This window comes from Paenibacillus bovis, assembly GCF_001421015.2.
GTDB lineage: Bacteria > Bacillota > Bacilli > Paenibacillales > Paenibacillaceae > Saccharibacillus > Saccharibacillus bovis.
The window spans coordinates 4,414,092-4,471,762 of sequence record NZ_CP013023.1 but is presented as its reverse complement, the minus strand read 5'-3'; the positions used below and the strand labels follow the sequence as shown (position 1 = coordinate 4,471,762).

The following is a 57,671-nucleotide window of genomic DNA, read 5'->3' as shown; positions in this document are numbered from 1 at the left end:
ATACTGACGGCGCCGCCGAATAATTGGGTAATAAGACGATATAAATTAGAGATAGGATCACGTTTCATTTTAGGAAGCCGAAATACTAATGATCTGTCAGCGTAGTCATCATGTTGTGTGCTCCACTTGCGCTGAATACTCGAAGGGAAGGCAGGGGTTGCAGTGAAGCAGATCGCCGTACAGCCTTATTACAAAATCGAGCGTGAGATTACAGGCCGCGAGCAGAAATACCTGACCGATGAACGGGAAATGGTGCTGTATGAAGATCGCCTGATTACCCATCGCAGGGAATTTCCATTATGTGATATATTCGATATGTCCTATCGCAAACTCGGGGCAGGCGAAGGATTGTTTTACCTGCATACGAGCAAAGGAGTATTTTCGTACACTATTCGCAAAGACCCGACACGCTTTATCCGTGCCTTTAAAGAAAACGGGCCCAAGCGTCAGCAAACCGGGACTTATCGGTACTAAGACCGGAAGCAATATCACAACCGTATATTAAGATGCTATGCTGATATCATACAGCGTTAATATGAAAAAGAAGCCCCGATCCTGGATCAGGGGCTTTTTTATATGCTATAGATCATTCATGCATAAAAATAAATACATACATCAACAGATTATCATAATCGGCGCATGATTATAATTATTGTATATCTCCAATGCTACTGGGATTAGCACAGTTTGCATTGCTAATGCATTTGTACTGTGGGTACATTTAGTGAATGCTGGCAGCCGGACGGATGATCATCTCGCTTACGTCCACTTCTGCAGGCTGCTCGATTGCATACAGAATAGCGTTGGCAATAGCCGATGCCGGAATCGAAACCCGGCGATACTCTTTCATTGCCTGACGGGCATGTTCATCGGAAATGGTATCTGCCAGCTCCGACTCGGTGACTCCCGGAGATATCAGCGTGACTCGTATGCTGGAATCTGTCTCCATGCGCAGTCCATCTGTAATCGCTTTGACAGCATATTTGGTCGCACAGTAGACTGCTGCTGTAGGCGTAACACTGTAGGCGCCGATAGATGCGATATTGATAAAATGGCCGTTGACCTGCTTTTTCATCAGTGGCAATCCTGCTGCTATACCATGCAGTACTCCACGTATATTCACATCAATCATACGATTCCATTCTTCGACCTTGATCTCTTCAAGAGTAGAGAGCGGCATGACTCCTGCATTATTCAGCAGTACATCCACCTGTCCGAAAGTATGGACAGCAAACTGGATAAACTGTTCCATTTCCTCCAGCCGGGTGACATCCAGTTGCATATAAGCTGCTGATCCACCGGTAGCCTCAATCTCGGAAGTGATCACTTCCAGACGTTCGGTACGACGAGCTCCCAGAACAACATGTGCTCCTTTGGCAGCGAGCAGACGAGCAGTTGCTTCTCCGATTCCACTGCTCGCCCCTGTAATAACTACCACTTTTCTATTCAAATTAGACATAATTATTCCTCCTGTAAAATATATTTTTAAAGTGTCATTTGAAGATAACAAGAGTCGTTAATATCCCTGATAGGATATTGAAAATTATCGAAAGGATATTGAGAAGGTGTCAAAGGGATTGATATTGATAAGGATCACTTGAAAAATTCCATATGTGGACCTGTGTACGGTACATATCCCAGACAGTGTAATTAATTGGACCGTATAGACGTGTATCTATCATCGAATCTATCTTTTATGATTCGATGAGTACTACTGTTGACGGTAAAGAATCATCCCGGCATGATAAAGTACATCTTCGCGAAAATCGCCGTCAGCGGTAAAACCGGTATCATCGATATAGTCAATATGATCACCGGTTATCGTATAACTGCCTGTATAAGCACTAGTAATCGATCCTCTGGCTTCATCATAGCGTCCATTTGGTAATAATTCGTGACGGATATTCCCATCTTCGGTTACCCATAGGCCGATATACGGATGAGTGGATACAGGTGGTTGGGACATGGTAATCTCTCCTTTGCTGGTTATACTAAAATTGCAGCGACGTGATAGACAGCAGTACAGGATGCTTGCAGGAGACAAACAGGATATGAAGCTCGTGAATACTGCCGCTTGCTGATGTCTTTATTATGAACCAGGTCCTGTAGGAGACGGTAGCAAGATCAGCCCGGATTCTTGCCTGAAACTCGCAAATTGGTTAAAGTAGGAATCAAATTGAACAGATGGATTCTAGTCAGAATGGCTTATTAAGAAATGTTTATTCCATATATTCTGTCCAGACAGGAGGAAGCAAGATGACTACGATAGATACCGATCAGAGAATCCGTGATCGCCTGCAGGAGTTGGCAGGTGAGATTGAACGATGGACGGATCAGGAAGGAATTCAGCCGACAAAGATTCCATCCCTGACTCTGATTCGCAATAGTGAAGTGACCAATGCGGTGCATATGATCTACGAACCGGCGATTTGTCTGGTAGCTCAGGGGCGTAAGCAGGTGCTGCTGGGACAGGAGAGTTACGAATATGGCCCGCTGGATTATTTTCTCGTCTCGGTCGATCTGCCTATTTCCGGTCAGGTTATCGATGCGGATCATGAACATCCTTATCTGGCAGTCCGGCTGGATCTTGATCCGGCGCAGATTCTGCAGATGGTGCAGGAGACTGAACTGCAGGCTGCAGCATCCCCGGCAAAACGTGCGCTGTGTGTGAGCCGGACAGATTTGGGATTGACCGATGCAATGCTACGGCTGGTCAGACTGCTGGAAACGCCGGATCATATCGATGTACTGGCACCGCTGCTGATTCGCGAGATTCTGTATCGTATCTGGCAGGATCAACAGGGAGATATATTACGTCAGTTGGCAGTGACCGGCAGCAATACGTCCCGGGTTGCCGGAGTCATCAAGCAGATCAAGCAGCACTACGATCAGCCGCTGCGTATCGAGGAGTTGGCAGCAGCAGCCAGCATGAGCAGTTCTTCACTACATCGTTATTTCAAGGAAGTCACAGGTATGAGTCCACTGCAATACCAAAAGCAGGTACGGCTTCAGGAAGCGCGTCGCCTGCTGCTGTCAGAAGCCGCAGATGCAGCGGAAGTAGGCTACCGGGTCGGGTATGAGAGCCCATCTCAGTTCAGCCGCGAATATGCCCGGTTATTCGGTCTTCCGCCAATAAGCGATATCAAGCGGTTGCGTGAATGTCCGGTAGTCATATAGAAATAAAAATGCACCGTCATTAGAGACGGTGCATTTCGCAAATGTACAGGCGGATACCGGATTTGCTGTCGGAGTCCTTTAATTATGTACGAGTGATATATTGATAATTATTGAGCGGTAAATCCGCCATCGATAGGGATGACGGCGCCATTAATATAACGGGCACGGTCACTGAGCAGGAAAGCGACCAGATCGGCGATCTCTTCGGGTTGCCCCAGGCGACGCTGCGGAATAGCATTTTCTACAGTCTGGAAGGTCTCGGGGTTATCCAGACGATATTGCCGGACCATCGGCGTCTCGGTAGTACCGGGAGCAATCGCATTAATATGGATACCCTTATCGGCATATTCAACAGCGATTGTACGCGTGATTCCGATAACACCGTGCTTGGTGGCCGAATAAGAACCGACAGTGGCCTGACCTACCAGTCCGGCGGTCGACGAAGTATTTACTATCGAACCGCCGCCCTGCTTCAACATTACTTCCAGTACATATTTGATGCCGTACAATCCGCCCAGCAGATTAATGCCGACTACCTGATTGATCTGCTCAATCGTATTTTCTGCAAACAGGGTACCGGGTCCGGAAATACCTGCGTTATTAAAAAACATATCGATGGTACCAAAATGTTCTACAGTACGATCTACATACGTTTTGACATCTTCAGCCCGGCTGACATCTGCCTGAATAAAAATAGCATTGATGCCGTATGGTTTCAGCAGCGTAATCGTCTCCTGACCTGCCTTTTCCGAAATATCAACAATACTGATATTGATGCCTGATTCCGCCAGTTTGATAGCTACAGACTGTCCCAGTCCGCTGCCACCACCGGTGATTACAGCTACTTTACTCTTCGTCTCACTCATGCCTTTACTCCTCCGTTACCGCATAATTATACAGAAATCTGCTGCTTTATTGTATGCTTGCGACAGCGTATTTTCAAGTAAACCGCTACGTACAGGTGGATATGATCACCGGATACACAGGAATAGAGTAGAAGGAAGGAAGTACAGAACAGTAAAATAGCTGAATGTATCAGGTGATAATAATTTTGTTTTTGCTGGCAAGAATGCGCAGTTCACGAAGCAGCTGATCGCGTCCGTTCGGCGGGAATTCGATCTCTACTCCATAATGGTAGCGTCCAGATTCTGTACGGTTCCATTTCAGACGGCCTTCCAGATATAGCGGTTCTTCATGCAGCAGCATATGGATGCTGACACGGATTTCCTGATGATCTGCCTGAATATCTACAGGGACGGACAGGCGGCAGCCTGCACTGCTCAGATCCAGCAGTAGGGCCTGGATCGGCTTGGAATGAACATTCTTGCCATTGACTTGCAGAATATGCAGGGCAAAAGGTACAGGTTCTTTTAATACATAACGGAACGGGGTTTTTCTGCGGTTATGTGTTATCATGATAATTCCTCCTTTGGCTGGGTAAAAACGTAATCAGCAGCATTGATAAGTAAAAGGATGTTTTCCAGTCTAAAAGTAATGGTTTTGATAAATAACAGGTATTTGGAACTATTATTTATATCGACATGATTCGTCAATTTATTAAGTCTTTTGTAACAATTTCGCCTAAAATAATACAAAAATGATGAAAATCATAAAATAAAGATGAACCAAAAAGGAAACGCTTACGAATATACGTGGCAAAATAAAGAGCGATACTTTAAATACGCGTTTTCATCTATTACGATCCTGGATGAAATTCTACGCCAAAAAACACCTGCCTGCATTCAATCCGGACAATAGCCATAGTATTGGCCCAGGCCGGTTAGAAACAACAGGGAGATGTATAGAGACTGCAGATATAATACGGATAATCGCTCAGAGTGCCAGTGCTTCCTCTGTAATCCGCTTAATATCGATCGTGGAAAATGTGCCCTCATGTACCATATCCGGCAAAATATTTTCCAGAAAATAATCGACACAATGAAGATCGACGTGCTTGATTTTGACCAGCGCATTACGATACATAGCGATAAATTCTTTTTCGGTGTTGCCGCGCTGCAGCTCCGAAAAAGCTTCGTAGACCTGATCCATTTTGTCGGCGACCTGCAGGATCATGCCTTCGACCGAATCATCCTTGCCTTCATGCAGCTGTTTGCGAAAAATCGGCTTGAAATCATCCGGAATATTTTCTTCGATAAAATGCTCAATCATGCCTTCTTCTACTTTTTGCAGCAGGGAGCGCAGCTCGAGAGAAGAGTGCTTGACCGGTGTTTTGATATCACCGATAAAAATCTCGCCATAATCATGGCTGCTTGTAATCTCATATAGTTTTTTCCAATCGATAGAGACACCGTGCATTTCCTCGATATCTGCCAGTGTTTTGGCATATTGCACCACTTTCCAGGAGTGGGCGGACACGCTGTGCTGTTCAAATTTGAATTTGCCCGGGCAGCGAATAATACGTTCCAGATCATCGAGTGAGCGGAAATAGGCGTGAATTCCCATATGACTAACCATCCTTTGAGTACTGTGAATTTGAAATAAGCGATAGAAGATAACGTGTACGATCGCAGGTATAATGGTCAGTATAGTCCTACAGTGTTAGCGTGGAGTTAAGCGCAGGTCAAATCTGCAGCAGAGATCAACAAAAGTGGATCAAACAAAAAAACAATCTGTAACTACATCGCTGCGACATAACCGGGTATAATGATTAGTTGTGACGAATTGCAGCGATAAAAGATCATGAATGATCACAGGAGGTTGAATGATGAAAAATGCAGCCATTTACAGTTCCATACCGGACTTGAAGCAGCTGGAAGAAATAATGCGTACTTTGTATAAGGATCAAAAAATGACAGTAAAACCCGATCGAACCCATATCGAAGTCATCCAGGGTGGACTGTTCCGCAAAAAGACCCGAAAAGGATTCAATATCATGACCAGTCAGACCGAGCCTGCGCAGTTCAGCGCCATGATCGATGGGATGGGCGGATTTTTCTATCAGGTACCGGCTGTGAACAAGCAGGTGCAGCAAAAAGTATTGCTCAAACTGAGTACCCTCAATATGGTGATCGGTATCGAGACAGAAGAAGACATTTCGGAAGAGTTTTACGGAGAACTACTGCATATTGTTCGTTCGCTGGATGGGCTGTTGTTCTGGGGAGGCGGTCAATTGCTAAATGGTCAGGGAGAGCTGGTGCTGGATGCAAACGGCAATTCCGGTGTGGAGGATTATATCGTTACTGCGCATACGAGTCATTTGCATAACGAGTTTCAAATTACGCCGACTGGAGAGAGTCGCAAACAGCGCTCCAATACATATCTGGAAAAGCAGGGTATACCGATCAATACAACACTTCCGGCACGGCTGGGAGATGAGCAGGCCAGCCGGATTCGTACACGGGACCAAGTAGCAGAACGTGCAGTCGCTGTCTGCATTACTGCTGTCAAAGGAGAATGTGTCGGTGCAGGCGAGACTGCAGCAGCAACCCGGGAATTAATCAGCCAGATTATCCAGCAGTACAAGGCAGATCGCTTTTTTACCGCGGAGGAAAAAGCATTTATCGAGCAGGAGCAGCCGGGAGAGGATGATGTTGTGCGTTTCTCCTGGCGTTATGAAGCGTTGTGGGTACTGCTATGGGCACTCGGCTATATCGATTCACTGGAAAAGCCTACACAAATCTGCGATGTACCGGAAGCAGTATCGATTGTACAGCAGTTTGACAGTTTTGCCGCTTTTCGCGATGGCGCGCAATTGCGAATAGCATCCGAAATTCTGGATGCAGCCGATCTGATTTATCGATATGACTGGGCATGTGTGGACAGTCGGGTACATCAGCGACCGATTCCGGGCGGTCTGGATGCCGGTGTAGTGCATGAGCGGCATTATGCCCTGAACTGGCTGACCGGCTATCTGGATCAAGAATGGGATGATGTTCGAACCGATACCTGATCGCATTCCTGTACTGATGCAGGATCGATAATGTTCATGGCAGTTGGATCTGTGACAAAAGAGACAGTATAAAAGCGTTTACAATCGAAAATTATCATGTTATGGTAATGGCCAAAGGATTGTTACTGCGAATGCGGGCAAAACCTGGGTACGACTATGTTCCATGCTATGGAGCACAGTGGTATCCGGGTTTTTTTGCGTTTATAGCCGAAGGGCAGACAATCCTCCAGTATATAAAGGGAAAAGGGGTCAGCATGATGAGAAAAAGCAAGTGGGTCAACATGGTATTATCAGTGAATCTATGTGTACTGCTCACAAGTGGTATAAGCGGACAGGCGATAGCTGCATCAGTACCTGCCGAGAACAAGAACGCTTCGTTAGCTGCCGGACAATCTGTTCAGCAGCAGAAAGCACGAACGGTTATTACCAATGATGGTGAAGTAGATGATATGAACTCGATGCTGCGCTTTTTCCTGTATGCCAATGAAGTGGATCTGGCCGGCATTGTATTGACTAGCTCGGTCTATCATTATGCAGGTGATCCTGCGAAAGGAATTGAGCCTTATCGCTGGACCGGCACCCAGTGGTTGACCGATATGACCAATGCCTATGCACAGGCTTATCCCAACTTGAGCAAGCATGCCGGTGGTTATCCAACGCCAGATTATATTCGCAGCGTAATCAAGATTGGCAATATTTCATACAAGGGAGAGATGGAGCAGGTTACCGAAGGTTCCGAATTTCTGAAAAAGCTGTTCCTGGACAATGACCCGCGTGATCTGTACGTGCAGACATGGGGCGGTACCAATACAACAGCTAGAGCACTGAAATCGATTGAAGAACAATATAAAGGAACGGATCAGTGGTCCACTATTCAGCAGAAAGTCAGCGACAAGCTGGTATTGTACATTATCCTGGACCAAGACGACAGTTATAACGATTATATCGCCAAGAATTGGCCGGATATCCGTATCATCAATGATCAATCGAACTTCTGGCACTTTGCTTATGCCTGGAAAATGCATACCGAAGCTGTGAACAGCAAGCTGCATGGTGCATGGAACTACGAGAATATCCAGCATAATCATGGTCCGCTGCTGAATCTGTATGCCCTGATGGGTGACGGCAAAATGATCGATGGAGAACTCGCTGAAGAACAGCGCGGCAGTGGATCCTATTTGCAGAACAATCCGCAGTATGATCGGTATGATTTTATTTCCGAAGGGGACTCGCCATCGTTCTTTTACTTGATCGATAACGGACTGCGCAGTATGGAAAATCCAAGCTATGGCGGTTGGGGAGGCCGTTTCGGTCAGGTCAATGACAAGCTGTATCGTAACAATGTGCTCGATTATGATGTACATACTGGCCGCTATGAATCGGAGTATTCATTAACGCGCTGGTTTGATGATATCCAGAATGATTTTGCAGCCCGTGCAGATTGGGCAATTGCTTCACAATACAAAGATGCCAATCACAACCCCACGCTCAAAGTCAAAGAAGGATTGAATCTGACTGCCAAGCAGGGTCAGTATATTACACTGCATGCGATAGGCAGCGATCCGGATGGCGACCAGCTGAGTTATCGCTGGTGGCGTTATTATGAAGCAGATACGTATAATGATTCTCGCGTGAAGCCTGCTGCTGAAGAGAAGGACGCAGTAGATGGACTGCTGCTGGGTATTCACCGTCCGCTTGCGGCAGGCGAGAAGCGTAATACCATAGGGCTGAAAAACAGTAATACCCCGACCGTCAAATTCCAGATTCCCAAAGATGCCAAATCCGGTGATACGATCCATATGATCGCTGAAGTTCAGGATAACGGTACGCATACCCTCAAACATTATCAGCGGGTGATTATTACGGTAAAATAGTCCGCGCCGCTGCATGATCCCTGATCTCCTTTTCCTTGGATGCTGCTATCTGTGCTATACAGCAGCAGTTTATAGAAAAAAGGGATCAGGGCTTTTTTTGTACAAGCGATCGAATGTAGTAAAATAAATACAATACATAAAACCGATCATGGACGGAGGAGCTTATGGATAAAAAAGCAAAACAAATACTCATCAAAACGTTCTGGCAAACTGGTGGCTGGAAACTAGGTTCGCCAGTGCTGCAGGGAGAAGATTTTGAGTATGCCCGCAGTCAGGGTGTTATGTTCGACCCGCTGACGATTACGCATGATGAACTGGTACAGCGTCTGAATGAGCTTCATCAGCGGATTACGCTGGAACAGGTGAGCGAAGCCTTTTTGCATAGTTTGTCTACCCGCCGGATACATCTGCGCAGTGCATTGTCCAGCTGGGCGCTTACGGCGGAGCTGCCGCTGCATACGTATGAACAGCGCAAATCCGTACATACCAATACAAGCAGCTGTGGCGACTGCAATTTTCAAGGGCTTATGTCGGATCGCAGCTATGTAGATGCAGATCTGAATGTACTTAATTTTGAACGGATCAAATGGGGCGGTGTACGATTGAACTGGCTGCTGTACTGCTGGCTGGATCTGGAATTGTTCAGCCGTGAGGAGCATGGTGCTGCGACAGCAGAGGATGTACAGCTATTCCGGCAGATGCTGGAACAGGTGAAGCAATGTGATCCAGCAGACAGCGCCCGCAAGCTGGAGAAACGCTGGAAAGATATTTTTCCGTCCAGCAAATATGAGCGGGATGCAGTTATGGAAATACTCGGGTATGCCGGGATTCTCAAGGCACAGGATACGCCGCGCATCGGCAGGGGCGGCGATAATGATTTCAGAGCGATGGCTGTCTGGCAGGGTCAGGATAGATATGACACCAGAGCAGTCGCACACTATTTTGGCAAATGGAGGCTGGGTTCATGAATGGAGAAATTCATCAGCTGCTGCTGATCACTTCTCTGGGCAATGGCTATCTGATTCATGGTGCCGATGCTTCGAGCAAGGAACTGCAGCATACCAACAGTATATATGTTACTTTTACGGATGGATCACAGAGCTGGCAATGGACAGACTGGCTGGAGCAGCTGCGCAGTAATGGATGCCAGCGCCTGATGATGGTCAGCGGCAGCCAACCGGAAGAAAAGTGGCAGACGAGTGGATTCGCAGGCGGTGGTGCAAGAGCCGGTATAATCACTCTTGGAGCACAGCAGAACCGGATCTGGATTCCGCACTGGGAGAGTGGACAGTTCCGTTCCTCGGTGCGCTGGAATATTACATATACCGAGCAAGAGCAGGAGTTGGGACAGCCGTCCGAAAGGGCTTTTTTGCCTTTGAGTGAGGTAGGCAAGCAGTTCAGGCAATCGCTGGAGCAGATTGCTGCGCTGGCGGAAGATATCGAACAGTCCTTCTGGAAGCAGAATTTTTTTGATCCCGGTATTGCGATTCTGGACGGCGCCTCAGCTCCAAAACTGGCTTTTGATCTGCCGGATGTGTACAGCGACGAAGCACGGCGCCTGCTCAATGCGGTCTACAAGACATGGGTGTTCGGAGCCATGGGCTCGTGGAATGATGAGCCTCCTTATTCGGCACATCTCCATGACAAGAGCGAAGAGTATGAACGTATTTCTGCGCAGCTGTACGCCGCTTTGCTGCAGACGGCGCAGGCAGCAGTGAATTCAGTCATCTTTTAGAAGAAATCAGGGCTACAAAAGGAGAGAACCATCATGAATGAACGCTATGCTTGGAATTCGATATTTGAATACCAATTTACAAAAGAGGAACCGGCTTCTGCTGCAACTATCCGGGAATTCCGGGATAGCTGGAATCGCAGTCTCACCGCAGAAGAAATTTACGAATACAGCAGCAGACAGACCAATCCTTTCCCGGTGAGCTCTCCTTTGCATAGTCAGTACAAGCCGCTGGACCCTTCAACATGGCGTTTGCCGCAGCAACCGCTGCCGGACAGCTATCTTCAGCTGCTGGCTTATGCCAATGGCGGCGAGTTTCAGACCGGTGAACGTAATTTCGCGTTTTTTGGTACAGAAGATTTGCGAGAAATGAATCTGGTCTATGAAATACCTTATTATATGGCTGGAGCTGTTTCTTTTGGCATGGATGGTGGCGGGAATCATTATTTGTTCGATATGCGTGCCGGCCGGGTAAATGGGGAATATCCGATCGTTCTGGCAAGCTCCGGCAATCTGGGATTCGAAGACTGTATGCATGCAGCCAACTCCCTGCTGGAGCTGTGTACCGGACGTGAAGCACTGGATGGGTAAATCGCCCATTTGATTCCAAGTTATGGAGGCCGTATATGTATCAGACGATCCACCCGGATACGATTCAGATTGAAAAATCATTAACCGGGGCAGAGGTACGCGAGTTAGCCGATCATCCTGATCTGCGTATCATTCAATTGGCAGAAGCGCTGGAACCGGACAGCTGGAAGCTGCTGAATACGCATCTATTTGCCGTACGTCAGGATGTGCGGCTGCGTGTATATGGATTTTATGATTCGGTAGGCGATCTGGGTTTTCTGGAATGGCTGCCGGAGCTGCGCAGATTGTCGCTGGAATGTGAAGGAGAAATTCGCAATCTGGATGCATTGGGTTCGCTGGGCAGACTGGATCAGCTGCAGCTGTCGCTTGCCACACTGACAGAATTGGATATTCTGGAACAGGTGCCATCTACACTTACCGATCTGCATATCGGCCGGACACTGTCCCGCAAGCCGGATCTACAGGTATTGTCACGATTTGGTCAGCTTCAGAATCTGCATATAGACGGCCATCACAAAAGTCTGGATATTATCCGACAATTATCTACGCTGCAGCAGCTCACTTTACAGTCAATCACGGTACCGGATCTTGCATTTGTCCAGCCGCTGCAGAATCTGCAAGACCTGACGATTCGCCTTGGCGGCATTCGGGATCTGAAGGCGCTGGCAGCCCAGGAATCGATCCGTTATTTGCAGCTGTCCCAAATCAAGGGGCTGGAGGATATCACGGTGATCGCTTCGCTGACTGGGTTACAGTATCTTTTTCTGCAGGCGCTACCGCATATCCGGGAGCTGCCTTCTTTTGCCGATTTGCCTCGACTGCGCAAGATTGCTCTTGATAATATGAAAGGTCTGCGGGATATCCATACGCTGGAATATGCTCCGGGTCTGATCGAGTTTACCCACCGCGAGGCATGGGAGATGAAGGTAGCTGCCTATGAACCGCTGCTGCGCAATCCGTCGCTGAAGCGAGCCTATGCCAAACTGAAAACTCCGCGTATGATGAAGCAGTTCCATCAGCTGTTAATACAGTACGACAAAAAAGATGTGCTGGAAGAACGCGAGCAGGGACGAACCAACTGGTGGGATGACTTTCCGTTTCAATAAAATAGACAGTATAAAGTAAAAAAGGACTCCGTCGTGTATGATCGGGAGTCCTTTTTATTGAAATTACCAAGTAATGTCTCATAGGAAAGCTCATATGACAGTAATCCATAAAAGCAGCATAAACGCACATTAGGCTGTATCATTGCTTGATAAAGAAAACCCAGTTTCATCGATCGCAGACTCAGGCAAGAATACTTTTGCGTCTGGCTTCCTCGATCCAGCTCGGGAATTCGCTGAGCAGTCGATCATATAGTTCCTCGTCGCTGACTTTGGAAATATCGTCCAGCTCAAAGAAATTCGCGTTATCGACAAAGCGGCCTTTCAGATCATCCAGTTCCCGGAGTACACCATAATTGGCATTACCCAGTCCGACAAACTGCCAGAACAGATTATAGCGCGAACTATCGATGATCAGCTTGGCGATTTTGCTCTTACTGCTGACACCACCGTCACTGAAAAAGATAATATACGTAGGGATGCGTACATTGGGTTCTTCTTTGGTATATTTACGTATAACATCCTCCATGACCGGCGGCTCGTTATTGGTTCCGCCTTTGCTGCCCAGCTTGTAGGCACGTTCTACATAATTCTCGTAATCCTCTGCCCGTACGCTCCGTGCACGCAAAAAGTCCTTGGCAAAAAACCACACATCCAGTTCACCATTATCGTCAAAAGCGGCTGCAATCGCCAGTACACGCTCAAAAGCTTCCTGTACAATCCCTTTTTTGTAAAGGGAGTACATGGAACCGGAAGCATCGAATACCACGGCTACCCGTGCCTGGATCGGCGATACATTTTTCTTTTGAAGAGACAGGGTGACTTTCTTTTTAAGCAAATCGATCTTGGTTAGCGATGTCGTTAATTTGGGTGCTGGGGGCTCTGCTGCCGACGAAGGAGCAGCGGCAGAGGAGGGGATTCCGGCAGAAGGATGGGAAGCTGCTGCCGGTGCAACGGAAGGTGCAGTCGTCGAAGCCTCGGCTTGCGGTTGCGAAGTATCGCTGCTCTCGATCTCTACACCAAAGGACTCCGCGAGCGGCTGCAATCCACCGAAAAATCCCCGGCCAATCGCCCGTACCTTGAAGCTGTCTTTATACTTGTAGACTTCAATCAATATCAGTGCCGTTTCTGCGGTCACCTCGGATAGGGTATATGTAATTTGCTGTCCGCCTATTTGTAATACTGCCTGGCAACCGCTCACCTGAGCGAATGTACCTGTACCCTCCAGGGTAGCTGTAAATACGCATTTGCTGACAGGAGTCTGCAGCAGTTTGTTCAGATCCAATTGAAAGCGGGAATGCTGTTCGTTCGCTTCTACCAGCTGCACACATTGGTGAGGATCTACATTCTGATTATAAAAAATAAAATACTCGTCGGAAGGGACCTTACCTTCGTCATTGACCATAAAGCAGCTGATATCCAGCGCAGAAGGTGCAGCACTGCATTGAATAATTACATCCAGCATACTGCCGGGTGGTAGGTTGGTATTTTGCCCCTGATTCAGTAATATCGGTTCTCCAGCCATGCGCTTAACCTCCTGAATTAACAATAGATATTGTAATATTCACCATATTTTTTTACTTCGCTTCATCCAATTGAAATAAATGTACGATCCTTCTATTGATCCGTACGATACAAATAGTTAGAACAAACATCCTCAAAAGAGGACCGACAAAGGAATCATCAGAGTAGCTATGGCAAGCATAAAGGATACTTAGGAAGATGCTCCAATCAAGTCCCTTCCTGCTCACCAGCTGCCAACATCAGCCGGTAAATCTGGCGTGTTGTATTCACATTGCGTATCGTCATGTACCGGTACAGTTTGGAAGCAGCCAGTTTGTTCATGCCACTTCGCGTGACATTTTCCCGGGGAACAGATACCAGTAAGGCGCCGGGAATATACAATAATGTGCCCATCTCCGGCTTTAGCGGTATCTGCTCCAGCACAGAGCTGTTATTGATATCGTCCCACAGAAACAGTACATCGCTTTTCATCTGTTCATCATTCGTCCAGTTCTCCGGCACAGCAGCTATAACAGCTTCCATTTCTGGCAGCGAACGTACCATTACCGGAATATCGCGCTGGAAATCGGCGGCTATCGCCTGCTCCAGCTGTACAGACAATTCAGGCGCAGACAGCTCACTGGCGAAAATAATATTTCCCGAGTTGATATAGGTCGTCACCCGAGTCATCCCGGCTTGTTCAAAAGTGGATTTGAGCAATTTCATATTGATTTTATTATTACCGCCAACATTAATGCCGCGAAGCAAAGCTGCATAAATCATCTATACCCCTCCTTGCTGTCCAGTCTATTACCAGTTTAAGCCCAGATACACAAACAGATCATTCATTTGCTGTTCGCCCAGAAGTTCGAGCAGTTGCGGTTCGATCATTTCCGTATATTCGGTCTTGATCTCGTCTGTCTCTTCATCTGTAATCTCTCCCTGCAGGACAGCAGCCGCTTCAATCATAATAACCAGAGCCGCAAAAAAATTAGCCAGGGATGAGGCTACAAGCTCAGGGTCATTGCCTTCAAAAGCAGCATATACCGGAGAGTCCGCTCTGCTGGTATCCACAATCAGCGGATCATCATTATAATTGGCAATTACCACATGGTGGGATGGCCAATTTGTTGATTCCTCTGGTGAATCTGAAGCTCCAATCCAGCGGTAGCCGAGCTGCTGGCGGTACAGATACTCTGGCGCTGCAAAGTTTAGCAAAATACCGTTTCCAATCAGCACTGCTGCACTTTTTATTGAGCCAGCCGCTTTTTCATCGACCATTTCAAAATGACTGTACAGGTAGTGAAGCTCGGGAGACAGCGGAATACGATCATCAATCTCTAGTTGAATCGGCTCGGAATAGGCACGAATAAAAGAATCGTCAAACAGTCCGTATGATTGATTGTACAGATCCTGCTGCTGAATAAAGGAAAGAATAGAGGTATGTAATTTACTAAAATCCGTCATTGGACCACTTCCTTTCAATAGGCTTCATGCGTATGAATAAGTATCTGTAACACCATTATAGTATACCATCCAGCGTACAGACCAACGTAGGTATTGAAGACGAATAGATTACTATTTGGCAGGTCTGTTATACTTTACTATTCTGTTATACTCTACTATAAAGTAATTCAACCCAAAGGAGAGATGGATATGTCCGTATTATCTGCACAAGAATTAATTGACCGGGACAATCATGCCTGGGAAGAAATTGTACAGCTGTTTGGCGAAGGCACGAATACATATACCATATGGCCTGCCGACCGCAGCGAAGGAGAAGAGACCTTGCGTTGTCTTCAGGTGAGTACACGTTCCTATCTGGGCGCAATCGCTTATGAAGCTGGCGGTATGTGCCTGGATCATGGCTGGATTACACTGTTGGGTGCAGGACATGCACAAGTATACGGCAATCTTCGTTCATGGAATGGACTGGAGGATCAGCTGCCTGTGAAGACACTGACAGGCAAACTGCTGGTAGCCTATGATGCAGCAGGCGGATTTTTTGCGCTGGATACGACAGATGGACAGATTTGTTATTTTGCACCGGATACGCTGGAATGGGAAGCGACTGAACTGACATACTCGGAATGGATCAACTGGCTGGCAGCCGGTGATTTGCAGCAATTTTACGAGACATTCCGCTGGCAGAACTGGAAGCAGCAGACCGAGCAGCTGGAAGTGGGACAGATATTTGCCTACTACCCGCCGCTCTGGACAACCGAAGGCGGAGGAGAAAGCAGCAGCAAACAGGCAGTATTGGTAACAGAAGCCTGGCAGCTGGCTTTGGAGAAAAGCTGACAATAGAGATTCTGCAGGTCCATATATATCGTTTGCACCTATTCACTGTAGATTACAGCAGTAGAAAGCGATTCGTCGGATGCTATACGTGTACTCAACTTATATAATTGTCGATCGCAAGCTTCATCCCTTCATGACTGGCGACAAATCCAAGCTTTTCATAAAAATGATGTGCGCTCTTCCTGCTCTTATCGGTTGTCAGCTGAATCAGCTGGCAATCCATTTCCCGAGCGGTTTCAATAGCATGGCGCAGTAATGCTTCTCCGATTCCCTGGCTGCGATAGCGGCTGTCCACACGAACGCCTTCGATTTGACCGCGTGTCATCCCGAGTCTGGAGAGACCGGGGATGATCGTCAGTTGAAGACATCCGATAACATCCTCATCATGAACAGCAACGACAATCGAGTTGCCTGACTGTTGCTGGATTTTGGCAAAAGCTGTCCGATATTCTTCCGGCAACGGATCTTCAAAACGCTCTCTCGAAGCTCCCAGTTCATCTTCTGCTAGTAAACGTACTATTGCTGGCAAATGTTCCAAAGTAGCTGTCTTATATTCCATAAGAATTCCCTCTCTCTCCATATCAAGAATGAATGGTTGTGAAATAGATTCATGACAAGCTATTTGTATCAGCGAACCGATCCATAGATTATCCATCATAAAAGACTAGCTTTGTTCTCTCAGCTGACTGGCATGCTGCAGGAATTTCTTTTGCTTGCTTGTGCTGCCAAAGATCAGATACAGCAGATGTTCCTGCTGATAGTCCTCCAGCATAGTGAGCTGTTGATCCAAAGCAAGGATCAGCTCCGGTGTATTCCAGCGATCAGCGAGGGCTTTGACCGGGCGTGCGGACTGACCGCTACCTAATAAGATCGCAGTCAGAACAGGTACCAGCTGTGGTTCCACTTCATGAGTCTCGATAAAAGTCTGGATATAGCTGTTATGAGCCATCTGATGCTCGGTATCTACCCTTTTCATGTAGTCGATCAGCAGTGGGAAATAAGCATCACTGTGCAGCCCCAGTCCCAATACCGCATACGTTCCCGGCATAACAGACTTCTCGCCGGGTTCTACATCGTTGTACCAGGCAAACTCCTGCATCGCAAGCTGTGCATAATCAGCGATAAGCGGATACAGCTCAGGATACTGCATAGCTGCAGCAAATAGGCGGTGCAGCGGCGATTTGGCCAGTCCTTTTACAGGCAAAAACAGTTTGGTTTTGCTGCCAAGCTTGAGTTTGTATTCGCGCGGGAATCCCTGGCGCAGCAGATCACAAATGTAGGTGATGGCTTCCTGGTAAGCTGCTGAACCTTCATTCAATAGCTTGATCTCGATCAGCTGTAAAATATCATTGGCTTTACCATGGATATGGTCATTTTTGCGGGAACTCTCGACCTGGCCGCTGCCTTCCTTGAGATAACGGGCTGCTTTATCGGAGCCCAATTGTGCAGCATATTCCAGATACTGCTGCCGTTCGTCAGCACTTTGTCTTCCTACGCACAGCGCAGCATAGAGGAGCAGTTCCAGTTCCTGTGGATTGACCGGACGGGAATCGGCATCCACTTTCAGACGGAATGGCTCGGCATAGCTGCCTGTTGCATCAAAGTAAAGAGGGAGGTACTGTTCATTGGCCCATGTACGGAGCGCAGAGATTAGATGGCGATCCCATTCGGCACGCAGTTTAAGGATAGGCTTTAGTTTGTGGTCCAGCTGCGTGGCCAGCTCGATGATCCGGTCGGTACGGCGCTCCCAGATATCATCATTCAACAGCAGTTCACTGAAAAAGAACAGGTCCAGCTCTTTGGGATACAGAGGCGGAGGACTCTCTACTTTATCCCGGATAAATGTCTCCATTGCCAGATGCAGCGCTTGCTGCTTGGACTCATTCGTCCAGTATTCGGTATGCTGCAGCGTATCCTCAACGAGCGCGCGTTCAATATATAAGGAAACTTCCAGCTTGTAATCATAATACTGTGATCCCAGATGATCTTCATAAAAGACCGGCTCCAGCCGCTTACGCAAAGCCGGCAGCCATTCCTGAAGCAGCATCTCGTCGGTGATCGCTTCGATATCCACTTCCGTGTCCCATGGATACGCCGAATCGCTCCAGGAAAAAGGTCTTTCAATCTCGATAAACATTTGGCCACTGGTCCAGTTGTTTTTACCTTTGCGGTAGCCGATACGGATATAATCGTGAATCCCTGCCTGAAGCGTACTGCGTCGGCCGAACTCGCTAATTCGCTTTTGCTCACGCTCGGAGAGGGATTCCAGCTGCTCCCAGGTTTCTTCCAGTAATAATTCAATATTGGCGTCCATATTCTATTCCTCCTGTAAGCCGCTTATATGTAAAATCATTTGTTATTCATTATATCATTTTGTATACGCCGATATTTTGGACGAGACACGCTCATCATAAAATAGTAGCTGGTGATTGGAAAAGGATGTATTTATTGATCAGCTATAACAATTTATGATGAATCATCCGTTTAAATATATAGAAGATTGTTTGTGCATCTATTCGTTTTACATAGCTATAGAACAGTCAAAGGATAAGGCTAGTCCCTGATTCTACAATGGGATGATATCAAGGAGGTGAGAAGATTAATACACGGCAAATCGGACTGCATATTATTTTGCCTATCCTGGTCGGTAGTATCATTTATATTCTTTACCGGCATACGACACTTCTTGTATTTCAATGGTTAAGCTTTGCAGGTCTATTGTCTTTTGTAATGCAGCTTAGAGAAATGGCTTCTTTATCTCTGCCATCTTTTGTTAAATATTCACTGCCGGATGGATTATGGGCATATGCATTTGCCTACACCATTTATCAGATCTGGCGAGAATCCAGTAAAGTAGTTACGTATAGTATTATTTTTGGAATACCATGTACCGGAATATTCAGCGAGCTTTTGCAGATTCCGCATATCATACAAGGTACATTCGATCTCAATGATGTTATCGCCTATAGTATCGCAGCTATCATTCTTTATATTATTTCGATTCAAAAGGGGAATAGACACAGATATGAAAAAAGCAATTTCAACACTAATCGCCTGCGCCATTTTTGGTACACTGGCAGCAGGAAGCATGAATAGCGATGAGCCTAGTTCGACCAGTAGTTCTACAAGCAGTTCCAATACAGCTTCTGCCAAAAAAGAAGGCAGCACAGCACCCAAGCAGGAAAAGAAAGAATTTTATATTGGAGATGGCGTTAGCGTAGGTGGATTTGCCGTAATGGTACATACACCAGAAGTCAAAAGCAGTGTAGGCAATCAATACCTGCGTCAGGAAGCCAATGGCGAATATTGGGCAGTCCCGATTTCTGTGATTAACAATGACAAAGAAGCGCGTATGGTTACTATGGCTATGTTCAAGCTGGTATCCAAGGATGGAAGATCCTATGATTCGGATGCTACAGCCGTAATGTACATGGATTCTCAAAACAAATTGCTGCTGGACAACATCAATCCAGGTGTTCAAGTAGATGGATATATTGTATTTGATATGCCAACAGGCCAGAAAATGTCCAATTATTCCATGGAAGTTAGTGATCCATTCAGCTTTACCCGTAATAACCAAGTATTGATCAAATTAGCCAAAAAATAATTTCTGCTTCAACAAAAAGACTGCCGATCAGATGTCGGCAGTCTTTTTTTATATTTTGTTATTGTTGCATAGAGCTTGTTTTATTCGGGGATTATTTGTTTGGAGAAACGAGGATTTTCACCTGGTTTTTCTCTTTCATCAGTGCTTCAAAGCCTTGCTCAACAATCTCGCTCAGGCCGATTCGTTTGGTTACCAGTTTCTCCGGAGAGAAGTAGCCTTGATTCATCAGGCTGATTACAGCAGGGAATACATCACGGTAGCCGATAATACCGGCGATATTGCGTTCCTGCATAACGATCAGGTTCGGATGGATTGGAGCTTCTTTTTCAAAAATGCTGACGATCATGATCTGTCCGCTCAGCCTGGTTGATTCAATTGCTTGAGTCAGTACGACCGGTACACCGGTAACTTCGTAGGCAACGTCCGCGCCGCCTTCAGTCAGACGGTGAATTTCTTTGACTACATCGACATCAGCCGGGTTCAGGCCGATAGCACCGAGTGATTCCGCTGTTTTGCGGCGTTCCTCGGACAATTCGACTGCATAGATCTCGGCTGCACCGGATGCACGCAGTGCTTCGATCACGAGCAGACCGATCGGACCTGCACCAAATACGACAGCGCGGTCACCGACTTTGAACTGGCTTTGACGAACAGCATACAGTGCGACTGCAGACGGTTCAACCAGGGCGCCCTGTTCAAAGGAAACACTGTCCGGAATTTTGTGTACCATGTGTTCATCTGCGGATACATATTCAGAGAATCCGCCGCCACCGCCGGCCAGACCGAGGAAGCCCATTTTCTCGCAGAGATTATATTTGCCCTGACGACATGCAGTACATTTACCGCATGCAAAAATAGGCTCCACAACAACGCGGTCGCCTTCTTTGAATTTGGTTACGCCTTCGCCTACTTCGACAACTTGTCCGGAAAACTCATGTCCCATCACAACAGGTGCTTTTTCATTAGTCAATGGGTGAGGGGAGTCTTTGGAAATGAAAATAGGACCTGCCGCGTATTCATGCAGATCACTACCGCAAATGCCGCACCATTGCACTTTGATTTTTACTTTGCCTTCCTGTACGGTTGGTTCTTCAATTGTATCTACTCTCAAGTCTTTTACACCATGCCAACGTAATGCTTGCATCGAAGTCATCTCCCTGTGAGGTTATAAGATTATAAGTTTGTTGCTATCGATAAGTATACACTATTTTAGGAAACGTTTCCGGTATTAATGATGTCACACTATGGACATATTGTCAAATGGATTTCGGCAGGAACTGACGCGAACCTACATAAGAAAACAAAAAAAATACAGTTCATTTCTATTTTTCAAAATAAGACTCAGAGCTATTAGAACAGGGAGTTAGTAGATAAAATTTGAAATAGTTTATTTCCATGATAGAAGTGTTGCCCTTCACCGATCCTTCCTTTTAATCAGGCAGACCGATTTGCAAACGGCTATGATATAATGTAAGAAAAGAAGCGAAAAATTACAAGGATGAATGGAAACGATTCCGATAAGAGGAGAATAAACCGGCATGGCCAACAGGAAAAAAGTAACGATAGAAGATGTAGCCAAAAAAGCGGGCGTTGGTATTGCTACGGTATCGCGCGCTCTGAATGATAGCGAAGGCATCAGTGCCAAGACCAAAGCCCGTATTCTGGAGATTGTCGAGGAGATGGGCTTTATTCCGAATACCTCTGCCCAGAGTCTGAAAATTCGCCAGACCCGGCAGATCGCACTCGCAGTACCGGATATTCGCAATGCGATCATTCCCGATATCGCGTGGTCGGTGGAGCAGGCTGCCAAGCAGCATGGTTATCGTGTAGTACAGATCAATACGCTAGGTAATGCACGGCTGGAGCTGGAGACGCTGCGCGAAGTGAAAAAGCTGCACGTGGATGGTCTGGTGATTATGCCGCTGGCCTATCCGAAAACGTTGGAAAGTCTGATCAATCAGTCGGCTATCCCGATATCCGTTATTAATTACAGCAAAAAGCTCAGTTCCGATCTCAAAGCGGATATTGTCGGCATGGCCCGCCAGGAAGGGCGTCTCGTTATGGAGCATCTGCTGCAGATCGGCCGTACCCGTATCGCTTATGCAGGTGCACCCAAGGACAAGATCGAAGAGCGTTATCTGGCCTATGAACAGTCGCTTCGTCATGTAGATGCTTCGCTTGTGTATTTTGGCGAGGACTTCACTTTTGATACAGGACGACAGGCAGCAGATTACTTTTATAATCTCAAAAATATGCCTGATGCCATCTATGCAGTCAACGATATGGTTGCGATCGGCATCGTGAACCGATTCAAAGAGCTGGGCGTCAAAGTGCCAGAGGATGTTGCCATCGTCGGCATCGATAACAATCTATGGACTACAGTGACCACACCACAGATCAGCTCGGTATCGATTATGGGCAATGAAGTGGGCAGGTTGGCAGCAGAGCTGCTGCTCAAACGTATCCAGTCACCGGAGCCTGCTGAATATGAACGTGTAGAATTCGAACCAAGATTGATTGTCCGCGAATCGAGTCTGGCAGCCAGACATTATTCGCGTCAGGATCGCGAGTAGAGCGAACCGCATGCCAGACAACTGGAGGAACAGTAGATGAGTGCTTATTCTCTGCAGCTGCTTTTACAAGGAAAAATATTGCTCAAGGAATTAGTCCCTGTCGATGCCCACTCGATCACCTGGATGGAGATTGGGCTGCCGCGGGACTGCCTGCCTGCATATCCGCTGCGTATCGAGCCTGGTGCAATGATCGGCTTTTCACCTTACCGATCCAGCGTTCCCATAGAAAAAGCTCGTTTTCAAGTGAGGATTTCTTCATTTAACAGAGCGGATATTGAACAGGAGCTGAAGCCTTCGTACGACAGAGTGGGCGAATATAGACAGTTTGCCAGCTGGCAGGAGATTCAGGAGTATTTGAGTCATTATGATCTGGATATTGATGATTTTACCGATTCGGCTCATGTAGACAAATATCCTTTATAAAGGGCTGTCAATAAACAGACAGGACCTTCTGCCTGCAACGGGTGAACAGAGCTGGAGCTTCCTTTAAATAGGGGTACATACAAGCCTGATAAAAAGTACAGCCGATATTCCGATTTATCGTTGACAATCCGGTTGTACTGCTTCATAATCCATAGATGATAATGATTATCATTATCCGCAAATACATACATATAGAGGAGAATTCGAACATGAAAAAGGGGTTCATCGGAATTACACTTATGCTCGTTCTGATGCTTGCACTCGCAGGCTGCGGAACAGCTGGAAATACAAAAACCGAGGGAGAAACTACACCAGCTGCTGGTGGAGCAGCAGCATCCGGTCCGATAACGATCAAGCATAACCATGGCGAGACGAAACTCGACAAGCCGGCGCAGCGTGTAGTCGTTCTGGAATGGACATTTACCGAAGATCTGGTGGCTCTGGGTGTACAGCCAGTAGGTAGTGCGGACAATAAGCAGTACAAGATCTATGTAAGCCCGGAAGCTGCTCTGGACAGCAGTGTAGCCGATGTAGGTCTGCGTAATGAACCGAATCTGGAAGCGATTGCGGCACTGAAGCCGGACCTGATCATCTCCAACTTTGACAGCAATAAAGATATTTATGACCAGCTTAATACGATTGCACCAACGATTGAGTACAATCTGAATGACGGCAATGGTTATGACTATGACAAGATGGTTGAAGTGTTCAACAGTATTGCGACGGCGGTAGGCAAACAGGATCAGGCGAAAAAAGTACTGGCTGATCTGGATCAGCACTATGCCGAAGCCAAAGAAAAACTGGCTGCTGCCGACAAAGCGGATCTGCACTATGTGATCACTCAGGCGTTCACTTCCCAGAATGCAGCAAGTCTGCGCATGTTCCTGGACAATTCGGTTGTAGCAGGTACCCTGGCGAAGATCGGAATGATCAATGACTGGAAATCGGATAAAGTCGAAAATTATGGTTTCTCGACCGTAGGTATCGAGGCACTGTCCAAAGTACAGGACAGCAACTTTATCTATATCACCCAGCCGGATGATGATGTATTCGGAGCGGCAATGAAAGGCAATTCGGTCTGGAACGGACTGAACTTTGTTAAAGAAAAACGTACGTATCCACTGTCTGGAACTACTTGGACATTCGGTGGGCCTGTATCCTCCAAAGCACTGGTCGATCAGGTGGTTGGCGTACTGACGAAGTAAGAAATACACGGATTATGATACAGCTTTGCCGGTGAATAATGCAGGCGAGGTGATAGCTATTGTTATTGAAGTGGTGATGATCCAATGAAGTACCGGCTCATCATATTGATAACGACATTTGCAATAACTCGCCATAATGATGTTCATAAGAGCGGCATTTATCATAATGATGCTCGGATTAATGATGATAGGAGAAAACCCTGCAGACTTCAATCTGCAGGGTTTTTCGTATTTCAGATAGATGCACGAATGCATCACAGATATTTTAATGAACACACGTATATTTTAATCAATAAACGTACCATCTGGATTATGGATGCATATTCCATTTCACGACCGATCCTCGAGCATCAGCTGTATAGATTGCACCGTTGCCATAAGCTCTAATATCCGCATTCAGCAAAATATTACCGCTGGAAGAGGCGAAAATAGTTTGCAAATTCTGCGGATTCAAAACGTAGGCGCTTTTTTGTAAAGTGAGCAGCAGATTACCATCGATCGTCTGGATCAAGGAGATCCCTTCCTCCGGCGGGCCAACCACATTTTGCTGTGCGATCTGACTGTTCATGGTATACAGGCTGATCGTATGGGGAGCAGGTTGATATACGGCATACCCTGTACCGGATGCTGCAATCTGCGCATCAATTGGAATAAGACGTTTCCATATAAGCTTACCCTTCGGCGAGAATCCATACAGTTTATCTTGCGTAAAGCCGGCTTCGCGAATAATTATGGAACCGTCAGACAGGAGGGTTTGCTGTTCGTCCATATCTTCATACAAAATAGTAGTTTTGGGCATTTGGTAGGTGTACTGCTGCTGACCGTTCTGGTTGTATACGGCCAGCTTGGAACCATAAGCGGTATCCCAGATGCCGCCGCGTCTAACCATGGGCGAGAGATCCATGAGGATATGATCATTTTGGATACCGATTAACCGACCGGCGATCTGACTGCGATGGATCAGTTTGCCGCTGGTCTGGAAATGTAGCAATTTTGTATGATATATCCCTTTATTGTCGTAGCTGTACTGTACAGCAGCCAGAATAGAGTTATCTTTCATCACAGACAGCTGCACAATATCCAGCCCATTCTGATGTGGAAGAGAGCGAATCCAGTTTAATTTACCGGAGCTGTTGATCGAATACAATTTATAGGTGCCATCCGTAAAATTCTGAAAAGCATAGGTAGTACCATTAGCTGCAAAAGCAGTCTCGCCATATATAGTAAAAGGGCCACCGGATTTGTGGAAATCATACGTCCATTTCACTTTGCCTGTATTCTCGTCCAATGCCTTCAGACTGTCCAATTTCCAATCGTACGATATACCGGCCTTGGGAATATTGTCGACCAACTGTGTAATATAGGCATAGACAAGCTTTTTGGCAGGAACCGCATGAATATTGCTCACAAACGAATTGGAAGGATGTCGTATCAGGACAGAGGGAGTTCTCAGATTGGGCGATGTCCAGGATTTGTGCAGTGCATTCATAGCTATAAGCGATTTTGGAGAGGAGGCTGCTGGTAATGGTGCTGCATTCGTTCCTGTAATAGAGGATTCAGCAATGCCATTTTTAGCAGTAGTAGATCCATAAGATGCGGGAAGAGCAGCAGCATGCACAGCAGTAGAGGGAGTCAGCCACATACTGCCGAGCAGGCCGGCTGTCAGCAGACATGAGGTCATACTCATACGTGTAAATAATGTTTGAAGCATATCAATTCCACCTTTATGTATTGAATTGCCGAACAGGTAAGTAGAGCTACTGTAAACATGATAAACTGCTTCAGCCTATCCATGAAGGAGCACTGCCTACCGGTTAGAAGACCCTGTTTATTTTAGAACAAAAAGGTATGGTATTTAATATGCAAAAAGTGACAATCCTATTACCAAAATGATACCGGCGCATAAGAAAGCAGGTATTGGCAGTAGAGAGCGCAGCATAAATGGGCTAACGATACATCGAATACAGTAGACGATATATGACCTGATTATTATAAATATAGAAAAAGCCTGCAGAATCAGGTCTGCAGGCTCTTATATTCATTTTATTCTACCTCGATTGCCAATTGGGCTGCCTGTTCAATAAGTGCTAGATAACTGGCATTTACTTGGTCACTCATTTTCTGATACTTTTCATAATAACCCTCATCGTCGGTTTGCATATACTTGCTCATTAACTGCATCATATCGCTCGCTGTATTTCCCATATCCAGCGTGTGATTCCGAATAGAAACTACTTTTTCACGTATACTCGGATTATCAATTTGAGGGATTGTCAGGGATTCAAGTCTTTGTAGGCGACTATCTATATTCTTGCGGTGAGACGCTATTTGTGCCACCACTTTCTCAATTGTTGGTTCCTGCATCGTGGAGAAGTCAGCTGCTTGTTTCATTTCCTGACCCATATAATGCAGCATTTGTGTACATTCTTCTAAATATTGCAAAAGGTTATCACTTGCTTGCGTAGATAATCCGGATGCAGAGGTAGTTGGCTGCGACGGGCTGGGAGAATGATTCATCTCAACAGATGTGCTGGTCTCTACCGAAGTACTACTGCCTGCAGAAACACTTGTCTCTACAGAGGTCGTTGTCTTCACGGTAGTAGAGATACTATTCGAATCCGGCGAGGTCTCCTGGACGGGAGAAGTGCTGCTATTATCATTAAAGTTATTGCTGCCAGCATTCTCGGTGCTGGGCAGATCGTCTTCATTCTCGGCATAATCATCTGTGGTGCCGTTTACGGTATTTCCGGTCGTGTCAGTATCCCATGTGGACGAGGAAGAGGAAGTCTCCGCATGCTCTGTGGGCGCATCTTGCATATTTCCACAGCCAGCAAGAACAACAATTAGAGCAGCCGGTAAAATCAGCTTTTTGAACAGTGTCATGATACACATCCTTATTGTTATAAAATAAATAGAGTAGCAGTACTACAGATACATAGACGTTATGTAATGGATCAAAGCTGGTTTAGGTTTAGAGCAGAGCTAATCATATCAAACGATAGGAAAGACTACAATTACTTTTACTACTCGTCTATATCGGATATCGGCGATCAATTCATAAATATGAACAAGCAGCAAGCAGATAAAGTGGTAGCGTATAATCGCTCATTTTCTATCTCATAGCCTGTATCCCAAACGTCAAAAAACCGCCAAACTTTGTGTAAACAAAGTTGTAGCGGTTGGAGTCAATTTATCCTTAGGACATGCTATATGGTTTGGCAGCTGTTAGAGTAGCAGGTTCAGAATGTGCTGGTTCCGAGATTTCACTGTGCCATTCTTCTTCGCGTATGGTATGAAGTTCGTGTTTGTTCTGGTGAAGTTCCTTGATCATATTCCGATAAATAAAAGCTTCCTGCTGGGATAAGCCGCTGCGGTTCTCTTTCAAAATCCAGTTCTCCACATTCTTCTTCAACATTTCACTTTTGCGTTCCAGTGCTTCGGTATAATTCAAGTGTATTCATCCTCTCCGGTTTATGCTGTCGGATGATGATCATGGTATGTAGTATGATCCCGATATGGAAGTTACATCCGACGTAACATTTACCATTATACGGCAAAGCTGCCGGGTTCCCAATTAGCATGTGTTCGGCTCTGTCCGGGTGAGAGAGCTTCAGCAGGGAAGAAGCAAAGTCAGTAGATGTATTCGGAAAAGTGCTGCTATATACTCGCTTTTGCTACCAGAGACTTACAAAATGTTATTTTTTTTACTTACCCTTTCCAGTTATGTATGCGATCTTGTTAAAACAGCGTAATTCTATTTTCTAGCTATTCGGAAGACTACTCTATTATATGTACTATATTGTCTGGAAATTCGCTCTGTATATGATGAAATTAATTTTTATACAGATTGTGTACATGCATGTGATCTGTTGTATAGATCGATTAAATGTAAGTTTTGGTTATGAATGCTATTCCTGTTATCATCTGATACATGAGGATGATAACCTTTTTTTGTAAATAACATTGGTAAACCAGAAGGGATGGAGAATCATAAAGATGGATGAAAACCAAATTTTTAAGTGGATTGCAAATGGAGAAGTACAAAAGATCGCAGATGAACTAACTGCAGGCATTGATCCCAACAAAGTATACGAGAATGGGTGGACGCTTTTAAAATTAGCGGTAGAACATGAGCAGTTGATGATTGTAGAGCTGCTGTTGAATCGCGGAAGTGACATTAACCAGCAGCCTAATGGCGGTTGGACAGCACTGCATCAAGCTGTGGATATTGCGATCGATGGCACGATTCAGGGAGGCGGAGAACCAGGAGATGAACCTGTAGATATTATTTTGTATTTGCTGGACCACGGTGCAGACATTGGAGCTGTAGATTCACAAGGAGAGAGCGCACTCGATATCGCGCAGGCCTATAAATCAGAGAAGGTGATCGCTGTGCTCAGAAAGTACTTATAACTATAAGCCCAATCATCAGCCTACAATGCAAATCAGAGGTTACAAACAGGCAGTATTGTCTACTATATTAAAAATGGAGGGATAAAGATGATTTCTTATGAATCTTTTCTACGATCTATCAAGATTGCTAGAACAGATTTCCCGAATCCGGATAGTTACCCATTCAATATCCAGGCGATCCGTCATCTGGATCAGCTTGATTTCCATCCTCAGGTTACTTTTATTGTCGGTGAGAATGGTGCAGGCAAATCCACACTGATGGAAGCGATGGCTATAGCATGCGGATTCAATGCGGAAGGTGGCACGCGTCATTTTAACTTTGCTACACAATCTACGCATTCAGAGCTTCATCAGTATATCTGCCTCATACGCAGTGTCAGGAAGCCGCGGGATGGTTTCTTTTTCCGGGCAGAGAGCTACTACAATCTGGCGACCAATATCGACGAACTGGATCAGCAGAATATTGCTAGCCCACAGATCAGAGATTCATATGGTGGCAAATCCCTGCATGAACAGTCTCACGGAGAAGCTTTTTTCGCGACTTTTCTGCACCGATTTTCCGGGAATGGGCTGTATATTCTGGATGAGCCTGAAGCAGCTCTTTCTCCTTTGCGACAGCTGTCGATGCTGGCTCGTCTGCATGAACTGGTAGAGCAGAATTCCCAGTTTATTATTTCTACCCATTCGCCTATTCTGATGGCGTACCCTAATTCGATCATTTACTATTTGGGCGAGAATGGAGTAGAGGTGAGAACTTTGGAAGAAACGGATCATTATCTGATTATGAAGCAGTTTCTTAATAATAAAGACAAGATGATGAATGAGTTGTTTGGCAATAACGAGTAAGGAATAGGTAAATATTTTTGCGGAGAAAAGCGATATAGTTCAGGGTGAGAATGCTTGTATATTTATAGAGGATAAATTTTAAGAAACCTGTGTAATGATTGGGTTTAGACATGATTTGTATTTTTATTTTTGCATTTGAATTTGAATATATGTATTCCTGTATAACGATTATAATATCCTATATAATGTATCGCAAATGAATAGGAGGGAGAGCGATACGAATCACTTTGATGCAGCAGCATACATAAAATCCAATTGAAGGAGCAATATTGTGAGCAAAAGGCCTTTATTTGTCGCTATCATTTCCATACTTATTATGGCTATCGGTTTCCTCAATTTAATCCTGACCTCTATAATGATCAGCCGCAATGTACCTGTCAAAGGAATTATTTTCGCAGATACTCCTGAGCTGATCGCTGTGATATTGGCCTATGCGGGCGGTGCGCTGTTATTCATAGGTGGAATTCTGGCTTTTAGAGGAATGCATGTGGGCAGGCTGATGATTGTAATCTGGTGCATTCTTTCTCTGCTGCTGTATGCGGATTCCATCATCCCGAGGGTGGTGTATCTGGTTGTTATTTTCCTGGCGTTATTCAACAAATCGGCCAACCAGTTTTTCAAATCCTAAAGATAAGAGGTGCTGGAAATGAGCGAGTTTACTGCCGGGAATATCATACTGGCTGCACACAAAGAAATGGTCAAAGATCAGCTGCCATCAGGATCGGCTATTTATCGGTTGAATGATAAGTGGATCACCTGGCTAACCAAGGATGACGGTCATATAGCCGACCATAATCACAAGGCCCCAGCATATATATATCGTGTCTCGAATAGAATACCTGTACTTTATTTTTATAACGCTGAAGATCACTGTTGGGGGTACCAGGTGTTTGATCGGGGTCAAGAAATAGCGAAGCTGCACTTTTCTTTTGAATACGAGGATGAACTGGTATATAAGATAGCCAAAAAGCGCTATCCGCAATCAAGTTTTGAGGATTTATTATTCAGCGGAAAGCTGGAAGATTTGTATACAGAATTAAAAGAAAATAATACTTTCGAAGAGGAATTTAAACGGGTATTTGATGAATGTAATACAGAGGCGTTTCGATTGTTTGGATGCAACGATAAGCAAATAAACCAGCTGAACCGTATTCTCAATGTTGATTATATTAACAATGGTATAGAAAAGAACATGAGCTTGGCAGAAGAGTTCAAATCGATTATAGGCATTCCGGAAATGTTGTTTGTTAGATATGATCGGGTTCTCGAATCCAAAGAATATGAAGAACTTCTCTAAAATCATTCAAGAAGACAAAGTGCAAGCTCATTTAATTATAAAAGGAGCTAAATAATGTCCTATAATGTCCATGTTACAAAATCCTTGAATTGGTGGCATAGTGAGCAACATCCCATTACGGAAGCTGACCTTGAACAGGTGAAGTCCTGGATCGATCTATTGCCTATCACCTATACAAAAGGACGTCTTACTCTGGAAGGAGCTAATAATGAAGTGATGGGAATATTAATTGCTATTGCTGAGCAGATCGGAGCTCGTGTTCAGGGAGATGAAGGTGAAGTATATGAAGGAGATTATCCTATTGACCCCCAAATGCTAGCCGAGCTTGAACGGAGCAAATCCATCTATGTCAGTCCAGAGCTGCCAGCAACCAATGAATACATCGAATCAATCATTATAGGCTCGGAGCTGCTACATCCCAAGTATGGACCAGGAACAGTGATGGAGATTATTAATGAACAAACGGATAAAGAACTGATTGTGTTCTTCCCATCCATAGGCGCAACCAAACAGATCTTGGCATACTATGCTAAGCTTAATATGCCAAACAAATAAAATGATTGATAAGGAGAAATAAAACAATGGGATACAATGTATATATTACAAGAGCAGCCAAGTGGTATGAGAATGAGGATACTCCTATCAGCCTACAGGAATGGAAAGACTATGTTGAGAGCGATCCGGAATTTGAGATGATGGAAGAGATTGCTGTTAGCTTGCCGAATGGCAGCATGATGAGCTACGCCAGTGAAGGAATGGCAATGTGGGTAAGCGAAGAAGAAGAAGTGCTGTTCGATTATCAGGAAGGCAATATCGTCGTGAAAGGTCCCGAAGATGATGTGATTGAGAAAATGAAGCATATTGCATCCAGACTGCAAGCAAAAGTTCAGGGGGAAGAGAACGAAGAATACTGAAATAATTACTCACTTACCCGGAAAGAAGGAGCATTCTCATGAAACTCGTCATCCTGTTCGGCCCGCAGGCAGTAGGCAAAATGACCGTAGGTCAGCATCTGGCTGCTAAGACGAAAATGAAGCTGTTCCACAACCACATGTCTATCGATCTGGTGTCCTCCTTTTTCGATTACAGCACCCCTGCTGGCAAACGGCTCGTGAACCTGATCCGGCGCGAGATTTTCGAAGAAGTCTCTCAGAGCGATCTGGAAGGTCTGATTTTCACCTATGTATGGGCGTTCGATCTGCAGAGTGACTGGGATTACATAGAACAGGTAGCTGCATTATTTGAAAGTAGAGGCGGGACAGTCTATTACGTTGAGCTCGAAGCAGACATGGAGCAGAGAATCCAGCGTAATAAGACGGAAAACCGGCTTCAGCATAAACCTACTAAGCGCGATATCCAGTGGTCGGAAAAGGATCTGATCGAGACCCATGAGCAATATCGATTAAATTCATTACCTGGTGAGCTACAGAAGACAAATTACCTGAGAATCAACAACACCGATCTTGACGCAGAAGCCGCAGCAGAGATGATTGTAACCAGATTTGCATTGTAAACGTTCAATATCAAATAGAGCCCAATTAGCCCGAAAGGATGACTTCTATTGATTATTGTAAAAGCAAAGCAATCCCATCTCCATCAAGTAACCAGCTTGGCTATGCAGCTGTGGCCGGACAATATAGAGTCAGAACTTCGTGCAGACTTTGCAGAAATACTGGATTCTTCGACGGATATTTTATATCTGGCAAATGCAGAGGACATGGGTGTGGGGTTTATTCATATGTCCCTCCGACACGACTATGTGGAAGGCTCCGATTCCAGTCCAGTCGGCTATGTCGAAGGCATCTACGTAGATCCAGCTTTCCGTCATAGAGGAATATCCACCAGGCTACTGGAAGCAGGTGAAGAATGGTCGAGATCAATGGGCTGTAGTCAGATTGCTTCGGATACTGAGCTGGATAATCATGGCAGTCAGGAGTTCCACAAGAAGCTGGGATTTGAGGAAGCCAATAGAATAGTAGCTTTTATCAAAAACTTGAGCTGATTACTGGGAACTGGAACGAGTAGCATAAGCTGATGAATGACGATGAGGATAAGGAGCGGATCAGGATGGGAGTCAGTAAAAAAGGCAAAAGAAGAATTGTTTGTCTGAATAGAGACTTTTATTGGTATGTTACGCCGGATTGGGAAGATGCAGGTCAGGTTAAGCTGCATATTATCTCCGAAGACAAGCAATTCATAGCTGCATATAATATGGGTCAATCCTGCCAACTGGATAGTTCCCCCTTTATTGTCATTCAAGGTAAACAGTTTGAAGGAATTGTGATGGAGAATGGATGTTATAAAAGAATACTGACTCCTGTATGGGAGGATGATACCGTTATTACACCAGACATAGTAGCAAGAATTATTGTCTGGTGTTTTTCTGTAAAAGAAGTAGTGACCTTCGCGGTTTAAGATCATTAGTGAATAGATTGGAATATGTAATCCATAAATCATAAGCAAAGCCAGCGAAAGGGAGGATGCAAATGCCCGAATACTCTCATATTCAAACCTACATACCGTGTGATGAAAAAAGTTATAAAGATATATTACGCTCCTTTATATCTGTGCTCCTCAAGCTCAATATTGATCCTGCATACTTCCTCGACCTTTTGGAAGGAGGGGTTACGAATAAGGACTTTATGTACAAAGGTAGCAGCACGGCTACCCAGGAGTACGAATATCAAGAGCATACTATACATGTACGCCCATATATTATGGGTTGGACTCCGGAAGTTATACCGGAGCTTACTACGAATTGGATGGAGATTTCTATTCTATTATGGACAGAAGAGATTGATGAAATGGATAATGTAACAGGCGAAATAAAAGAAACTTACAGATCGCTGCTATGGCAGATGATGTGCGCTTTGGCAGAAGAGTTCACTCAAACCGACGTTTATTTTACAAATGAAGTGACGGATGGCTTACCGTGGGAAGCTATCGTAACGAATCAGTATGAGAACTTGTATGTATTTGATGCAGCTATCATTCCCAAATGGTTGCAGACAGTATACAAAGATCTGGAAGAAGAAGAATTTATGCATACGCAAACTAGTGATCATTTGTATATCGCTGACAAAGCCGTTTGGAAAGAAGCGCCTTGGGATCTGAAAAAATAAATTTTCTCAAAACATAGTTGTTTGATACGCAGATTATGAGGTAAAGTATGTCGGTCTCCTCAAACAGAAATGATGATTTTGAATACGATAAGCTATCTATTGAAATGAAAGTCGATGTCAAAAAAGTATACAAAAATATAAGCAAAGTCAAAGTCCGTATGATATCTGTTATCGATTGGGAGCTCTTCCTTTAAATTAACGGTAATAAACTGGCACAGGAAGAAATTTTGGTAATAGAAGAATTTTTCAATTCCTTGCTTCGTCCTGGAAAATATCCTTTATTCACATTTACTTGTGGCATATTTGGCTGCGGAAGTTATTATGTCGAAGTTATTCATAAAGAGGAGAATATCACTTGGTTAACGGAACAAATTCCCTTCAAAGATCAGAATGTTTCGACTGACAAAGAATTTGTTTTTTCTCGGAATCACATGTTAGAAGTTGCGGAAGAACTCAGACAAAAGCTTGATGAGCTTCAAAATATTATAAATCATACGAAATGAAATCTACCGGTTCGCTTCTCTTAGAGGAACGATTATACATTGGAACATAAATAAAAACGGAATATTTACCGGTCTTTAGAACCAAGCAGATAGGTAATATAGTGTGTTTTACAAATATGATATTAAGTGCTTAAAGAATCAGGATTTTTAGATGTATATCATCTATAAGTCCTTTTTTTTATTGAAAAATTAATTCCAAAATATTGGAATAGATGATAATATGAGGAGGCTATAATAAATATTTATCTGACTTATTTAAATAATCAACGAATCGGAGTACCACTAGAACAATATGATGCTCAAAAGTGAGCGGATGTTCATCCCAAAAGGAAAGTAAGCTGCCAGGTGTGCTATTGCTGGAAGAAGTAGTGCGTTTGTTAAAAAGTGTCGTTAATATCAAACATCAGGCTATTCTGTATCTAACGTATACGGCAGGTCTCCGAGTAAGCGAGGTTGTGCATATTCGTATAGAAGATTGAGATCATGAACGAAATGTGATTCGTTTCCGTCAGGGGAAGAGTAGAAAAGATCGTCAGACACTATTATCTGAAGTAGCGGCTTCTGTCTTAAAGCAATACATAGAACTGGAAAAGCCAATCGTCTGGCTATTTCCGGGGCAGCGAACAGGACGTCATCTCACCGAATGATCTGCACAGAAAGTATTTGAGAAGGCGCTTATTCAAGGCGGAATTCGCAATCAGGTGAGTATCCACTCGTTAAGACATTCTTTTGCTACCCATTTGCTAGAAAATGGAACAGATCTTCGCTATATTCAGGAGCTGCTGGAACATCAGAGTATACGAACAACGAACGTTACACGCATGTGAGCAAGCGTAATATTGGGAATATTCAAAGTCCGCTTGATCGGATGTAAGGCTTCTAAAGACTGTGTAAGAGATTCGAGAATACTGCGATAGGTTGGGGATTTATGGAGTTCGTGAATATAACGATATGAGAGTTATTACAGAAGTTCGTAAATATTACGTTACACAAAATTACTATAAAGGAGAATAAAGTGAGTTCAAATAATCAAGAGGAAAATAGTAATGCTTCAATTGGAGCCACTATTACGGTCAACAATCCGGTGGCAGCTAACTTTTTGGAGGCTAGGTTAATAAAATTAACTATTGAAAAATCCAACGATAGAAATTTAACAGTAGGATTGAGAGTATTTTTTGCGGTGTTAACAGTAGTAAGTTGTTTAGGAATTTTCAAGTTAATACCTATGAATGTATATCTAAGCAGTTCACTAGCTGTATTTTCAGGACTCATGTTTGCTGCTAGCTTTTCTAGTACAAAGCAAAGTAATTATGAGGCTGAAATTAGGATGCTAGAGAAACAGTTAGAAGAAAAAGATAAAATGGCAGGAGCCCAAAAAGCAACAAGATATTTTGATGATTTGGTAGCAATCAATCTTCGGAATTTAGAAGATTATTATGATCTAGTAAAAAATAGTAATAGGAAATCTTTTAATTCTTCTCTGATTATGAGCATTTTTGGGGTCCTTTTAATTTCAGGAGGTTTGATTTTTTCCTATTTATTTGATGACTTGGGTAATATATCTTACTTAGTTACTGGTTCAGGAGTATTGGTAGAAGTTATCTCTGCTTTGATGTTTTATCTTTACAATAGAACCGTTCTTCAATTGAAAGATTATCATGACAGCCTTTTAGATGTTCAAAATATATTATTGTGTTTTAAACTCGTTGAAGACACGAGTGATGAATCAATAAGAGTTGAAGTGATGAAGCAAATGATAGAGTTTCTTGTAAGAAGGAAAGATACTCAATAAGTCATTGCTCAAAGAGAATATTACGTAAATTTAATTGTGTATTAAAAATTTAAAAGTAAATGGTAGTTCAAATAAGATATTAACTCTGTATAACATAATATTTACGCTGCGGGCATACGCCTTTGATTCGGCATTCGCCGGATACCCGACAGTCGTCGGATCGTGAATACAGGAATGTTATGTGACAGTTAATTTCAATGACTAAAGAGTTGGAGGAATATTCAATGAGAGAGAATGAAATTAAGTATTTAAAAAGTCAGCTAGTCGAAATTAATCCTGATAAATATGAGCTTGGTATAACGTTCGGAGAAAATAAAGTTATTTTTGGCATGACAGGAGACAACCATTATAGCATTATTTTTGAGTATAAAGCGCTAATAGCAACTTTTTTGAATTTGTGTGACAAGATAAATTACTCATTGGATAAGGCAATTGATTTGACTTATAACACAGATATCTACGATAAATTTGATTTGTTTAAACCTAGTTCGAAAGATGAAGTTAAAGCATATTATTATATAGAAAATGGAATATTTAGAATAGCGACTTTATGGGATCTATTGGCACAGATATATAATTTATTATATAAGTGTGAAATAAAAAACAATAAAATTAATTACTATAAGTTTTTTGAAAATCTTTCAAAATCAGATGATATGAATATTAAAGAAAGTGCCCAGAGGTTAGTGGACTATTTTAATGAAATTTCTGATGGTAAATATGAAAATGATAAAAGATGGATTGGGAATCATAAGGAAGTAAATATTTATAGAAATAAGATGACCCATCGTAATTCACCTGATGAAACCACACTGTCTAATTTTGATATAAATTTAAAATCACATCCATCAGTTCTATTGAGGAGAGTAGCGGAGGATTATAAACAAGCTACGACTTGGTTAGACAAGGTAATTATTGAAGTGATTGAAAGTGTTTTTAATGACTGAAATTAACCATCACATAACATAATATTCACGCTACGGACATACGTCCTTAATCCGGCATTCGCTGGATACCCGACATACGTCCGGTCGTGAATATAGGAACGTTATACGACAGAATCAAACTTAAATAGAGGAGGATTTTAAAATGAAAAACCTAGCTATAGTAATAGCCGTGTCAGAGTACAACAATATTACGTCGTTACCAGGTTGTGAGAATGATTATAAACTTATAGCAGAGATCCTAAGGTCTACAAATAAATATACAGAGATCCTACAGATTCATGAGAATACTGATTCTTTAAGTGTAAAAGAAAATTTAACAACCTTTTTTTCTAGAATAAAAGGAGAAGAAATTGGAGAACTTTTCTTTTATTATACTGGACATGGGGCTTATGATATGGATGAAGAAGACCTTAAATTTGCTTTAACAGATTATTCGAGTCAGCATTATAATACCACAACACTCTCGAATAATTTTATTGATCAACAAATAAGAAATATTAATCCAAAATTAACTGTAAAAGTAGTAGACGCATGTAACTCTGGAATACCTTATATCAAAGGAGATTTAGAAGTATCTCAAATTTTCGAGCAAAAAAAAGCAATTAATAATTTGTATTTTATGTTTTCGTCTCATAGCGATCAGTTCTCTTATGTGAACACAATTAGTGATTTTACAAAGAGTTTTGCCGAAGCTATTCTAACCTACAGAGGAAATGAAATTAGCTATTCAAGCATTATAGAGTATGTAAAAGATAAGTTCGCGCAGTCAAGTAAGCAAACTCCTTACTTTGTTACTCAGGGGGCCATGAGTGATGTGTTTTGTAGTATTACAGAAACCATTAAGAATATAGACATAACAAAATATGAAAAACAAATTGTGGATGTGGAGAAAGAAGAAGTTTCACTGGTTGAATCGATTAAAAGATTATCCCAATCATATGTATCTAAGGAAGAGATAGATCAAATTTTAAGTGAAATAAAAGAAGAATTTAATGAATTAATAAATATTGAATTTTTCAAAGAAATATTTTCTTTAGAAGTAATAGAGGTATCTAATTATGTAGATATTTTAGATATAGATGCTATTGCTAAATGGGTCGATAAAAATTCTAACGATTATTTTCTGGAAATAGAGACAGAAAAGATTAATAATAATAATGTCTATGGTATTACGCTGCCGTTTATAAATCCCAAAATCGAATTTGTAGGAATTTCTACAAGACTAAACACTACTTTCGATTCTTTAAAGGTCAAATTGAATCCAATTCATCAGGCATTAGCTCCTTACCAATGCAACGTAGTATTTCTTATTTCACGGTATAAAGTTACTGTATTTTATAAATTCATTACATTTCATGAAACGGGATGGGAAGTATACGATTACGGTGATAGAAGTGTTTGGAAACACTTTTACAGAAAATACAATGATAGAGAAAGCTTGATGAAGAGAATAAGGGAAATCAATAAGGAATTTTTTAAATATGTCGAAAGTAGTATTCAAGAGCGATTGAAATTGCACAATTCTGTAGACAAAGATATTAAATAACATGAAAATAAATTTCAAGAAGAAAATATGACAGTCATTCAAAGAAGAGATTCCATCGTATAACATAATATTCATGCTGCAGACATACGCTCTTGATCCGGCATACGCCGGATACTCGACATACGTCGAGTAGTGAATACAGCAACGTTATGAGAAATCATACAGGACTAATTGAACTTTAAGAAATTATCAACAGCAGTATAAAACTCTAAAAGTAAATGAGGAGGAAAGAATGGATAGAAGAGAAGAACTAATGATCAGAGCTAAAAAGCTTGATGAAAGATATGGAGATCAGCTAGAAGTAATAGCTAATAAGTTTGAAGAACAATATGAGAAGTTCATGTTGGAAACGGAAGGAGAAAATTATTTTCAAATTATTTTAAGATCGCATTTATATATTGAATTTGAAATGGCAGAAATATTAAATTCTAAGCTAACACATCCTCAAGAGCTAGGGGATAAATTAGCTTTTAATGTCGCACTAAAAATTTTATTAGCAATTGGTGCGATTCCTCTCGACTTAAAAGCGCCTATTAATTTTTTGAATAGGATAAGGAATAAATATGCTCACGAGCTAGATTTTCAATTTGATGAGGAGACATTTGAAAAATTTGTAGACACTTTTGCAATAGGATTTGATAGAAGCGTAGACATTTATAGAAATGGTTTGAATGATTATTCTTTATTGAAGAGTTTAAAGCAAGTTTTATTTTCTTTATGGGTAGCTCTTATTGGCTATAGATTAATAAGTGAGGACATAGCTACTGAATTAAATAATCTATAGAGCATATTACTTCTGATAACATAATATTCACGATGCGGGCATACGTCCTGGGTCCGGCATTCGCCAGACACCCGACATGCGTCGGGTCGTGAATACAGGAACATTATCGGAAATCAATGCTATTAAATAATAATGATAGGGATGAAATTATGCCAATTTTAGATTTCAAAGAGATTGCACAGGCCAATCTTACTAATGGATTACAAGATACTTTTGAAATGTTTGCTCGAGACTTTTTTATGATGTTGGGCTTCGAAATTAAAGATGGCCCTGATAGAGGTCAAGATGGTGGGAGAGATTTAATAATAAGCGAGAAGAGGGAAGGGATTATTGGTGATACTGAAATTGATTGGCTCGTGAGTTGCAAACACAAAGCTCATTCTGGAAGTGCGGTTCAAAGTAATGATGAAATAGATATTAAAGGAAGGGTTGAAACCTTCGGTGCGCAGGGTTTCATAGGTTTTTATTCAACGATAATTAGTTCTCCACTGGGTAGAAATTTGGAAGGTCTGAAACGACATTTCGATGTAAAAGTGTTTGATCGTGAAATTATTGAAAAAATGATTCTCGAAAATCCGAAGGGAAAAACTATTGCTAAAAGGTATTTTCCAGTTTCATTTTCAAAATGAGAAGAAGATCATCCAAAGCCGGCTAATATTTTCTCCGAGTATGAGCCCTTATACTGTCAAAATTGTGGTAAGGATTTGTTACCTCAAGGAGATGGGATAATCGTTTTTAAAGAAGACCCTAAAACTAATATTTATGTTGCTTTTCTCTGGTGCTGTAAGAGGAAATGCGACTAAGACTTAAAAAGGAAGTACCGTGCTATAGGGTATGCTGATGCAGGATGGGAGGACATTTCTGATATTTTAATTCCCGGAAAATATCTAGCTTGGAATATGGCTGTGTTAAACAGAATACAACAGGGCGATGATAAGTATAGTGATGAAGCATTTAAGAGCCTAAAGCAATTTATTTTAAAAGTTTCACAAATGGTTCTTAGAAGGCAAAATGATGAGCAAATCCGGAGATTAATGGATTTAGCATCGCTTCCTGGATATTTTTGAATGATACTCTGAATCATACATCAGAAGAATATCGTCAAGGTTTATTCGAAGATGGCATTGACATCCGATAACAAAATATTCACGCTGCGGACATTCGTCCTGGGTCCAGTATACGCCGGATCGTGAATATTATGTTATGTGAAATTCCCCAATACAAATGAGGAGAGGTTCAGAATGTCTTATAACATCGATGTTTTTTCAAGACAAATGCCAGTTATAAGGGACTTTCTTTATTACTACGTCAGCTATAAAGAACTTCATTCATTAAGTAGCAAGGCAGGTACATATCAATCGTTTGTTGACTACACAATCAATGCCCATTATCTTCAATCCTTAAATTATTGGTGTATGGTTTTTGGCAGTGATACGAGTAATCCAACACATTGGAAACACATTGGATTAAATAATGATGATAGAAATGAAATTATTAACAAAGCAAAAATGAATTCAACTGCATGGAAAGAATATTGGCAGAAGGTAACTAAATTTCGTAATAGTTATTCTGCACATAGGGATCTGAACTATTTGGAACCTGTTCCTCATCTGGATAAAGCATATGATCTTGCGCTTGTTTATGATGAATGGATAAGAGATTTTATAAGTCCAGATGTTTTAGAAGATCCACTACTTATAGATTTGGTTGCTGAATACAGAGTAATGACTAAAGAATTCATAAAGAAGATAGAGAATGCATTGTAGAGAATTCAAGAAGTGTGACGTATCACATAATATAATATTCACGCTGCGGACATTTGTCTTTGGCCCGGCATAAGCCTTGGTTCGACAAGCATCGAACACCCAGCATTCGCTGGGTCGTGAATATAAGAAGGTTATATGACATACTGGAAACCATTTATTTAAGAAGGTGAACCTATGCAGCAAGTCGACTTGGCCAAAACCCTTGAAGAGCTTGAAGGCGAATATTGGGATGAACTTAATTTTGCTTCCTCATTAGTAATCCAAGTACATCAATTAAGGAAGAAACCTCTTTGCGAATTGAATAATGAAGATTTAAGACTTTTAATCGGACAACAAATAAATCTAAATTTGATTTTGCCTTTAGCCTTAGAAAAATTAATACAGAACCCCTTAGGATCAGGAAATATGTACGTTGGAGATTTATTTTGTTCGGTACTACAAGTAGAGAAAGAATATTGGAACGAACATAAAGAATTAAAGAACGAATTGGATGAAGTGATTAGAACCTATGAAGAAGCGAGAAACATATTAGAAGAGCAAATAAGTAAATACAGAAGCAATTTGCAAGTCAATTTAAGAAGCCCAATACATCAAATAACATAATATTCAAGTTGCGGACATTCGTCCTGCATCCAGCATTTGCCGGACACTCAGAAGGTGCGGAGTCGTGAATTGAGGAACGTCAAGTAAAATTCCGAGGGGAAATCGAAAGGAAGCTGCAGGATGATTAATGGAGATGAAGTAAATAAATTCGAGACTGCAAAAAAATATCAAGAAGCCTTTTTGTCAATGAAAAGGGAGTGGGGTAAAGGGAATCGTGATTTGAGTGTATGCTTGAATTTAGGTTTTATATCCTGGTATTTGAGCGTCGAATCTGGAAATACGTTTATTACTCAAGGGCTTAATGATACCGATTATGAAATGATTGAATTGACATTAACCGAAGTTACAGAAGAAGGGATACGTAATTTTTCGGCAGAGATGCAGTTTTTATTGATTTTTGGTTATATGATCACTTTGTTTCCTAATCATTTCGGAGACTATGAGCATTGGAAAAGTATCGGGAAAAACATGCTATCAAAAGCATATGAGGTGGAACCCAGTGATCCAATAATTGAAATGGTTTATCTTGCGGACAATATGAGAAGTGAAGGTTATAGAAATGTTTGTTTAAGAGCTAAAGGATATATTAAAACTAGATTTAAAAACAAAGGATTAATGGATCAATATTTTCAAGACGTATTTGATAGGTAATTCGGATGAACATCACTTAACTTAATATTCACGCTGCGAGCATTCATCCTAGCCTGATATACATTGACTCGTAAATACAGGAATATTATTTGAAAGATGCTTAAAGCTTTCCATTAACCTGATCAAACTGAGACATGAATGTGGAGGGGAATCCTATAGAACAGTGGGAAAAGCTTGTTGAAATATTACTAGATGAAAGGGCTTCAGATGCTGAACAAGATGATGCAGCCATGGATCTTAGTGAGTACAGTCATAAAAATGTAGTAAAGGCTTTACTGACAATTTCCAATCATGATTCGACAGATGATATGATTAAAGCAAGTTGCGGGGAATCCTTAGCCATGATCTTAGTAAACAATGATCGATTTGATAACGAGATTTATAACCAATTAAGAGGCATTGCGAAGATAGAATTTGAAAGCTATATCCGTTTAAAGAAAAACGATTGGAAAACCTATTTAAATACATAAGCATAAGGAGCAAGAATAATCGGAGAGGACGCATTCATTAGATAACATAGTATTCACACTACAGACATTCATTCTTTATTTGGTATTTGCCAGACACTAGACGTGTCTAGATTCGTGAATAGAGGAACGTTAGTTCAAAGACTTTAAAACAGGAGGTTTTCGATGAACGTAGAATTAAATAAAGAATTTGCTTGTAAATTAAGTATTATGCTTGAGAGCCGATTGATCTGGTATAAGCACTTCAAGTTGTTTTGTGATGAGATCATTGATGAATATACAAAACCGCCCTATTGGATTATTGAATTAGCAGATATATGTTTTCAAGGAAGCGCTATTGAAATAGTTAATAAATATATTAATTCAGACCCATTTGTAGATCGTTATAGCAGTAAACTTTTTAACCAATACATTGCGTGCTTATATTTGAAATATGATAGAAGAGAGATATCGTGGGCTAGTTTTCTATCAGTTTCTGGAGAATATGCCGACAATTATGAAGCAGTGAAAGAACCATGTGAATACTTCTATGATCTATTGAATAAGTACGAAGATTCTGAATTCAATATAGAGCTTGAACATAAACAAAAAAGGGAGATACAAAGTAAATTCCTTGACGAAATTAAAGAAATGCAGGTAGTATACGAGATATTTAAAGACTCCTTTAGACAGTTTGTTATTAAGGAGAAAAATACATCTTTATGAGTGAGATGTAGAAGAAATACTCATCATCTAACTTAATATTCACGCTGCGGGCATACGCCTTTGGACCTGAATTCGCCGGACCCTCGAAATACGTCGGGTTGTGAATACAGAAACGTTAGGTGAGACTGGTGCAAGTACAGTTAGTTAAGACCCTAAGTATATCCAACGACTAATATCCTGTAATAAGGAAGTGTATCTAATGCAATGGATTATCCTAATTGGTGATGACTCTTTCAACATCAATTTGATACATGGAATTCAACACTTTGGTAATAATACAGTTTCAAGCATTGAAGATAATAGATTCGTCGTTGATTTTGGACAAGAACATATTATTTATGATTTTGATCAGAGCATTATAAATGATTATGAACACGAAGAATTACAAAAGATTCCTTTCCAGAATCCCCATTTTATAATGATGATTTATAAGTCTAAGGATCTAATGAAGAAAGTATTAAGTCAAGATAACTTTGTTAGAGGCATTTATATTGATGATGACCATGGTCTAATAATGCCTATAGAAGAATATATTCAAACCTTTTCAATTGAAAGATCGTAATTTGTTTATTCAAGGAGATATTGGCATTAGCTGAAAATGCACTCGCGAGACGATCCTGGCATCTCATAGTTTGCAATAGGCTTTCGAGGGAGTGAAGTCAGCAGACAATCCTGCGTTGCTAAAAAGCGGAGCTACCGACCCTGACGGGCGTTAAGCCTCTTGGGTTCGTGAATACAGAAATGTGAGGCGAAACTTACCAGAGATAATTAGATGAGGAGCTGGATATAGATGATTATTAGAGAAATGAAGCTCGAAGAGGCAGAGAAAATCAAAGAAATTGATCGATCAGAAAAAATTAATCTAATCTATGAGAACGGTGATGCAGGACTTAAGGAAGTTAGCACCGATCATGAATTCCCAACATGGGATACTAGGGAGTTAGATCAATTGTTAGAAAGGTTCAGGATTGAAATAACAGCGGGTGGGATAGCTTATGGAGCATTTGAGAACGACTGCCTTATCGGTTTTGATGTTTTGGGTCACAAATTAAGAGGAAAGAATAAAGATCGGCTGCAAATAGATCTCATGTACGTAACAAGAAGTTTTAGAAGGAAAGGAATAGGAAAACAATTAATGAATGAGTTAAGCAAATAAGCCAAAAACAGAGGTGCTACATTCTTGTATATTTCCTCAACAGAGACAGAGTCAGCTGTGAATTTCCACCAAAACTGTGGAAGTGAATTGACGGATGAAATAGATCAAGAATTATTTGATTTAGAACCTAATGATATACATATGTTAAAAAAACTTTGAAAGTAACGTAGTTATGTGTTGCCTCACACAATATTCACGCTACGGGCATACGCCGGATACCCGATATGCGTTGGATCGTGAATATAGGAACTTTAGATGAAGTATAATAAGAGCGGGGGTGAAGACCATAATACAGTTTGATCTCATATCTGATATTCATTTAGATTTTTGGGTGAAATATTCCAGTAATCACACAAAACATAATCAAATCGTAGAGAAGTTTGTGAATTCAATTCTTCCTAATGAGCCTTCGGAAGTATTAGTGATCGCCGGTGATCTAGGCCACTATAACAAACAGAATTTTATTTTTCTTGAAAAGCTTAAAGAATATTATATGCATATTCTTCTAGTTGCAGGGAATCATGACTACTACTTAGTTAGTAATTCAATAAAAAATAAATACAGATATAACTCAATGCGCAGATTCCAAGAAATGAAAATAATTGCCGAGCAAATACCGGGAGTATTTTTTCTGGATGGGGATACTGTTGAAATTAGTGGAGTTTCTTTCGGTGGGACTGGAATGTGGTACGACTTTCAATATGGAATTAATCAGTTGAATATAGACGCTAATAAAGTATATGAAAGTTGGAAATTAATTTCTAATGATTCCGTCTTAATCGAAGGCTTACCTCGATTAGTTGAAGCCATGTATACAGAAGAATTAACAAAACTTAAGAAGGTGCTTGACCGTTCAGATGTGATCATCACTCATATTTCGCCCGATTGGTCTAAAGTTCCATTGGATCATATTAATGATGTTAGCAATAGCTTTTATTATTTCAATGGCAGAGATTTATTATCTAATTTAAATCAAAAAATCTGGTGTTTTGGGCATGTTCATCGAAGAGAAGATTACTTTAATGAAGGATGCAGGCTAATAAATGCTTCTTTAGGATATCCAGATGAGAATAATCATATATCAAAGAAGATTATGAAGGTTATTCATTGAAAGGTCATATATTACCTAACATAATAATCATGCTGCAAGTATAGGTCTTATTCTGGCGTTCGTGTTAAGATCGACATGCATCGAGTCATGAATACAGGAACATCATAGGAAATCAGCTCACAGCATAAAATTCCGCTGATGATCTAATGCCTGGAAGCTAGTGACTAACGGGCAAGTCATGGCACAAATTGATTGCTTACATTGAATCATTTACAAGTAAATAAAAACAACTCCTTACCAACATATGGTATATTTATAGGTGAATTAGAAGTGAAGAGGATGGTGTAGATTTGAGTTTATTTCCTGTTACCTACTCGCTCTTGTCCAGGCAAGCTTTACTAGCGCATATCAAAGACTATTATGACTTTCAAGAAACTATCCATTTAAAATACTTCCTTAGAGGCATGAACGATACCTATATTGTAGAAACGGGTTCAGGAAAATATATCTTTAGAGTGTATCGTGCGGATCGAAGAAATCGATCCGAGATTGCTTTTGAACTGGATGTATTGAATTATGTCAATGAGAATAATGTAAACGTATCCATACCGATCGCTCGAAAAGATGGCACCTTCATAAACGATTTTTTGGTCACTGAAGGTGTAAAACATGGGGTCATGTTTAGTTTTGCAGAAGGTCATGAAAAGCCGATTCATACCGTAGAAGATAGCTATTTATTTGGAAAATCCGTTGCTCATATTCATAAAGTTACTGAGCATTTTAGAAGTGAGCATGCGAGAGATAATCTGGATTTGGAATATCTAATAGATAGACCGCTTGATATCATCAAATTACATATGGGGCATCGTCTGGAGGAGTACTATTTTATTCATAAACGGATCTCAGAATTAAAGGAACAGTTGGCGAACAAGATCGAAGAAGGTTTGGATTGGGGGATTTGTCATGGAGACTTGCATGGCAACACCAATGCAGCCTTTACAGACGATGGGCAATTAGCACATTATGATTTCGATATTTGTGGTTATGGGTGGAGAGCTTATGATATCGCAGAGTTCAGATTGGCAAGAGAAATTCACAGTGGCCATGATAAGGATGAAGTAGAAAGACTATGGCAAGCATTTCTAAACGGTTACAGACAAGTAAGAGATCTAAGTAGAAATGATGTTAAAGCAGTCTCTATATTCGTTGTACTCCGACAGTTGTGGCTCTTTGGCTTATGTTTTAGTGAATCAGAGTTGATAGGTGGAGCGGACTTCGATGATGGATTTATTGATAGCAAGATGGAGTATTTCAGGAATGTGATTATTTGATTGTATGCATCATTCTATTCGTCGATATAAATTGTAAACCGTTCAAACGATCTCCAGAATAACAAATAGGAGCAAACCAATGATCATTGAATCTATGCATCAGTCTCAAATAAGCGATGAAAAAGTTAAATCATTTGTTCATTATTTGAAAAAAGAAAAAGTTGAAAGTTGTTTGATAAGTGTGGGGACAGACATTGTGCTTCACTATTTTAGAAATAATAAATCAAAAGACAAGCTCCACAAAATCAACTCATGCACCAAGAGTATTACTTCATGCTTGATTGGAATGGCTGTAGAGCAGGGATTGATTTCGGATATTCATACGCCGATTGTTCATTACTTCCCGTCGCTTCAGCAGGATCAAGACATCCGCAAACAAAGCATTACCATTGAACACTTATTGAGTATGAGTGCAGGTTTTGATTGGCCAGAGCTGGAAGAATGGAACGGCTGGCCAGCCATGATACATAGTCCTAACTGGGTTGATTATATATTAGAGCGCCCATTAAACGCCGAACCTGGTGAAAGAATGAACTATAATTCGGGCTGCAGCCATCTGTTATTAGCCATACTTCAACAGGTGTCAGGCATGAGTGCAAAAGATTTCGCAATAAAGGTTCTCTTCTCCAGTTTGAAGATCAAAGATTTCATATGGCATGCAGATCCCCAAGGAATTAATATTGGTGGTTTTGGGATACATATGTCGATACAAGATATGCATAAATTTGGCAGCTTCTATTTAAATAACGGGCGCTGTGGGAAAAGGCAATTACTGAGTGAGGAGTGGATATCCACTTCAACCCAACCCAAGTATTTAACATATGATGGTATCGGTTATTACGGCCATCATTGGTGGGTAGCCGGTAGCTCAGTGGAGCAGCCTTTTTATTTCGCTATGGGAATGGGCGGTCAGTACATTTACGTAGATCATTCCCGAAATATAGTTGTCTCATTAACAAGTGATACATACAGCGATACCTTCAAACCATTAAGAGCGATTACAGAACTTTTGCGATAATACAAATAAATCAACGCTTCTGCTGCTACAATATTCATGTATCTTTGTATGTGATCCTGAGCCATCAAAGAAAAGAAATACTGGAAGTGCGAATTCAAGCTATATATTTAATCGGCCAAGTCTGAAGGCATATTTCCTGCAGTCAAATAAGCCCTTTGAACGTCAGGAATGTATATGCATTAGCCAAAGAAATTCTTGGTCCAGGAGGAGCTTGTATGATCTTAGAAAAAGTCATAAATAAAATTGAAATACAAAGCGAATACAAGGATTTTGTTGATACGTATATCGATAACCTCCTTACTGAATTCAAAGGCAAGATTCATAGCATCTATATGTGCGGTTCCATTCCCAAAGGAACGGCTACACCGTTTAAGTCAGATGCAGACTTTACGATTGTATGTGAGGATCCCAAAGAGTTTGATTATGAAAGATTGTCAAAGATTAAAGACAAACTTTTGCAAGAATATCCAATACTCACTAAGATCGATACAGTTATCTGCTCGATGGAGGATGTATTAAGTAAGCCCAATGAGTGGGGGTTCTGGGTAAAGGTCATTTGTGTCTGCGTATATGGTCATGACGTTGGTGAACAAATATCACCGATCCGGATTTCTCCAGAGTTTATTTTGGACTTGAATACAGACACCAAGGAAGAAGTAGATCATATACACCGTTTACTATCTACTGCTAGTGATCACACAATGCAAGTCCGATATATAAAAGGCTACTCTAAGCGATTACTTCGTGCTTTATACTCTTTAGTTTTGGAGGATACAGGTGTATGGGAAGATGATATGGTTACGATGAAGAATGTCATATTAGACCATTGTGAAATTGATCCTACTTTAGTTGATGATCTGTACGCTTGTTACCTCGATAGTAATGTAAGTGTTGAAGAGTTTCTGGAAATTGCAGATGAAGCATATCGTTATTTCGAGAACGCTCTACGTGTAATGGCTGCTTCTCGAGCTTCGTTGGATTAAAACTATATTTAATTTACGCTTTGGATGACTCTTGAAAACGAGAAGATATATTCAGTTACCAACAAAGTGTAGGTGAAATGGTAGAAGAATTCTTCATTTGCTAGCGTATATAATAGGTTTTCGTTAGAAATGCAGAATGGAAATATTGGGACCTGTATATTTAATTTCCCACTCCGGGATTCAGAAAGTATAGTAGAAATAAAAATGGAAGAGGTACGACATATTTATGCAAAAACTATTACATGAAATCAATAATCAATTCGAACTCGAGGGTGATTCTGGAGCAGCTCCTATCGTTTCTCTTGAGTTGTTTTTTGATGGTAATGAGGAAGAATCATCCATTGGCTGTAATTTGCTAAATCATCCGGGTATTGATGTATTCTATGAGACATTGAAGCGTACCAAACAATTAATTGAAGTCCAAGATATATTTGTAGAAATCTATGAGGTTGAAGAAAACGGCTGGCCATTCTCTGAAAGAATATATATATTATCCACTTTACATCAAGATGAATTAATGGATCGATTAAGGGTTCTGGAACCAAGTGATATAGAAGAAGGATATCAATTTGGTGAGCCGAAAGCAGCCCCATTATTGGAAGCCGGAATGAAGGTTTACTCTGTATGGTGGGATTAATAGATGATGAGAATAAACCAAGTGGACTTTATTTAGTAAGGAATTAATGTATGCAGATAAACAAATTATCATGGAGTGATTTTCAATTACTGAATGGAAAGCTGCTAGAACACTATGATTTTACTAATCAAATGAGGGAAGAAATCAATAATAAAACGAATAAAGTTATTGATCTGGATGAAGTCAAGTCCAGTGATGTATTAGAATTTGTTCCCCATGTGTTAGGGGATATGGAATATGAAAAGCAAGTAATCAATGAACCGCTGAATGTCTTTCATTTTATGCAGATCGAAGGATATATTGAAACATCAGTCAATGTAGCAGTAATGAATTTACAACAATTATCTGGAAAAGAAAAAAAGGGACAACATACCCTATGATAATGAAGGAGATAATGTATGAAGGTTAAGATACTTTTATTGTTTTTTATTACGATAGTATGCTCATCTTGTCAAAATAGTAGTCAATCGAATATGTCGAATAGCGAAACTAAATCAATAGTGAATTCTGAACTTTCTCGTGATGAAGTGAGTACAGCTGACATAACAGAATCGAACAAAACAACTGAAGTTCATTCCAATTCTTCCAATAATGAAGTTTTACCTTTGAGCATCGGAAACTATGATTTAAAAGGAGAATTTTATGATGAAATGCTTCGAAATCCTATAGATCAGGATTATGAAGTGGAATTTAATAAATTACAAAATTCCAAAGAGTTCTCGACATTGGAATGGAGAGTGTTGGAGAGCAAATATACAGAGATTTGGGATAAAGAATTGAATCAAACATATAAAAAGCTTCTTGCTAAGTTAGATAAAGAACCAAGAAAAGCACTAATTGAATCACAGAAAGAATGGTTACAGTATCACTTAAAAGAAACAGAATTTGTAGAGAAGGCATTTATTAATAATAGTTACCTTGGTTCACAAGGATCTGTAAGCCTGGGCACAAGTATACGAGAGAGAATCAGGGAAAGAACGATGCAATTATTTGAATATCGATATTTGCTGGATGGTAAAGTTGAGTTTGTATACCAAGGTGAAAAATAAAATTCTATACATCTGTTCCGCTTGCACGATTCGCAACTGATTACTGTGCAGGGATAATAGTACCGTACCAATCAAACTTACATACAGAAGAGCGCAGAAGGCAAATCCATTTGTTTTTTGAAGCGTATGTAATTCCTGTTCCTAATAAACTTAAACATCGGATTACTGAAAGATTGACTATGTTATACGATACTTTAAGTACGGGTGCTGCAAATGGGAACCCTGCTTTTCAGAAGATAGTTGATGAAGGACACTTGGCACACAATGAGGAACCTGTTTGGAATGGAGTGTGATACATATGGAATGCTTGGGATGCAGAATCGCTAACAATATTGAACCTAATCTAAACATCATTTATGAAAATGAATGGATTACGTGTGTACTGGATATTGCTCCTTTTAATGAAGGGCATACTCTAATCCTTCCCAAACGACATTACCTCGATGTTGATGAGGTTGATCCACAGACTGCATATGCAATCATGGAGGCCTCACAAATGCTCTCAATTGTTTTGAAGAAAGTATTTAAACCCGATGGAATAAGGATTTGCCAAGATGGAGGAGTATTTAATGATCTGACCCATTATCATATGCATCTCATTCCAAGATACCAGGGCGATGGATTTACTTGGGGTGAACCTCTGCATCCGGACGGAGCTGAGAACCGACTAAGCCAAACCAGAGAACGGATTTTAAAAGCATTGATAGAGTAGTGAAAACTGTATATAAACATGATTAAAGCATACTATTCATGCGGCATACCTAGGTCTAGACAGAGCATTTTATACTGTGGCGAGAATGAAGAAATCTTACCTGAGAGATACGCAATTCTTATAGATAAGGGTGATCCATTTGAGACAAGGACTCATTGTACTGCTTAACGGAACGTCAAGTTCAGGAAAGACAAGTATTTCCAATGAACTGATTAATCAGAAAGAGATTTTATTCCACCATTTATCACTGGATGAGTTTTTTGATAATTATAATGACTTTGTTAATAATAAGTTGATAGGTACATCTCCAAAAGAAATAGACCATCAAGTTGTCTCACAAATTGTAGATGATTCGGTATTTTCAGTGTATCATTCGACAGTTAAGCTCTTTTCGGAGATGGGTTTGAATGTAATAGCAGATACTGTGATGGATAGTGACAAGCGGTTTAATGAATGCCTCGATATGTTTGCTGATCAGTCTGTATTGTTCGTAGGTGTACAATGCTCCAAAGAAGAACTTGCACGAAGAGAACAAAAAAGAGGAGACCGAAATATTGGACTGGCAGATTTTCAGTTCGATCAGATTTATCGTTTTGACGAATATGATCTTAAAGTAAATACGGAGGCATTGAACCCAGCAGAATGTGCGAAAGAAATTTTAAACTTTATACAATCTGGTCAGGATTACTCAGTATTCAACAAGCTGAATAAGAGAAATGTTAACAAATACGAATAAGATGTAATGTAAAAGACGACAAGAAACTAAATAGTTTAAAAAAAGTTGTCTTTTACTATTTTAGTGAATGATATAGGAGCCGTTCTGGATGTTAAACAAAATGTGGAGGATCTAAAAATGGATTTTGATATCATACAAGTTAATCAGAAGCATAAAGAAGTATTGGAAAATCTCATGCAATTTTATATTTATGATTTCTCGGAGTTTCTCCAATTTGATGTAGAAGAAGATGGACAATATAGTCCGTATCCTTTAGAAGAGTATTTTCAAGAAGGCAATCAACGATTTGCTTATATTATAAAAAAAGAAGAGAAATATGTAGGGTTTGTGTTGATTCATTTCATTGACTCTGCAGAACTACGCTATTATTCCATTGCCGAATTTTTTATATTAAAGAAGTATAGACGAGAAGGAATCGGTAGGTCCGCAGCAGCTCATATATTCAATATACATAAGGGATTATGGCAAGTACATCAGATTGAGAGTAATCGGCCAGCCCAAATATTTTGGAATAGCGTAATTAATGAATACACAAAAGGCCAATTTGAGGAACGGATCGAGAATTGTAAAAGAATACAAACGTTTACCAGCTAATTGAGACAGACACTTTACTATATAAGTTGCGAGTATGTGTTATTTAATGACTGTTTGACAGGCTGTTTGTCGTATTGGAAGATTTCATCTTCGAATTATGCGAATGAAGATGAAGGATCAAAAGATTGTATAACACTGTATTCATCTCTCGGACGTTCGTCTTCAGCCCAAATTAGCAGGATCACGTCGCATTAGTCCCACTAATATGTCGCAAAAGTACATGGTAACGCCAAGTGCAGATCGTTTATACTCCCTTTATAGTCGATAATGAAAATCATTATCATACATAAGGGGGATTCACCATGAATAGAGAAATGAAAGGGCGAGCGTCCGAAAGCTGGAGAAATGCTGCCTACAAATCACGATTAGGGATAGGCTTACTGCTGGTCCTTATACTTATATTGACTGGTTGCGGAGCTGGAACCGGAACGGATAATAGCCAGCCGTCTGCGGCAGTCGCAAAGACGACTGCGCAAACAGACACGAATACCGAAGCTTTTCCCGTTACGCTCAAGCATATGAAGGGTGAGCTGGTGCTGAACGAAAAGCCGAAGAAAATTGCCGTGCTTGATGTGAAGTTTTTGGATCAAATGTTGGCGGTTGGTGAGAAGCCGGCTGGCAGCGTGATCGCCGGAGGCAATACTGGTTTCCCGGAATACTTGGGCGATCAGCCGAATGGCGTACAGATTCTCGGTACCCGGGATGAGCCTAATCTGGAAGCTATTGCTTCTTTGGAACCGGATCTGATCATCATGACCGATTTTCAGGATAAACAGTATGAGAATGTTAGCAAAATTGCACCTACCCTCGTATTGGACTTCTATGAAGACTGGCGCGATACACTGTCCACGATTGCCAAAGTGACGGACAAGCCGGCTGAAGCCGAGAAAGTGCGCCAAGCTTATGAGGATAAAGTCAGCGGACTGAAAGCAAAGCTGGCTGAGAAGCTGGGCGACGAAACAGTAGCTCTGATTCGTCCGAGAAAAGAAGGTATTCGGATTCACGGGATTGAACATCGGACTGGCGAAATTCTGTATCGGGATTTGGGTTTGAATATGCCGCCGATGGTGCAGAAGGTTGGCGAAGAAGGTTCGCTTGAAATCTCGATGGAAGAAGTTCCATCGATCGATGCTGATCGTTATTTTGTACTTTCGGACGAGCTGTTTGCCACAGAGGCCGAAGCGATGGCGAATAACCCAGTCTGGAAATCGCTGGATGCGGTCAAAAATAACCGCGCTTACGACGTAAATTCCACCTTATGGATTGCCTATTATGGTCCGCTTGCCATCAATTTAATCGTAGATCAGGCGGCGGAAGCCCTGCTTGGATTGAACTGAAATGGACTATTATCTCTCGAACGAATTGTGGAAACAGACGGCAGCCAAACATTCGATGTTGTTGGGTGAGCCGCCTGAAGACAGTATCCGTATCGTTGCTTTGAGTGATCTGTACGAAGAAGCGGCATGTCAGGATTATATCCGCTGGTTTCAGATGTATATTGGCGCGCCCGATCTGAAGGTTGCTGCTTCGATGTTAGCCAAGCGTATCGGCTATCTATGGACCGCTCCGCTGATGACGGCTCTGACTTTTCATGATCAGCATGTTTCTTTATCGTTGAAAGACAGCTTTCTGTATCACCCGGCGCTCAACGAGGAAGGCGGGACGCGGTTTCCTTTTCTTGCAGTCAGTGGTCTTCGGGCAGAAGTGCTCACGGCAAACCGGAAAGTCCAGCGGGAAAAGGCAATCGAGGAGATATTTGCGCTGCAGCTGACTCCGCTGCTCAAGACGCTTGCTGCAATCGCGCCGCTTCCGATGAGTATTCTCTGGGAGAATATTATGGTGCGGATCGGCCCTTTGTATAAATTGGAAGCAGTTGAAGATGGAAAAGACCTTCAGCACATCCAGGCGGATTTTTCCTACTTAACGCAGGAAGCGCCCGGAGCTTTATTTGATCAAAGACGGAATCCGTTCACCCGATTTACAACATGCCAGGATCAGGTTCCGATTGCCAAAAACGAACGAATCACCTGCTGCTTCTATTATCAGATGTCCGGGGAATATTGCAGAAAATGCCCGAAAATTGACACTGAGAATAAATCTCAATTAAAATGACAACAGCAAGCATGTTACTTTTGCTAATTGTCAGGAGATGAGAGAAATGCCGCTGCAGCAGCAAACAAGTCCATGGAGTGAAATGACGATCAAAATGCTTGACGGGTACAGTGGTACTTTGCAGGCAGGCGGTGTTCTTAGCGTTAACCAAACTGAATTCACCTCGAATTTGCTGCTGCTGGCAGTAGGCGGGGAAGGGGAGCTTGCAATGAATGGCGAAGTTTGCCGCATTGGAGCTTCTTTGGCTTGTCATATCGCAAAAGGCACTCCTTTTACACTGACATGCGGATCAGACGAACTTTATTATATGGTTATCACGTACGAGGCTTTTGCCCTGGATGAAGCGCTCCATCCCATGCCTTCGTATCGTAAACATCCGCTGCAAATCTCTTTTATTCAAAATACAGTCATTCATACACAGTGGGTGCAGCAAGCCGAGAAAATCATCGCCAAATGGCGCCGCGGCGAAGGGCTGGAAATTTTTCATGCTAATGCGCTGCTGCAAAATATCATCTATGAACTGATCATAGAGTACGAACGCGGTCAAGGTGGCGCAGAGTCGGACAGAGTGGATGTGGTCGCCTCCTATATCGCCTCGCATTATCGCCGGAATCTGGAACTGCAGGAGTTGGCAGACCTCGCGGGATGCAGCATCCGGCAGCTTCAAAGGCAATTTAAGCAGGAGAAGCGGTTGGGACCGATGGAGTATATAAGCAAGCTGCGGCTGGAGAATGCGTCGCGGATGCTGCAATATACAGACGCTTCCATCGGAGAAATCGCTGATCGAATCGGTTATCGTGATATGTATTATTTCAGCAGAGTATTCAAAAAGCAGTACGGCGTTTCCCCGCTGCGTTACCGGCTTGATCATGCTTCCAAAACGGATGAAGAATACACGAAGACTTTGCTGCGCAATCGAACAGCTTCGTCGTACGAATCGCCTCAAGGAACGGTAATTTGCCATATGCGGGGAGAATATCAAGTGAAGAGACCGCCACAGCGTATCGCTGTACTCGATATGCAGTATGCTGACCATTTGCTCGCGTTTGGGCTGTCTCCGGCAGGAAGCGTCGGATCCGGCAGTGTGTCGATCCATTTTCCGTCATCGATTCGGGACAGACTTCGGAACACCGAACTGCTCGGAACGTATGAGTACCCGGATCTGGCGGCTGTAGAGCAGCTGTCGCCGGATCTGATCATTTGCACCGAGGTTCATGATCGTCATTTTGAAAGGTTAAGCCGGATTGCTCCTGTTCTTATGTTCAAGCGCAACGAGAGCTGGCAGACGATTCTGGGAGTTTTCGGGGAGCTGACTGGCAAAAGAGCAGAAGCCAAAATCATCCTGGCGGATTATTATCGACGCACTGCGCTGTTGTCCGAAGAATTGGCTCCCGTATTGGCAGGGCAAAGTGTCGCTCTGATCCGTCCGCTTGATTCGCTCATTCGCGTTCATTCGGCTGCTCATCGTACGGGTGCTGTGCTGTACAGGGATCTGGGTTTGCCTATTCCGTTATTTGTGGAGGATACTTCGGATACGGCGTATCATATTTCCGTAGATAGACTTCCGGCTGTGCAAGCCAGCCACTATTTTCTGCTTAGCAATCGGACAATGCAGGGCGTTATATCGGCGACCGAGCAGCAGGTACTGGACATGCTCGATCATCATGCGGATCAGCATATCCACTGCGTCGATGCGGTAACCTGGATCGGCTGTTACGGACCGATTGGGATTAATAGCATCGTGGATCAGATTGAGCAGGCTTTGTTGACTGGGTTGTAAAAGGTGAAAAGATCTCAGGAATCGAAACGTTGGTCGATAGACGAGTCAATCGCATAGAGGAAGGTGATCCATTTAAAGAAAGGGCTCACTGTGCTGCTGAACGGAACTTCCAGCTCAGGAAAGACGAGCATTTCGGCTGAAATGACCAGTCAAAAAGAAATTATGTTTCACCATTTATCATTGGATGATTTTTTCGATAATTATAATCATTTTGTTAACAATAAATTGGTATAGGCGTCCCCAAAAGAAATAGGGCACCAAGCGGTCTCGCAAATCGTGGATGACTCCATATTCTCCGTGTACCATTCGACAGTTAAACTGTTTTCGGAAATGGACTTGAATGTAATAGCAGATACTGCCCTGGACAGTGACACGCGCTTTAACGAGTGTCTTGATGTATTTACTGATCAGCCTGTATTGTTTGTAGGTGTAAGATGTTCCAAAGAAGAAAAACAAAGAGGGGATCGGAATATCGGACTGGTAGTTTCTCAGTTTGATCAGATCTATCGTGCGGATGAGTATGATCTTGAAGTCAATACGAAAGAGTTGAATCCAGCAGAGTGTGCGGAGAAGATTCTAAGCTTTATACAGTCGGGTAAGAATTATTCGGCATTTAAAAAGTTGAGTAGAAGAGATGTTAGTGCTCCATAGAAGACATATTTTTAGAAAACAATATATTCATGCTGTGCTCATATATCCTTTGGTTGGTATTTTCTAGATACTAGTATGAGCCGGTGTAGTGAATATAGTAAGATTATATAGCAAGAGAGACCTTTCCAGCAGATGATTTTTACACACTCAAATGAATTCTTATTTAAGCCTATAAGAATTTATTAATACAAGAACGTTTCAAAAGGTTTGAAGGTAGCACAAAAGGAGGCGTTTTAATGGGGATGGATTTTACAGCGTATTTTGCTCATGGATTTCAAGAAAAGAACCAGATTAACCTTGTTGAAGAATTGAATGAGATTTCCGAAAAACAATTTCCATTTATAAATGAATTCATTAAAGATCTATTGAAATACAATCCAGAAGATAAAGAAATGCAATGGAACTTAATCTGAATTCCAT

The 57,671-nt window shown here is 42.0% G+C and carries 66 protein-coding genes and 1 pseudogene; 53 read left to right on the top strand and 14 right to left on the bottom strand.

Going from position 1 to position 57,671, the window contains the following annotated elements; all coding sequences use genetic code 11:
- The first annotated feature begins 162 nt into the window (after positions 1 to 162).
- Positions 163 to 474 carry a hypothetical protein gene (locus AR543_RS19120; protein WP_060535990.1) on the top strand — a complete coding sequence of 104 codons (312 nt, stop codon included), beginning with the start codon at positions 163 to 165 and terminating at the stop codon, positions 472 to 474.
- Positions 475 to 721: 247 nt separating this feature from the next.
- Here the strand turns inward: AR543_RS19120 and AR543_RS19115 are convergent, their stop codons facing one another.
- Positions 722 to 1,459 (bottom strand): SDR family oxidoreductase, encoded by a 738-nt coding sequence (locus AR543_RS19115; protein WP_060535989.1) that lies wholly within the window; start codon positions 1,457 to 1,459, stop codon positions 722 to 724.
- A gap of 252 nt (positions 1,460 to 1,711) precedes the next feature.
- The gene (locus tag AR543_RS19110) at positions 1,712 to 1,966 is read right to left on the bottom strand and encodes an Atu4866 domain-containing protein (protein WP_060535988.1); all 255 of its coding nucleotides are present in this window, start codon (positions 1,964 to 1,966) and stop codon (positions 1,712 to 1,714) included.
- 290 nt (positions 1,967 to 2,256) lie between these two features.
- On the opposite strand from AR543_RS19110, the gene AR543_RS19105 reads away from it, so the two are divergent.
- Positions 2,257 to 3,177, top strand: a complete 921-nt coding sequence (locus tag AR543_RS19105; protein ID WP_060535987.1) for an AraC family transcriptional regulator — start codon at positions 2,257 to 2,259, stop codon at positions 3,175 to 3,177.
- Positions 3,178 to 3,284: 107 nt separating this feature from the next.
- On the opposite strand, the gene AR543_RS19100 is transcribed toward AR543_RS19105, so the two are convergent.
- The 3 genes from AR543_RS19100 to AR543_RS19090 form a co-directional block, all read right to left on the bottom strand.
- Positions 3,285 to 4,043, bottom strand: coding sequence for an SDR family NAD(P)-dependent oxidoreductase (locus tag AR543_RS19100; protein WP_060535986.1), 759 nt, complete (start codon positions 4,041 to 4,043; stop codon positions 3,285 to 3,287).
- A 169-nt stretch (positions 4,044 to 4,212) separates the two neighbouring features.
- Positions 4,213 to 4,593 carry a PilZ domain-containing protein gene (locus tag AR543_RS19095; RefSeq protein ID WP_060535985.1) on the bottom strand — a complete coding sequence of 127 codons (381 nt, stop codon included), beginning with the start codon at positions 4,591 to 4,593 and terminating at the stop codon, positions 4,213 to 4,215.
- A gap of 417 nt (positions 4,594 to 5,010) precedes the next feature.
- Entirely contained in the window at positions 5,011 to 5,640 is a 630-nt protein-coding gene (locus tag AR543_RS19090; RefSeq protein ID WP_060535984.1) for a YfbR-like 5'-deoxynucleotidase, read from the bottom strand.
- 259 nt (positions 5,641 to 5,899) lie between these two features.
- Here AR543_RS19090 and AR543_RS19085 point away from each other — a divergent pair, with 259 nt between their 5' ends.
- The 6 genes from AR543_RS19085 (at position 5,900) to AR543_RS19060 (ending at position 12,390) form a co-directional block, all read left to right on the top strand.
- A complete protein-coding gene (locus tag AR543_RS19085; protein ID WP_227871783.1) occupies positions 5,900 to 7,087 on the top strand; it encodes a DUF4272 domain-containing protein in 1,188 nt (395 codons plus the stop codon).
- 257 nt (positions 7,088 to 7,344) lie between these two features.
- Positions 7,345 to 8,961 (top strand): DUF1593 domain-containing protein, encoded by a 1,617-nt coding sequence (locus AR543_RS19080; RefSeq protein ID WP_060535982.1) that lies wholly within the window; start codon positions 7,345 to 7,347, stop codon positions 8,959 to 8,961.
- 164 nt (positions 8,962 to 9,125) lie between these two features.
- Positions 9,126 to 9,929, top strand: coding sequence for a hypothetical protein (locus tag AR543_RS19075; RefSeq protein ID WP_060535981.1), 804 nt, complete (start codon positions 9,126 to 9,128; stop codon positions 9,927 to 9,929).
- A complete protein-coding gene (locus AR543_RS19070) occupies positions 9,926 to 10,696 on the top strand; it encodes a hypothetical protein (protein ID WP_060535980.1) in 771 nt (256 codons plus the stop codon). Before AR543_RS19075 ends, AR543_RS19070 begins: the two co-directional genes overlap by 4 nt.
- Positions 10,697 to 10,729: 33 nt before the next feature.
- Complete coding sequence (locus tag AR543_RS19065) at positions 10,730 to 11,284, top strand: SMI1/KNR4 family protein (RefSeq protein WP_060535979.1); 555 nt, start codon at positions 10,730 to 10,732, stop codon at positions 11,282 to 11,284.
- Positions 11,285 to 11,319: 35 nt separating this feature from the next.
- Positions 11,320 to 12,390, top strand: a complete 1,071-nt coding sequence (locus AR543_RS19060) for a hypothetical protein (RefSeq protein WP_060535978.1) — start codon at positions 11,320 to 11,322, stop codon at positions 12,388 to 12,390.
- A 181-nt stretch (positions 12,391 to 12,571) separates the two neighbouring features.
- Here the strand turns inward: AR543_RS19060 and AR543_RS19055 are convergent, their stop codons facing one another.
- The 3 genes from AR543_RS19055 to AR543_RS19045 all read right to left on the bottom strand — a co-directional run bounded on the left by AR543_RS19055 (position 12,572) and on the right by AR543_RS19045 (position 15,357).
- Positions 12,572 to 13,912: a VWA domain-containing protein gene (locus AR543_RS19055; protein WP_060535977.1), complete on the bottom strand. Its 1,341-nt coding sequence runs from the start codon at positions 13,910 to 13,912 to the stop codon at positions 12,572 to 12,574.
- A gap of 206 nt (positions 13,913 to 14,118) precedes the next feature.
- On the bottom strand, positions 14,119 to 14,673 hold the full coding sequence (locus AR543_RS19050) for a DUF1697 domain-containing protein (protein ID WP_060535976.1): 555 nt from the start codon (positions 14,671 to 14,673) through the stop codon (positions 14,119 to 14,121).
- 27 nt (positions 14,674 to 14,700) lie between these two features.
- Entirely contained in the window at positions 14,701 to 15,357 is a 657-nt protein-coding gene (locus tag AR543_RS19045) for a hypothetical protein (protein WP_060535975.1), read from the bottom strand.
- A gap of 189 nt (positions 15,358 to 15,546) precedes the next feature.
- Between AR543_RS19045 and AR543_RS19040 the strand changes: the two genes are divergently transcribed.
- Positions 15,547 to 16,191 (top strand): DUF2625 family protein, encoded by a 645-nt coding sequence (locus AR543_RS19040; RefSeq protein ID WP_060535974.1) that lies wholly within the window; start codon positions 15,547 to 15,549, stop codon positions 16,189 to 16,191.
- Positions 16,192 to 16,285: 94 nt separating this feature from the next.
- Here the strand turns inward: AR543_RS19040 and AR543_RS19035 are convergent, their stop codons facing one another.
- Positions 16,286 to 16,750: a GNAT family N-acetyltransferase gene (locus tag AR543_RS19035; RefSeq protein ID WP_060535973.1), complete on the bottom strand. Its 465-nt coding sequence runs from the start codon at positions 16,748 to 16,750 to the stop codon at positions 16,286 to 16,288.
- Between the two features lie 105 nt (positions 16,751 to 16,855).
- Entirely contained in the window at positions 16,856 to 18,505 is a 1,650-nt protein-coding gene (locus AR543_RS19030) for a DUF6138 family protein (protein WP_060535972.1), read from the bottom strand.
- A 711-nt stretch (positions 18,506 to 19,216) separates the two neighbouring features.
- Between AR543_RS19030 and AR543_RS19025 the strand changes: the two genes are divergently transcribed.
- Complete coding sequence (locus tag AR543_RS19025; RefSeq protein WP_060535971.1) at positions 19,217 to 19,798, top strand: DUF4352 domain-containing protein; 582 nt, start codon at positions 19,217 to 19,219, stop codon at positions 19,796 to 19,798.
- 91 nt (positions 19,799 to 19,889) lie between these two features.
- Here AR543_RS19025 and AR543_RS19020 read toward each other — a convergent pair whose 3' ends face one another.
- Positions 19,890 to 20,942 (bottom strand): 2,3-butanediol dehydrogenase, encoded by a 1,053-nt coding sequence (locus AR543_RS19020; protein ID WP_060535970.1) that lies wholly within the window; start codon positions 20,940 to 20,942, stop codon positions 19,890 to 19,892.
- Between the two features lie 394 nt (positions 20,943 to 21,336).
- On the opposite strand from AR543_RS19020, the gene AR543_RS19015 reads away from it, so the two are divergent.
- The 3 genes from AR543_RS19015 to AR543_RS19005 all read left to right on the top strand — a co-directional run bounded on the left by AR543_RS19015 (position 21,337) and on the right by AR543_RS19005 (position 23,999).
- Positions 21,337 to 22,371 carry a LacI family DNA-binding transcriptional regulator gene (locus AR543_RS19015; RefSeq protein WP_060535969.1) on the top strand — a complete coding sequence of 345 codons (1,035 nt, stop codon included), beginning with the start codon at positions 21,337 to 21,339 and terminating at the stop codon, positions 22,369 to 22,371.
- 36 nt (positions 22,372 to 22,407) lie between these two features.
- Positions 22,408 to 22,794, top strand: a complete 387-nt coding sequence (locus AR543_RS19010) for a hypothetical protein (protein WP_060535968.1) — start codon at positions 22,408 to 22,410, stop codon at positions 22,792 to 22,794.
- Positions 22,795 to 23,003: 209 nt separating this feature from the next.
- Complete coding sequence (locus AR543_RS19005; protein ID WP_060535967.1) at positions 23,004 to 23,999, top strand: ABC transporter substrate-binding protein; 996 nt, start codon at positions 23,004 to 23,006, stop codon at positions 23,997 to 23,999.
- 310 nt (positions 24,000 to 24,309) lie between these two features.
- Here AR543_RS19005 and AR543_RS19000 read toward each other — a convergent pair whose 3' ends face one another.
- From AR543_RS19000 to AR543_RS18990, 3 genes are all read right to left on the bottom strand, one after another.
- Entirely contained in the window at positions 24,310 to 25,710 is a 1,401-nt protein-coding gene (locus AR543_RS19000) for a hypothetical protein (RefSeq protein ID WP_060535966.1), read from the bottom strand.
- Between the two features lie 332 nt (positions 25,711 to 26,042).
- Positions 26,043 to 26,882, bottom strand: coding sequence for a hypothetical protein (locus tag AR543_RS18995; RefSeq protein WP_060535965.1), 840 nt, complete (start codon positions 26,880 to 26,882; stop codon positions 26,043 to 26,045).
- A 313-nt stretch (positions 26,883 to 27,195) separates the two neighbouring features.
- Positions 27,196 to 27,450 carry a hypothetical protein gene (locus tag AR543_RS18990; RefSeq protein WP_060535964.1) on the bottom strand — a complete coding sequence of 85 codons (255 nt, stop codon included), beginning with the start codon at positions 27,448 to 27,450 and terminating at the stop codon, positions 27,196 to 27,198.
- 545 nt (positions 27,451 to 27,995) lie between these two features.
- Here AR543_RS18990 and AR543_RS18985 point away from each other — a divergent pair.
- The 40 genes and pseudogenes from AR543_RS18985 to AR543_RS24380 all read left to right on the top strand — a co-directional run bounded on the left by AR543_RS18985 (position 27,996) and on the right by AR543_RS24380 (position 57,664).
- Positions 27,996 to 28,412: an ankyrin repeat domain-containing protein gene (locus AR543_RS18985; RefSeq protein ID WP_060535963.1), complete on the top strand. Its 417-nt coding sequence runs from the start codon at positions 27,996 to 27,998 to the stop codon at positions 28,410 to 28,412.
- A gap of 87 nt (positions 28,413 to 28,499) precedes the next feature.
- On the top strand, positions 28,500 to 29,258 hold the full coding sequence (locus AR543_RS18980; protein WP_060535962.1) for an AAA family ATPase: 759 nt from the start codon (positions 28,500 to 28,502) through the stop codon (positions 29,256 to 29,258).
- Positions 29,259 to 29,529: 271 nt separating this feature from the next.
- The gene (locus AR543_RS18975) at positions 29,530 to 29,886 is read left to right on the top strand and encodes a hypothetical protein (protein ID WP_060535961.1); all 357 of its coding nucleotides are present in this window, start codon (positions 29,530 to 29,532) and stop codon (positions 29,884 to 29,886) included.
- Between the two features lie 18 nt (positions 29,887 to 29,904).
- On the top strand, positions 29,905 to 30,555 hold the full coding sequence (locus AR543_RS18970) for a hypothetical protein (RefSeq protein WP_060535960.1): 651 nt from the start codon (positions 29,905 to 29,907) through the stop codon (positions 30,553 to 30,555).
- A gap of 54 nt (positions 30,556 to 30,609) precedes the next feature.
- Positions 30,610 to 31,110, top strand: a complete 501-nt coding sequence (locus AR543_RS18965) for a hypothetical protein (protein ID WP_060535959.1) — start codon at positions 30,610 to 30,612, stop codon at positions 31,108 to 31,110.
- A 26-nt stretch (positions 31,111 to 31,136) separates the two neighbouring features.
- Positions 31,137 to 31,469, top strand: a complete 333-nt coding sequence (locus AR543_RS18960; protein ID WP_060535958.1) for a hypothetical protein — start codon at positions 31,137 to 31,139, stop codon at positions 31,467 to 31,469.
- A 38-nt stretch (positions 31,470 to 31,507) separates the two neighbouring features.
- Positions 31,508 to 32,068, top strand: coding sequence for an AAA family ATPase (locus AR543_RS18955; protein WP_060535957.1), 561 nt, complete (start codon positions 31,508 to 31,510; stop codon positions 32,066 to 32,068).
- Positions 32,069 to 32,116: 48 nt separating this feature from the next.
- Entirely contained in the window at positions 32,117 to 32,557 is a 441-nt protein-coding gene (gene aac(6') / locus AR543_RS18950) for an aminoglycoside 6'-N-acetyltransferase (protein ID WP_060535956.1), read from the top strand.
- A 65-nt stretch (positions 32,558 to 32,622) separates the two neighbouring features.
- Positions 32,623 to 32,970, top strand: a complete 348-nt coding sequence (locus tag AR543_RS18945) for a hypothetical protein (RefSeq protein ID WP_060535955.1) — start codon at positions 32,623 to 32,625, stop codon at positions 32,968 to 32,970.
- A 71-nt stretch (positions 32,971 to 33,041) separates the two neighbouring features.
- On the top strand, positions 33,042 to 33,677 hold the full coding sequence (locus AR543_RS18940) for a hypothetical protein (protein WP_060535954.1): 636 nt from the start codon (positions 33,042 to 33,044) through the stop codon (positions 33,675 to 33,677).
- A gap of 227 nt (positions 33,678 to 33,904) precedes the next feature.
- Positions 33,905 to 34,180 carry a hypothetical protein gene (locus AR543_RS18935; RefSeq protein WP_060535953.1) on the top strand — a complete coding sequence of 92 codons (276 nt, stop codon included), beginning with the start codon at positions 33,905 to 33,907 and terminating at the stop codon, positions 34,178 to 34,180.
- A gap of 347 nt (positions 34,181 to 34,527) precedes the next feature.
- Entirely contained in the window at positions 34,528 to 34,659 is a 132-nt protein-coding gene (locus AR543_RS24900; protein WP_257790505.1) for a hypothetical protein, read from the top strand.
- 222 nt (positions 34,660 to 34,881) lie between these two features.
- Positions 34,882 to 35,007, top strand: a complete 126-nt coding sequence (locus AR543_RS24775) for a tyrosine-type recombinase/integrase (protein WP_237087969.1) — start codon at positions 34,882 to 34,884, stop codon at positions 35,005 to 35,007.
- 188 nt (positions 35,008 to 35,195) lie between these two features.
- On the top strand, positions 35,196 to 35,972 hold the full coding sequence (locus tag AR543_RS24770; protein WP_087071287.1) for a TRADD-N-associated membrane domain-containing protein: 777 nt from the start codon (positions 35,196 to 35,198) through the stop codon (positions 35,970 to 35,972).
- 224 nt (positions 35,973 to 36,196) lie between these two features.
- On the top strand, positions 36,197 to 36,919 hold the full coding sequence (locus tag AR543_RS18915) for a Cthe_2314 family HEPN domain-containing protein (protein WP_060535952.1): 723 nt from the start codon (positions 36,197 to 36,199) through the stop codon (positions 36,917 to 36,919).
- A gap of 142 nt (positions 36,920 to 37,061) precedes the next feature.
- A complete protein-coding gene (locus AR543_RS18910) occupies positions 37,062 to 38,465 on the top strand; it encodes a caspase family protein (protein ID WP_060535951.1) in 1,404 nt (467 codons plus the stop codon).
- A gap of 232 nt (positions 38,466 to 38,697) precedes the next feature.
- On the top strand, positions 38,698 to 39,249 hold the full coding sequence (locus AR543_RS18905; protein ID WP_060535950.1) for a hypothetical protein: 552 nt from the start codon (positions 38,698 to 38,700) through the stop codon (positions 39,247 to 39,249).
- 149 nt (positions 39,250 to 39,398) lie between these two features.
- A complete protein-coding gene (locus AR543_RS18900; RefSeq protein ID WP_158523993.1) occupies positions 39,399 to 39,878 on the top strand; it encodes a restriction endonuclease in 480 nt (159 codons plus the stop codon).
- 612 nt (positions 39,879 to 40,490) lie between these two features.
- Positions 40,491 to 41,015, top strand: a complete 525-nt coding sequence (locus tag AR543_RS18895; RefSeq protein WP_060535948.1) for a hypothetical protein — start codon at positions 40,491 to 40,493, stop codon at positions 41,013 to 41,015.
- 174 nt (positions 41,016 to 41,189) lie between these two features.
- Entirely contained in the window at positions 41,190 to 41,618 is a 429-nt protein-coding gene (locus AR543_RS18890; protein ID WP_060535947.1) for a contact-dependent growth inhibition system immunity protein, read from the top strand.
- Between the two features lie 120 nt (positions 41,619 to 41,738).
- The gene (locus AR543_RS18885) at positions 41,739 to 42,269 is read left to right on the top strand and encodes a hypothetical protein (protein WP_060535946.1); all 531 of its coding nucleotides are present in this window, start codon (positions 41,739 to 41,741) and stop codon (positions 42,267 to 42,269) included.
- A 134-nt stretch (positions 42,270 to 42,403) separates the two neighbouring features.
- The gene (locus AR543_RS18880) at positions 42,404 to 42,739 is read left to right on the top strand and encodes a hypothetical protein (protein ID WP_064505599.1); all 336 of its coding nucleotides are present in this window, start codon (positions 42,404 to 42,406) and stop codon (positions 42,737 to 42,739) included.
- Positions 42,740 to 42,901: 162 nt separating this feature from the next.
- The gene (locus AR543_RS18875) at positions 42,902 to 43,441 is read left to right on the top strand and encodes a hypothetical protein (protein ID WP_060535944.1); all 540 of its coding nucleotides are present in this window, start codon (positions 42,902 to 42,904) and stop codon (positions 43,439 to 43,441) included.
- 199 nt (positions 43,442 to 43,640) lie between these two features.
- On the top strand, positions 43,641 to 44,003 hold the full coding sequence (locus AR543_RS18870; protein ID WP_060535943.1) for a hypothetical protein: 363 nt from the start codon (positions 43,641 to 43,643) through the stop codon (positions 44,001 to 44,003).
- Positions 44,004 to 44,231: 228 nt separating this feature from the next.
- Positions 44,232 to 44,597 carry a GNAT family N-acetyltransferase gene (locus AR543_RS18865; RefSeq protein WP_227871782.1) on the top strand — a complete coding sequence of 122 codons (366 nt, stop codon included), beginning with the start codon at positions 44,232 to 44,234 and terminating at the stop codon, positions 44,595 to 44,597.
- Positions 44,598 to 44,874: 277 nt separating this feature from the next.
- Positions 44,875 to 45,708, top strand: coding sequence for a metallophosphoesterase family protein (locus tag AR543_RS18860; RefSeq protein WP_060535942.1), 834 nt, complete (start codon positions 44,875 to 44,877; stop codon positions 45,706 to 45,708).
- A gap of 290 nt (positions 45,709 to 45,998) precedes the next feature.
- On the top strand, positions 45,999 to 46,979 hold the full coding sequence (locus AR543_RS18855) for a phosphotransferase (protein ID WP_060535941.1): 981 nt from the start codon (positions 45,999 to 46,001) through the stop codon (positions 46,977 to 46,979).
- Between the two features lie 79 nt (positions 46,980 to 47,058).
- Positions 47,059 to 47,997, top strand: a complete 939-nt coding sequence (locus tag AR543_RS18850; protein ID WP_060535940.1) for a serine hydrolase domain-containing protein — start codon at positions 47,059 to 47,061, stop codon at positions 47,995 to 47,997.
- Between the two features lie 215 nt (positions 47,998 to 48,212).
- Entirely contained in the window at positions 48,213 to 48,980 is a 768-nt protein-coding gene (locus AR543_RS18845) for a nucleotidyltransferase domain-containing protein (RefSeq protein WP_060535939.1), read from the top strand.
- A 226-nt stretch (positions 48,981 to 49,206) separates the two neighbouring features.
- Positions 49,207 to 49,617: a hypothetical protein gene (locus AR543_RS18840; RefSeq protein WP_060535938.1), complete on the top strand. Its 411-nt coding sequence runs from the start codon at positions 49,207 to 49,209 to the stop codon at positions 49,615 to 49,617.
- Positions 49,618 to 49,667: 50 nt separating this feature from the next.
- The gene (locus AR543_RS18835) at positions 49,668 to 49,997 is read left to right on the top strand and encodes a hypothetical protein (protein WP_060535937.1); all 330 of its coding nucleotides are present in this window, start codon (positions 49,668 to 49,670) and stop codon (positions 49,995 to 49,997) included.
- A gap of 18 nt (positions 49,998 to 50,015) precedes the next feature.
- The gene (locus AR543_RS18830; RefSeq protein WP_060535936.1) at positions 50,016 to 50,666 is read left to right on the top strand and encodes a lysozyme inhibitor LprI family protein; all 651 of its coding nucleotides are present in this window, start codon (positions 50,016 to 50,018) and stop codon (positions 50,664 to 50,666) included.
- A 298-nt stretch (positions 50,667 to 50,964) separates the two neighbouring features.
- On the top strand, positions 50,965 to 51,378 hold the full coding sequence (locus AR543_RS18820) for an HIT family protein (RefSeq protein WP_082472279.1): 414 nt from the start codon (positions 50,965 to 50,967) through the stop codon (positions 51,376 to 51,378).
- A gap of 139 nt (positions 51,379 to 51,517) precedes the next feature.
- A complete protein-coding gene (locus AR543_RS18815; RefSeq protein ID WP_060535933.1) occupies positions 51,518 to 52,114 on the top strand; it encodes a chloramphenicol phosphotransferase CPT family protein in 597 nt (198 codons plus the stop codon).
- A gap of 117 nt (positions 52,115 to 52,231) precedes the next feature.
- Complete coding sequence (locus tag AR543_RS18810) at positions 52,232 to 52,708, top strand: GNAT family N-acetyltransferase (protein ID WP_060535932.1); 477 nt, start codon at positions 52,232 to 52,234, stop codon at positions 52,706 to 52,708.
- A gap of 302 nt (positions 52,709 to 53,010) precedes the next feature.
- Complete coding sequence (locus AR543_RS18805; protein ID WP_060535931.1) at positions 53,011 to 54,045, top strand: ABC transporter substrate-binding protein; 1,035 nt, start codon at positions 53,011 to 53,013, stop codon at positions 54,043 to 54,045.
- 1 nt (position 54,046) lies between these two features.
- A complete protein-coding gene (locus AR543_RS18800; RefSeq protein WP_060535930.1) occupies positions 54,047 to 54,820 on the top strand; it encodes a (2Fe-2S)-binding protein in 774 nt (257 codons plus the stop codon).
- A 46-nt stretch (positions 54,821 to 54,866) separates the two neighbouring features.
- The gene (locus AR543_RS18795; protein ID WP_060535929.1) at positions 54,867 to 56,600 is read left to right on the top strand and encodes a helix-turn-helix domain-containing protein; all 1,734 of its coding nucleotides are present in this window, start codon (positions 54,867 to 54,869) and stop codon (positions 56,598 to 56,600) included.
- A gap of 66 nt (positions 56,601 to 56,666) precedes the next feature.
- A pseudogene (locus AR543_RS18790) lies at positions 56,667 to 57,251 on the top strand (chloramphenicol phosphotransferase CPT family protein).
- 236 nt (positions 57,252 to 57,487) lie between these two features.
- Positions 57,488 to 57,664: a hypothetical protein gene (locus AR543_RS24380; protein ID WP_158523992.1), complete on the top strand. Its 177-nt coding sequence runs from the start codon at positions 57,488 to 57,490 to the stop codon at positions 57,662 to 57,664.
- Positions 57,665 to 57,671 lie beyond the last annotated feature (7 nt).

Bases quoted from the DNA above. Each gene is read 5' to 3' on its own strand.
- AR543_RS18865 (WP_227871782.1), top strand. From the start codon at position 44,232: ATGATTATTAGAGAAATGAAGCTCGAAGAGGCAGAGAAAATCAAAGAA.
- AR543_RS18835 (WP_060535937.1), top strand. From the start codon at position 49,668: ATGCAGATAAACAAATTATCATGGAGTGATTTTCAATTACTGAATGGA.
- AR543_RS18880 (WP_064505599.1), top strand. From the start codon at position 42,404: ATGAATGTGGAGGGGAATCCTATAGAACAGTGGGAAAAGCTTGTTGAA.
- AR543_RS18870 (WP_060535943.1), top strand. From the start codon at position 43,641: ATGCAATGGATTATCCTAATTGGTGATGACTCTTTCAACATCAATTTG.
- AR543_RS19110 (WP_060535988.1), bottom strand. From the start codon at position 1,966: ATGTCCCAACCACCTGTATCCACTCATCCGTATATCGGCCTATGGGTA.
- AR543_RS19010 (WP_060535968.1), top strand. From the start codon at position 22,408: ATGAGTGCTTATTCTCTGCAGCTGCTTTTACAAGGAAAAATATTGCTC.
- AR543_RS19080 (WP_060535982.1), top strand. From the start codon at position 7,345: ATGAGAAAAAGCAAGTGGGTCAACATGGTATTATCAGTGAATCTATGT.
- AR543_RS18845 (WP_060535939.1), top strand. From the start codon at position 48,213: ATGATCTTAGAAAAAGTCATAAATAAAATTGAAATACAAAGCGAATAC.
- AR543_RS19055 (WP_060535977.1), bottom strand. From the start codon at position 13,912: ATGGCTGGAGAACCGATATTACTGAATCAGGGGCAAAATACCAACCTA.
- AR543_RS18970 (WP_060535960.1), top strand. From the start codon at position 29,905: ATGAGCGAGTTTACTGCCGGGAATATCATACTGGCTGCACACAAAGAA.
- AR543_RS18965 (WP_060535959.1), top strand. From the start codon at position 30,610: ATGTCCTATAATGTCCATGTTACAAAATCCTTGAATTGGTGGCATAGT.
- AR543_RS18885 (WP_060535946.1), top strand. From the start codon at position 41,739: ATGATTAATGGAGATGAAGTAAATAAATTCGAGACTGCAAAAAAATAT.
- AR543_RS19030 (WP_060535972.1), bottom strand. From the start codon at position 18,505: ATGGACGCCAATATTGAATTATTACTGGAAGAAACCTGGGAGCAGCTG.
- AR543_RS18960 (WP_060535958.1), top strand. From the start codon at position 31,137: ATGGGATACAATGTATATATTACAAGAGCAGCCAAGTGGTATGAGAAT.
- AR543_RS18830 (WP_060535936.1), top strand. From the start codon at position 50,016: ATGAAGGTTAAGATACTTTTATTGTTTTTTATTACGATAGTATGCTCA.
- AR543_RS18955 (WP_060535957.1), top strand. From the start codon at position 31,508: ATGAAACTCGTCATCCTGTTCGGCCCGCAGGCAGTAGGCAAAATGACC.
- AR543_RS18875 (WP_060535944.1), top strand. From the start codon at position 42,902: ATGAACGTAGAATTAAATAAAGAATTTGCTTGTAAATTAAGTATTATG.
- AR543_RS19015 (WP_060535969.1), top strand. From the start codon at position 21,337: ATGGCCAACAGGAAAAAAGTAACGATAGAAGATGTAGCCAAAAAAGCG.
- AR543_RS18915 (WP_060535952.1), top strand. From the start codon at position 36,197: ATGAGAGAGAATGAAATTAAGTATTTAAAAAGTCAGCTAGTCGAAATT.
- AR543_RS18945 (WP_060535955.1), top strand. From the start codon at position 32,623: ATGGGAGTCAGTAAAAAAGGCAAAAGAAGAATTGTTTGTCTGAATAGA.
- AR543_RS19090 (WP_060535984.1), bottom strand. From the start codon at position 5,640: ATGGGAATTCACGCCTATTTCCGCTCACTCGATGATCTGGAACGTATT.
- AR543_RS19065 (WP_060535979.1), top strand. From the start codon at position 10,730: ATGAATGAACGCTATGCTTGGAATTCGATATTTGAATACCAATTTACA.
- AR543_RS18805 (WP_060535931.1), top strand. From the start codon at position 53,011: ATGAATAGAGAAATGAAAGGGCGAGCGTCCGAAAGCTGGAGAAATGCT.
- AR543_RS19115 (WP_060535989.1), bottom strand. From the start codon at position 1,459: ATGTCTAATTTGAATAGAAAAGTGGTAGTTATTACAGGGGCGAGCAGT.
- AR543_RS19040 (WP_060535974.1), top strand. From the start codon at position 15,547: ATGTCCGTATTATCTGCACAAGAATTAATTGACCGGGACAATCATGCC.
- AR543_RS19000 (WP_060535966.1), bottom strand. From the start codon at position 25,710: ATGCTTCAAACATTATTTACACGTATGAGTATGACCTCATGTCTGCTG.
- AR543_RS19025 (WP_060535971.1), top strand. From the start codon at position 19,217: ATGAAAAAAGCAATTTCAACACTAATCGCCTGCGCCATTTTTGGTACA.
- AR543_RS18810 (WP_060535932.1), top strand. From the start codon at position 52,232: ATGGATTTTGATATCATACAAGTTAATCAGAAGCATAAAGAAGTATTG.
- AR543_RS19050 (WP_060535976.1), bottom strand. From the start codon at position 14,673: ATGATTTATGCAGCTTTGCTTCGCGGCATTAATGTTGGCGGTAATAAT.
- AR543_RS19085 (WP_227871783.1), top strand. From the start codon at position 5,900: ATGATGAAAAATGCAGCCATTTACAGTTCCATACCGGACTTGAAGCAG.
- AR543_RS18840 (WP_060535938.1), top strand. From the start codon at position 49,207: ATGCAAAAACTATTACATGAAATCAATAATCAATTCGAACTCGAGGGT.
- AR543_RS18940 (WP_060535954.1), top strand. From the start codon at position 33,042: ATGCCCGAATACTCTCATATTCAAACCTACATACCGTGTGATGAAAAA.
- AR543_RS24380 (WP_158523992.1), top strand. From the start codon at position 57,488: ATGGGGATGGATTTTACAGCGTATTTTGCTCATGGATTTCAAGAAAAG.
- AR543_RS18905 (WP_060535950.1), top strand. From the start codon at position 38,698: ATGGATAGAAGAGAAGAACTAATGATCAGAGCTAAAAAGCTTGATGAA.
- AR543_RS18850 (WP_060535940.1), top strand. From the start codon at position 47,059: ATGATCATTGAATCTATGCATCAGTCTCAAATAAGCGATGAAAAAGTT.
- AR543_RS19005 (WP_060535967.1), top strand. From the start codon at position 23,004: ATGAAAAAGGGGTTCATCGGAATTACACTTATGCTCGTTCTGATGCTT.
- AR543_RS19070 (WP_060535980.1), top strand. From the start codon at position 9,926: ATGAATGGAGAAATTCATCAGCTGCTGCTGATCACTTCTCTGGGCAAT.
- AR543_RS18820 (WP_082472279.1), top strand. From the start codon at position 50,965: ATGGAATGCTTGGGATGCAGAATCGCTAACAATATTGAACCTAATCTA.
- AR543_RS18910 (WP_060535951.1), top strand. From the start codon at position 37,062: ATGAAAAACCTAGCTATAGTAATAGCCGTGTCAGAGTACAACAATATT.
- AR543_RS18985 (WP_060535963.1), top strand. From the start codon at position 27,996: ATGGATGAAAACCAAATTTTTAAGTGGATTGCAAATGGAGAAGTACAA.
- AR543_RS18800 (WP_060535930.1), top strand. From the start codon at position 54,047: ATGGACTATTATCTCTCGAACGAATTGTGGAAACAGACGGCAGCCAAA.
- AR543_RS18900 (WP_158523993.1), top strand. From the start codon at position 39,399: ATGCCAATTTTAGATTTCAAAGAGATTGCACAGGCCAATCTTACTAAT.
- AR543_RS18980 (WP_060535962.1), top strand. From the start codon at position 28,500: ATGATTTCTTATGAATCTTTTCTACGATCTATCAAGATTGCTAGAACA.
- AR543_RS19035 (WP_060535973.1), bottom strand. From the start codon at position 16,750: ATGGAATATAAGACAGCTACTTTGGAACATTTGCCAGCAATAGTACGT.
- AR543_RS18895 (WP_060535948.1), top strand. From the start codon at position 40,491: ATGTCTTATAACATCGATGTTTTTTCAAGACAAATGCCAGTTATAAGG.
- AR543_RS19020 (WP_060535970.1), bottom strand. From the start codon at position 20,942: ATGCAAGCATTACGTTGGCATGGTGTAAAAGACTTGAGAGTAGATACA.
- AR543_RS19075 (WP_060535981.1), top strand. From the start codon at position 9,126: ATGGATAAAAAAGCAAAACAAATACTCATCAAAACGTTCTGGCAAACT.
- AR543_RS18795 (WP_060535929.1), top strand. From the start codon at position 54,867: ATGCCGCTGCAGCAGCAAACAAGTCCATGGAGTGAAATGACGATCAAA.
- AR543_RS19060 (WP_060535978.1), top strand. From the start codon at position 11,320: ATGTATCAGACGATCCACCCGGATACGATTCAGATTGAAAAATCATTA.
- AR543_RS18995 (WP_060535965.1), bottom strand. From the start codon at position 26,882: ATGACACTGTTCAAAAAGCTGATTTTACCGGCTGCTCTAATTGTTGTT.
- AR543_RS19105 (WP_060535987.1), top strand. From the start codon at position 2,257: ATGACTACGATAGATACCGATCAGAGAATCCGTGATCGCCTGCAGGAG.
- AR543_RS19100 (WP_060535986.1), bottom strand. From the start codon at position 4,043: ATGAGTGAGACGAAGAGTAAAGTAGCTGTAATCACCGGTGGTGGCAGC.
- AR543_RS19045 (WP_060535975.1), bottom strand. From the start codon at position 15,357: ATGACGGATTTTAGTAAATTACATACCTCTATTCTTTCCTTTATTCAG.
- AR543_RS19095 (WP_060535985.1), bottom strand. From the start codon at position 4,593: ATGATAACACATAACCGCAGAAAAACCCCGTTCCGTTATGTATTAAAA.
- AR543_RS18890 (WP_060535947.1), top strand. From the start codon at position 41,190: ATGCAGCAAGTCGACTTGGCCAAAACCCTTGAAGAGCTTGAAGGCGAA.